The organism is Plantactinospora solaniradicis, from assembly GCF_042658085.1.
In the GTDB taxonomy this organism is placed as follows: Bacteria; Actinomycetota; Actinomycetes; order Mycobacteriales; family Micromonosporaceae; genus Plantactinospora; species Plantactinospora solaniradicis.
Window position 1 is genome coordinate 1 of sequence record NZ_JBHSPR010000033.1, and the last position, 48,639, is coordinate 48,639.

Consider the following 48,639-nt stretch of genomic DNA (forward strand, 5'->3'; position numbering starts at 1 on the left):
CGCCGACCCCGACCTGATCCCGGCGATCGAGGCCAACGCCCGGGTGCTGCTCGGCCCCCGTTACTACGGCCCGCCGAATTTCTCGATCCACAACCACGGACTCATGTCCAACCTCCAGTTGATGTACGCCGCAGACCTCATCAACCGGCCGGCATGGAGGCAGACCGCACGGACCCGAATGGTCAGCGAGTCATCGCAGTCGTTTTCCAACATCGGCACCTCCTGGGAGCAGTCGTCGATGTACCAGGAGGGCAACGCGACCCTGTGGGGATACGCGGCAGACGTACTCGATTCGCAGGCCGGCTACGAAGACGACGCGGCCCAGATCCGCACCATCGTCGGCAGGGCGTGGGCGGTGTATTCGTGGATGACGGAGCCCGACGGTGGCATCGTCCAGATCGGCGACGCGGACGAGCAGCCCGGCCGTCCCGCGCCCGCGTCGTGGGCGGACCGGGTGTTGCGGGACGATCAGGCCGGCTGGCTGATCGGCCGCTGGTCGTGGAGTGACCCGGCCACGAACTACTACACGGTCCGCTACGGACCGGGCCGGCGGGCGCACGGCCAGCACGACCGCGCCGGCGGCGTCACCTGGAGTACCCAGGGGGTGCGGGTGCTGGTCGGCCCGGGTCGCTTCGCATACGACTCGACCAGCCCGTACCACGCCTACCAGATCAGCCCGCAGAGCCACAATGTCGCGATCCCCGACGGTCGTACCGTCTCCGGCTCGGCGTACGCGTCGATCACCAGCTCGAAGGTGCAGGGACCGGCACACGCCTGGAACCTCGGCGACACCGTCTACGGCATCGCCCACACCCGCAACGTCAACATCAACCGCGATCTCAACCAGATGATCGCCACCGACAACTTTCCGGCCGCGTCGCTGTGGCGGCAGCATTGGCACCTCGACCCCGACTGGCAGCTCACCTCCGGCGGCGCCAACAGCACCCGGTTGACGTTCGCGCACCCGTCCGGGCGCACACTGACGATCACCACCACCGGCCGGGTCTCGTCGGTGACGCTGGGCCAGACCCGCCCGCCGGCCGGCTGGCACTTCCCGAAGTTCGGACTGCGGGAGTGGGCGCCGGAGATCGTGATCCGATCGTACGGGCGGGCCAACACCACCACGTTCGTCCTGGCCTGATCCGGGCTCTCGGGCCGGGGGCGCAGGCCGCCGGCCCGAGGGCACCCACCTTGTCCGACCCTGAACGAAGGCTGGCGTCGGCTTGTCGTCCAGCACGTACAGCGGGTCCGTGGTCGCCAGCGGCGGCCAGGGGTGGGAGCGCAAGGAAGGGCAACCGCGCTCCCACCCCGACAGCAGCCCCCGGCCGCTACACCGCCGGCTTGGCCGATCGCCACCACGGCTGAACCATCACCGCGATCCCGGTTGACGCTTGACGGAGACACTGATGTCCGTTAAACCGTGTGGGAAGACTCCCATTGGTCGATGGAGGACAACGTGGCCCCACGCCGCATCGCCGTCACGGTGCTCACCGCCGGTCTGCTCCTCGGCGGTGGTGCCGCTCCGGCACATGCCGCCGCGCCGCCGGAGGTAACGAAGGGGCCCTGCCAGTACACCGAGACTCCGGACGAGCCTGCGGCGCGACCGGTCCCGCTGCCGCGCGATCCCCGGCACACGCCGGACCGAGGTACGGTGACGACCACTTTGATCACCAACCTCGGCCTCATCCCGCTGACCCTCGACCGCGCGCAGGCGCCGTGCACCGTGCAGAGCTTCCTGCACCTGGTAAGAAACAGGTTCTACAACCGGACCATCTGCCACCGGCTCACCACCTACCCGACGCTGAAGGTGCTGCAGTGCGGCGACCCATCGGGTACGGGTGAGGGCGGCCCTGGATACCGGTACAAGGACGAGCTGCCGACGGACCTGCCGCCCGCGCCCACCGACCCGACCGGCGAGCGGAAGGTCTACGCCCGCGGGGTGCTCGCCATGGCCAACGCCGGGCCGGACACCAACGGCAGCCAGTTCTTTCTGGTTTTCGCCGACTCGGCGCTGCGACCGAACTACACGATCTTCGGCAGCGTGCGGCCGCTCGGTCTGCGTACCCTCGACCGGATCGCCGCGGGCGGCGTGGCGCCGACGGCCGAGGATCCGGCCCCGGTCGATGGCGCCCCCGCCCTGCGCACGGAAATCTGCCTGGCGATCTAGTAGTACTTTGTCCCACTCTCAGGTGAATGGCCGTCAATGTTTGGCTTCTCGCTCATCTGTGGGGTACGGATCCTGTCGGGTCGAAAACCTTGTCCGTCCTGGTCACTGTCCCTCTGAGCATTGAGGCCGGACGCACCGGGACCGGGACCGGGGCGGGAAATCCGATTGATGCCGTACCGGGACCGGGGCGGCAGTCCGCCCCACCGGGACCCGTCAGGCCGGATCCGCGGCCCGTAGCCGTGGCCACCGCTGCTCGGTCCAGGCCCGCAACAGCCACTCCATCGGTCCATACTGGAACCGGGCCATCCACGCCGCGCTTGCGGCGAGCTGCACACAGTAGATCGCGACCGCGATGAGTACGACGACCGGGGGTGCGACGGCGCCGGCGAGGCCCAGCCCGACGCCGGTGAACACCAGCACGCAGAGCAGCGATTGACCCAGGTAGTTCGACAGGGACATCCGTCCGGCCGGCGCGAGCACGGCGACGACCCGCCGTCCCCGGTCGGTCTGGAAGAACTGGAGCAGGGTGGCGGCGTACGCGGCCGCGAGCAGCGGCGCGGTGAGCACGCCCGCCGCCAACCCGGTCAGGTTGGCGGTGCCCCCACCCGATGCGAAGATCACCGCACCGGCCAGGCCGACCGGATAGCCCAACTGCTGCGCCCGGCGCAGGAGCTGCCGGTTCCCGACGACGTCGGTGAGTAGCCGGCGCCGCCCGGCCGCGTAACCGAAGAGGAAGGCCGAGAGGGCGAGCGGCCCCTGCACGAGGAGCGCGCCGAACATCCCCGGCAGCTGGCGTACGTGCTCGGCGATCACCGAGCCGATCCCGCCCTGTAGTGCCTCGGTGGACCGCTGCCCCGCCGCGAGTGCCGCCGCCGGATCGGTGACCAGCTGGGTCCCGCCCGTGGCGGCGAGCGCGAGGACGAAGCCGATCACGCCGGTCAGCAGTACGGCGGTGCGTAGCGCGGTCCCGACGCCGACTCCCCGCATGGCGAGCAGGACCAGGCCGAGCAGTGCGTACGTGGTCAGGATGTCGCCCTGGAACAGCAGCACCGCGTGCAGGATGCCGAGCACGAAGAGCCCGGCCATCCGTCGCCGGAACCGTGGGGCGAGGTCGACGCCGCGCCGCGCGGCGGAATCGAGCTGGAGCGTGAAGCTGTAGCCGAACAGAAAGGAGAAGAGCAGATACGCCTTCATCGCGAGGAGCGCCTCGACCAGCCACACGACCGCCTTGTCGCCCCACGAGTCGTGCGCGGGATCCGGAACCAGATGGAAGGAATAGCCGGAGGCGAAGAAGGCGATGTTGACGACCAGGATGAGGAGCAACGCCACGGCGCGCAACGCGTCGACGTCGACGATCCGGGGAAGCGTCCCTAACGACGCTCTATTTTCGACGGGCGGGTCTTTGATGGAGAAATTCACGTGACCACCTCCGGAACGGACAGGAATCGTGTTCGAAGACTTTCCTGCGACCCTATGAAGCGGTCTGTCCAGACGACAGCCGGTGAGCGGGAAGATCGCCGGTGGGGCAGGCCCTACCCGGCTCTCGCAAGGTAGCGGTATGCCCGTCCCAGGTGACTCCAAGGAGTTGTAGGGATCGATGCGGTTGGCGGCTGTTGCTGTGTAGAGCTTTGGCGATGGAGGTGATACCGGCCAGGCGGCGCAGGCTGATCGCGGTGTTGCGTAGGGTGGCCAGGGCGCGGGTGCGTTGCCGGTTCGGACGCGGACAGTGTCTTCGCGGTAGGTGGTGTCGCGGGTGATGTAGGACTTCGCCGGCTCGCGCTGGGTGTGTAACGCGTCCGCGGTGACCACGGCACCGGCCAGGTCCATGGTGGTCAACAGCGGCGCGAAGCGGGTGGTCTCGTTCGTCTTTTCGTCGAGGTCGAGCCCGCAAGACTAGGACAAAGCGCCATACCGTTGGCGCTGTCAAGCGTCTGATCGCCAACCCTTGGCTCATCCGACCCCTGTGACGGAAAGATCTGCGCCATCGAGGACGCGGGATGGCTATGCAACGGTGCCTCCCCGCTCTCCCCGCCCCGCGTCACCCGGACGACGGTGTCAGAAGTCACCCACATCGTTGCGCCACCTACGGCCACTGCGGCCGATCAGGCGCTCGGCGTCGGTCGGACCCCACGAGGCGGCCTCGTAGGTAGGGATCGGGGAACGGTCCTTGGCCCAGTGTTCGATGATCGGGTCCACGATCCGCCAGCACTGCTCGACCTCGTCGGTACGGATGAACAGCGTCGGGTCGCCCAGCAGCGCGTCGAGCAGCAGCCGCTCGTACGCCTCCGGGGACTCCTCGCGGAACGTCTTGTCGTACGAGAAGTCCATACTCGCCGTGCGTACCCGGAACGAGTGGCCGGGTACCTTCGCGCCGAAGCGCAGCGAGATGCCCTCGTTGGGCTGGATACGCAGGATCAGCGCGTCGGCGTCCAGCTCGGTGAGCTGGTCGGTCGGGATCGGCAGATGCGGGGGCCGCTGGAACTGCAACGCGACCTCGGTGACCCGGGCCGGCAGCCGCTTACCGGTACGCACGTAGAACGGCACCCCGGCCCAGCGCCAGTTGTCGACGTTGAGCCGCATCGCCGCGTACGTCTCCGTTCGCGACAACGGGTCGACACCGGGCTCGTCACGGTAGCCGGCCATCAGATCGTCGCGGGTACCGCCGCGGGTGTACTGACCACGAACGGCCAGGTCGGCGATGTCCCGATCGGTGGGCAGCCGGATCGCCTGGAGCAACTTCACCTTCTCGTTGCGCAGCCCCTCCGCGTCGAACGAGGCCGGCGGCTCCATCAGCGAGAGCGCGAGCACCTGGAGCACGTGGTTCTGCACGATGTCACGCATCGCCCCGGCGCTCTCGTAGAAGCCGCCGCGGGTGCCGACACCGAGCGTCTCCGCAACGGTGATCTGCACGTGGTCGACCCAGCTACGGTCCCAGATCGGCTGGAAGATCGAGTTGGCGAAGCGCAGCGCGATCACGTTCTGGACGGTGTCCTTGCCCAGGTAGTGGTCGATCCGGAAGACCTGCGACTCGTCGAAGCTGGAGTGCACGATCGCGTCCAGCTCACGGGCGGTAGCGAGGTCGCGACCGTACGGCTTCTCGATCACCAGTCGGGCGAACGAGCCCTCCCGGGCGCGGTTCAGGCCGGCACCGGCGAGACCGTTGATGACCGGCTCGAACGCCTCGGCGGGAGTCGACAGGTAGAACAGGCGGTTGCCGGCGGTTCCGCGCTCGGCGTCGAGTTGGTCGAGCGTCTCGGCGAGGCGCTTGTAGGTGTCCGGATCGTCGTAGCCACCGGATACGTACCTGATCCCGCTCTCAAGTTGCGGATAGTCGCGCAGGCCGTGGCCGTTGAGGGCGGAGCCGGCGAACTGCTCGTCACTCATCGCCGTACGCGCGACGCCGACCAGCGCGAACTCGCGCGGCAGCCGGCGGTGGCGAGCGAGGCTGGCCACCGCGGGGATCAGCTTGCGGCGGGTGAGGTCACCCGACGCGCCGAAGATCACCAAGGTGGCTGGTGGGGCGTTGCGCTCGGACGTGATCTGAGGGGCGTTGTCCATGGTCTCGAGTCCTCCAATCGCGCGGTGCCGGTCGACCCGCGCGAGTGTCTGAGTGTCGCTGAGAGGCGCTACCGAACACGCCGTCGACGGCTGTGGCGACGGTCACCGGCGCAGGGGCGATGCCAGTCGTACCACTCTTGCCGTCCCCACACAGCAAGCTTGCCAGCCGCTCGTGGGTGCCGGCCGGACAGGGGTCGGTCAGGCACCGGGAACCCCTCGGCGGGGCGCATTCGGCAACCTAACAATGGCAAAGCTCCCTCCCCCGGTGTCGGAGGGTGGTTCGGGGGTTGATGTCCGTTGTGGGTCAGGCTATGGGTTAGCGGCGCTGCTCACCGCGCTACGCGGGCGGTGCTGACGACCGGGAGATGACAGCAGATCAGGGCGGCCACGCGCAGTGACTCGAAGAGAGGACCGCTGGCGCGGCGGGCACGCGCCGAGGCCAAGGCTGGCTCGCCGAAATTGAAGGAATCGATCTGGCTCTGCGATTCCTGGCCGACAAACAGCAGCAAGTCATCCGGCTGAGCCAGGTTGCCGGCACTGTCGGTCCCGGCATTCCCGGCATCCGACCGCCTTCGCCCTGGAATGGCGGCTCGTAGGGATCCGCCCGTTTTCGGGGTTTGGCTGAGTACGGCCAGGTGCCCTGGTCGTGGTCCTGCGTGGACGGTGGAATGGGGCCGATGGTTAATCGGCCGGGCCGGGCCGTGAGGCAGACGTCCTTGGTTCGCATCCTGACGCCCCTGATCGCTAGGCTCTGGCGATGAGCCCTGTCAACCGCACGTTGAGTGCTGCCGTGATCGCGGCACTGAAATACCGGCCCGGCTCGTTTGTCCCTGGGCGGAAGTTCCCGCAGAAGCCAGTGGATCTCACCGTCCTGCCCCCCTTCTTCAACGACCTGTTACAGGACCTTCCGTGGTGGAATCGCGATTGGAAGGTCACCCACGTTGAGCCCGCTCGCCCATACGAGGTCGCGAGCCAACACGATCGCTCGATGACGAGGTTCACGGAGGTTTCCGTGCCAGGCATCATCAGCACCGACAGCGGTGACGCCCTGCCCTTCTTCGGAAAGGTCAGGATCGTAGGCAACCAGATGATCCGATTCCAAGCCAAGATCGGCGATATGGTTCTTGGTCCTGCACAAGCGCCAGCCGGGCAACCAGAACCTCATCCCTTCGGCATGGTTTTCAGTAGGCTCATGGACCTCCGGGAGATCTCTGTCCGAGACGCGGCGATCCACAGTGAGCGGTCCATGTCGACGATCAACGTTCTCCGCTCCGGCCATTTGAATCCACATCCGATTCTTGTCAAGGAAATCGCCGCGGTCCTGAACATGTCCGAAGACGATGTTGCGGCGATCGCGGGACTCGACGACCAGATCGGCTAATGCCTCAATGCTGCACCGGCTCACGGCCCAGCACCTGCCGCCGCCAGCGGGCTCGCAGGCCAGCCGATCCGCTACCACACCCTCAGCAGGCGGCAGCGCCAACTCGGCTTCCCCCTCATCGCCGCCCGCGTTTCCGCACTCCGCCGACTCGTCCTGCAAGCACTCGCGCCGGTCATCGCCGGGGCCCTCGGCTTCCACCAGACCACCGTCACCCGGCAGGGCGGTGATCGAGTCGCCGGCGGCGGTGTTCGCGCAGGATGGCGATGGCATGCTTCGCCAAAGCGACCGCACGGCGGCCGGCGGCGTTCTTCGGGAGGCCGCGGCGACGCCGTGGCAGGTGGTCGGACGAGGCCGGCGGACGGATCCCGCCATGCTCACAGTCAGACGAGGCCGGCGTCGTGGGCGAGGAGCGCCATCTGGGTACGGTTGTCGAGGTCGAGCTTGGTCAGGATGTGCGAGACATGAGTCTTCACGGTGGCCAGGGTCATGTCGAGCGCGGCGGCTACCTCGGCGTTGTTGCGGCCCTGACCGATCGCCACCACGACGTCGCGCTCGCGCGGGCTGAGCGCCGCGAGGGTGGCCTTGGCCCGGGCGTACGCCCCGGCCTGGACGGCGGCCCGGTCCATCAGCCGGCGGGTGATCCGCGGGGACAGGATCGGCTCACCGGACGCGACCTGCCGGACCGCCTCGGCGATCCGGGCCGGCGGGGTGTCCTTGAGTAGGAAGCCGCTGGCTCCGGCACGCAGCGCGTGCAGGATGTTCTCGTCGGTATCGAACGTGGTCAGCACGATGACCTCCGGCGGCCGTTGGCGCGCCCGCAGGCGGCGGGTGGCGGTTATGCCGTCGATCCGGGGCATGCGGAGGTCCATCAGCACGACGTCGGGGGCGTGCGCGTCGGCTGCGGCCGGCACCTGGTCGCCGTCGGCGGCCTCGCCAACCACCGCGATGCCCGGGGCGCCGTCGAGCATCATCGTCAGCCCGGCGCGGACGAGCGCGTCGTCGTCGACGATGAGTACGCGTACCGGTGGGGTCACGCCGGCCATGGTATCGAGGCGTGCAGCCGGAACTCGCCGCTGACCACCTGGTGGTCGAGCCGCCCGCCGGCCAGGTGCACCCGCTCGGTGAGCCCGACCAGCCCGGCGCCCCCGGACCACCCGGGCGGCGCCGCGCGCTCCGGCGTCAGCGCGTTGCGGACGTCGATCTCCAGGCCCGCGCCGGGCCCGCCGCGCAGGGCGACCTGGACCGGCTGGCCGGCGGCGTGCTTGCGGGCATTGGTCAGGCCCTCCTGGATCACCCGGTACGCCGTTCGGGCCACCGAGGCAGGCGCCTCGGCCGGCTCGTCGACCGCCTCGCGCAGCAGCACCTCGGTGCCGGCGTTCCGGGACTCCTCGACCAGGCGCGGGACGTCGGCCAGCACCGGCTGCGGGCGGCTGCCCTCGCCGTTCGGCGGGTCGTCGTCGCGCAGCAGCGAGATCACCTCGCGCAGCTCGTCGAGCGCCTGGTGCACGCCGTCCCGGACGACTCCCGCGGCCCGGGACAGCTGCTCGGGTGAGGCGTCCGGACGGTACTCCATGGCGCCGGCGAAGGTGGCCAGCAGCGACAGGCGGTGGGCGAGGACGTCATGCATCTCCCGGGCGATCTTGCGGCGTTCCAGCATGCGCGCCTCGGCCACCCGGCGGCCCTGCTCCGCCTCGGCGCGGCGGGCCCGGTCGTGCAGTGAGCGGATCAACGCCTCGCGGGCCTGTGCCCAGGCACCCCAGCCGAGCAGCGCACCGTAGCCGATGGTGACCAGCGCCAGCCACCAGCCGTACGACATGCCGCCGTTGGACCGCCAGACGCCCCGGACCGCGTGCGCGGCGATCCCGGCCACCGCTACACCGATCGCCACCGGGGCGCGCCGACGCCGGGCCACCTGGAGCGCGCCGATCGTGGCCGGTGGGGTGGCCGCCGACGACACCGCGGCCAGCACGGTGAGCACGGCCGTGGTAGCGACCGGCCGCCACAGCATCAGCGGCGTCAGCAGCAGGCTCAGCGCGCCGGCCGCGAGGTCGAGCGCGAGCAGCGGGCCGGGCGGGCGGTCGATCCACCAGCCCAGGATCGTCAGCGCGATGAGCATGCCGGACGGGCCCACGAGCGCCGCTATGGCGGCGGTGCTGGGGCGGCGGTCGCAATCCTCCGACCCGAGGGAGAACCTGTTCACCCGGCGAGGCTAACCGGTGTGCGGCGAGCGCCGACTCCTTCCAAAGTTGGTGGTCGGGTTCTCCTAATCGGGCACCGGCGCAGCTAACGGCCGGATGTGCGCACCCGGCCCGGACCGCGACGCTCATCGGCATGACGAACGACATGCAGCAGTCCGAAACGACCAAGACCACCGCCCGGCGTACGGGCCGCGCGATCACCGTCGCCGCGGGAGCGGCCGGCGCTCTCCTCCTGTGGGTCGTCAACGATCCCTGGGCCGGCATCGACCTCACCGTCCGTCAGGGCGACGCCACCCAGCACATCGACCCGGTCGTCGTCGCGGCGGCCGCGCTGGTCGCCGGCCTGGCCGCCTGGGGCTTGCTCGCGCTGCTGGAACGTACCGTCCGCCGACCGGCCCGGACGTTCCGGATCGTCGCGCTGATCGTGCTGGTGCTCTCGCTCGCCGGCCCGCTGGGCAGCGGCGTCGGTACCAGCAGCCGGCTGGTGCTGCTCGCCATGCACCTGACCGTCGGCGCGGCGCTGATCATCGGGCTGCCCGGCCGACGGAACCACCGGGGATGCCGGTAAGAATCGCGTCACGAGCCCCAAACGAGCCGAATCGGGCCGGTGGGTGACAGGTCACCGGCCTCAGAGACCGACGAAATCGCGACCAAGCTCAGCCCGTTACTGCCACGTCTGTGACTCATCTCTGGAGATCTCGTGCCCGCTGGTTATGGGTTCACCGTGGCGCTTCTGGCCTGTTGCACCTACTTCGCCGTTGTCGCGCCGCGCCGGCCCCGACCGCTGGCGAGCATGAGCTTCTGGTTCGGCCTGACCCTCAACGAGGTGCCGTTCCTGGGCATCTTGGCCCTGCTTGCCGCCACGGCACTGGCCGCCGCCCAGGGCGATCTGGAGTCACCGGGCGCCAAGGTGACGGCAGCGGTGGCGGCCGTCACCTCCGCCGGGCTGGCCGTCTCCGCCTGGCGGGGCGTGCGGACCGATCGGGTGGTCGGGCAGGCCCTTGACCAGGGGCTGGGGGCCGACTGGCGGGATCGTGTGCGCGTACCGCTGCGCCGCCGTCGGCCCTGGGCCCGTATCCTGCTGCTACCGGGCCTCATGCGGCGGCGTGACGTGGAGCGGATCCCCAACATCAGCTACGGGGACGCCGGGCGACGGAATCTCCTCGACATCTACCGCCGCCGCGACGCGCCGCAGAACGCGCCGGTCCTGATCTACTTCCACGGTCAAGAAGGTCATCGCCTGGGTCCGCGAGCAGGCCTCCGAGTACGGCGCCGATCCGTCGAGGCTGTTCGTGGCGGGCAGCTCCGCCGGCTCCAACCTGGCGGCCCTGTGCGCGCTCACGCCGAACGACCCGATGTTCCAGCCCGGATTCGAGTCGGCCGACACCTCGATCACCGCCGCGATCTGCCTCTACGGCTACTACGGCCACTATTTCGGCGAGACGCCCGACCAGGCGCCGTCCCCGAATCAACCGTGGGCGTACCTGCACCCCGGTGCGCCGCCGTTCCTCATCGCCCACGGCACCAAGGACGCCCTGGCGACCGTCGAGGCCGCCCGGAACTTCGCCGGCCGGCTGCGCGACACCTCCTGCAACCCCGTGGTCTACGCCGAACTGCCCGGCGGGCAGCACTCGTTCGACCTCTTCCACTCCCCGCGTTTCGAGGCGGTCGTGGACGGCGTCGAAGCCTTTGCCGCCTGGGTCCTCGCCGCCCCGCAGCGCACCCCCGACTCGGTCCGCTAGTGGCGTGTCCCACCCCGAACTCCTGAATCTCGGAGCCGACGCCGAGATCCTCGCACCCCAGGACCTGCGCGAACGGCGGCCCGGGTCAGCCCGTCACGATGTCTCGGACCACTGCCACCGGGGGACCTCGCGCAGCGGGTGGAGCTGCTCGTCGGTCTCGGCATGGGAGTTCTGCTTCGCCACCTGTGAACCAAACTCGACGTGTGACCGCAGAGCATCCCGGAACGCCTCGTCGGCGGGCAGGCCGGCGGCGTCCGCGGCCGCGAGGTACAACGCGACGAAGCGCTCGCGCTGTTCTTCACTGATCCGCAGCCCCCGATGTGCCGCGATCAGACCAGCAAAACCGCCCATCTCCCGGGTGAAGACGTCCGGGCCGCCGAAGCTCTCCCCGGTGAACGCGGTGAGGTGGGCAACATGCTCGGGTCGGCCGGCCCCGAACAGTGGTTGCAGCAGCGGGTCGGCGAGCACGCTGCGGTAGAACAGGTCAGTGAACCGGTGCAGGGCTTCCTCGCCACCGGCATGCTGGTACAGGGTCGTCATGGGCTGTCCGCCTGTCTGCTGTCGTACGGAGGGGGGACCCGATGCCGGCGGTCAACCGGCCAGGCCGTTACGGAGGGCGTACGTGACCGCCTGCGTGCGATCCCGAACTCCGATCTTCGCGAACGCGTGGTGCACGTGGGTATTGACAGTGGACTCGCTTACCACGAACTGGGCCGCGTTCTTGACGTTGGACAATCCTACGGCGCTCAGCGGACTGACCAGGTTCTTCAACGGGCTCTAAGGTGAGCCCATGTCTGCCACAGTGAGTTCCACGAAGACCCGAGCTGCGCTGCGGACCTCGGCGCACATCTCGCTGCAGATGTTGCTGGTCTTGCTGATGACATGGGTGGCTCTGTGGCTGCTTGGCCGGGCATGGTCGGTGGTCTGGCCGCTGGTGGTCGCCCTGCTCCTCACGACGTTGACCTGGCCCATGGCCCGCTTCCTACGACGGCACGGGTGGCGTCCCGCCCTGGCCGCGTCGGTCGTGACCGTCCTGTTCCTTCTGATCGCCGCGGGTACCGTGGTGCTGATCGCGGTGCCGGTGGCTTCGCAGTCCGGCGAACTGGTCACCGGCGTGACCGAAGGTATCCGGCAGATGCGGGAGTGGGCGGCCGGCCCGCCGCTGAACATCGGTGACGATCAGGTCACCGAGGCCTTCGACTCCGCGATCGCTCGCATCCAGGACAGCGTCGGCAGCATCATCACCGCCACCCTCTCCGGGGTGGGAACCCTGGTCAACGGAGTGGTCACCACCGTCCTGGCGTTGTTTCTCATGTTCTTCTTCCTCAAGGACGGTCCGAGGTTCCTGCCGTGGCTGACCCGGCAGCTGCCCGGCCGGCTCGCTGTCGACGTTCCAGTGGTTGCGGAGCGTGGTTGGGACGCACTCGGCGCGTTCGTACGGTCCCAGGCGTTCGTCGGCCTGCTGGACGCGGTCTTCATCGGCCTCGGCCTGTGGATCGTCGGCGTGCCGCTGGTGCTGCCACTGGCGGTGCTGACCTTCGTATCGGCGTTCGTGCCGATCGTGGGCGCCCTGTTCGCCGGCTTCGTCGCGGTGCTCATCACGCTGGTGTCGAACGGCCCGACCGATGCGCTGATCGTGCTGGCGATCATCGTCGCGGTCCAGCAGCTTGAGGGGAACGTGTTCCAACCCATCGTGCAGAGCCGCGGCCTCGGCCTGCACGCGGCGGTTGTCCTGCTGGCGGTGACACTCGGCGGCAGCCTGGCGGGCATCGTGGGAAGCCTGCTCGCCGTGCCGGTCGCCGCACTGGTCGCGGTGGTGTGGAACTACGTGCGGGAGCAGCTCAGCGATCCGCCCCAGGAGCCGGACATCGAGGAAGTCGAGGAGACGGCTGCGAACGGCGGGGACACGAAGACGACGTAGTCGACGGCGGCGCCGAAGTCACCGAGTACTCGCGCCGCGCTGAGGCGCTGTTGCGCTGCTCGCCCGCAAAGGCCTGATCAGGCGCTGTTCGGTTCGAGCGTCTTGGCCGGCGCGCGACCCGTACGCATGGTCTGGAAGTGCCTGCGTCCGCCGTTGACGGTGCCGGAACAGGCAGGTTGGACGTGTCGGTCAGCCGGCGAGCTGGTCGCGGCGGCGGGTGAGGTAGGCCCGCTCCGCAGGGTTGCCGGCGAGACCGATGGCCCGGTCGTATGCCGCCCGCGACTCGCCGCCGCGCCCGAGTCGCCGCAGCAGGTCGGCGCGCGCGGCGTGGAAGGCGTGGTAGCCGTCGAGGACCTCGGCGAGCCGGTCGATTTCGGCAAGCCCGGCCCCGGAGCCGTCGACCTCGGCGACCGCGACCGCGCGGTTTAGTCGCACGATCGGCGAGGGGTCGATCAGCACCATGCGACTGTAGAGGGCGACGATCGCGGACCAGTTGGTGTCTCGGGCGGACGGGGCCTGCGTGTGGACCGCGTTGATCGCGGCCTGCATCTGGTAGCGCCCGGGTGGGCGACCGCCGGCCGCCACCGCCTCGATCCGCTCCCGAATCAGGGCGTTGCCCTCGGCGATGAGGGTGCGGTCCCATGCGCCGCGGTCCTGCTCGTCGAGCGTCACCAACTCTCCGCTGCGGGAAACGCGCGCCGGTCGCCGGGCGTCAGTGAAGAGCATCAAGGCAAGCAGTCCGGCTATCTCGCCGTCGTCCGGGAGGAGAGTCCGGAGCAGGCGGCCGAGGTGGATCGCCTGGTCGGTGAGGTCGACACGCACCGGGTCGTCCCCCTCGCCGGCCAGATAGCCCTCGTTGAAGATGAGGTAGACGACCGCGAGCACGCCGGCGAGCCGCTCGCGGATGTCGTCGGCCGAGGGTACCCGGTAGGGAATGTGTGCCGCCTTGATCTTCGCCTTGGCGCGGGTGATTCGTCGCGCCATCGTCGTCTCCTGCACCAGAAAGGCGCGGGCGATCTCGGGGACGGTGAGGCCACCGACCAAGCGCAGGGTGAGCGCCACCCGGGCCTCCATCGCGAGCGCCGGATGGCAGCAGGTGAAGACCAGTCTGAGCCGGTCGTCCTCGACCGGGCCGGTCGGCTCGGGAGGGGTGTCGTCGTACACGATGCGGGCCGCCTGGTGCTTGGCGTCGCGCTGCGACTCGCGACGGAGCCAATCGATTGCCTTGCGGGTCGCGGTGGTGGCGAGCCAACCGCCAGGATTGGGCGGTACACCCTCGCGCGGCCACCGCTCCGCAGCCACCACGAACGCCTCGGCCGTCGCTTCCTCGGCGACGTCGAGGCCACCGAAACGGCGCGCGAGATCGGCGACCACCCGCGCCCACTCCTGGTGGTGGGCACGGGTAAGCGCCTGCTCGACGGTGGGACCGGTCACGGCTCCGGCAGCGTTCGTACGGTTTCCGCGGTTCGGAAGGGTCGCACCTCGACCGTGCCGCGGCACGCCTTCGACCCCTCCACGGCGAGCGCCAGTGCCACGTCGAGGTCGGCCGCCTCGATGACCCAGAAGCCGCCGAGGCACTCTTGCGTCTCCAGGTAGGGCCCGTCGGTGAAGGCCGGCTTCTCGCCCTGCCCGTCGACTGTAGTGGCGGTCGTCGCGGGCTCGAGCCCGCCGGCGAAGACGAAGTGACCGTCCCTCCGAAGCCTCCCGTTGAAGGCACCGGTGTCGGCGGGCGCCTGCGGCGCTGCCTCCTGGGAGGGGTAGGTGCCCGACTCGGTGCGCTCGGCCGTCCCGTGGACGGACAGCAGGTACCTGGGCACCGGGCTCACTTCTCCCCGGAGCCGTTACGCCGGGCCTGCCCGGGACCTCGGAACCGGTGCACCTCCTGCGGCCAGTCGAGCACGGTCGCGAGCCGGCCGGCCCAGTATCGCGCCGCCTCGTCGTCGGGAACGTCGACGACGGCGAAGCCACCGAGGTGCTCCTTGGTCTCGACGTACGGCCCGTCGGTGAAGACGGGCCTGCCGTCGACCGGCTCGACACCGCACACCGCGGTGGAGCGGTCGAGCCCGCCGTTGGTGAAGATCAGGACGTCCTCCGCCAGCATCTCCTCGATCACGGCCCGGGCGGCCGTACCCTTCTCGCGCAGTTCCTCCGCCGTATGCTCAGGCACCCATTCATCGTTGAAGGTGATCAGGTACTCCGTCATGGTCGTCTCCTCCTGGTCCCGACGTGAGGGCCTGTCCCGGCTCCTCGTGTCCGGCGGCCCGACCAGCCGCCGCACACAGATTCCACGAACGGCCGCGCCCTGATACGACACCATCCCGGAAATTTTTCTTGCAGGCGGCCCCCGGCGTAGTGACCGAGGAGTGTGCAGATCCGGCAGCCGCGATGAGAGCGATCCCACCGGTCACCTCGACCAGCCATGGCCCGGGCCACGGTCCTACCGCAACGGAACAAGTAACAGGGTTGAGTGCGTTGAGACCACCCTGCCTCCCTCTGGTGGGGAAGCCGAACTCAACTACGGGGGGAGGCGTTATCGTGCTGACCCGGCGATGGTACTGGTATGTCCGTTTTAAGGGGTTCTCGCTGGACGCACGGCGCCTTGGCATGGCTGCTCTTCTTCGTGATGTCCCACGTGGTCCTGGTGCTTTTTCCCGGTGATGATCCGACCGGTGACGGCCCCTGGGGCAGGACGGCCTACGTCGTCTTCAACGTCGTACTCATCTCGATGTCGGCCGTCGGGCAGCCGTTGTTGTGGCTACAGCCCGCCCGCGGGCTCAGTATCTCCCTCGGTGGGTGCTCCTGACGCCACTGTGGTTCGGGAGCGTCTTGCTCGTCGTCAGGGGCGTCCCAGGAGTGGCCGAGAACCTGCTGACGATCACGGGTATCCGTCGCGGCGGCTTCATGGGGACCCAGGACATCTCCACGAGCGAGTTCTGGACAGGGATCGGAATCAACACCTACTTCTTCGCCGGGGCGGTGTTGCTGGTTGCGACAACCGTTTCCTACGCTCGCCGATCCCGGGAAGGCTGGCAAGGAAGATCACTGGACCCGTCTCGGTGAGTCATCCTCAGTTGGCCGCCTGGCGGGTGATGGCACCGACTGTGACTATGACGCTGCCGGCGAACTTGCCGGCGGCGGGACAGCCGTTTCCCGAAAGCGGTCATGATGTGACAGCAGTCTTGCGGTACCAGAGCCCAGACAACCACAGCAGACATGGGAGTATCCGTGGATCAGTCGTATGACGCCGTCGCCGCATGGCGGGCCGCCGGCGAGGCCCGTGACGCCGCCGGTGCGGTCGCCGCCCTCAGCCCTGATGTCACTCTGGTCTCGCCGATCACCGAGCAGTTCACCTTCCAAGGCCACCGGCAAGTACGCACCTTGCTCGAAGTGGCCCTGGCCGCGATCGATGACATCACCTACACCGACCAGGTCGCCGAGGGCCGTACCGTGGCGCTCTTCTACGAGGCGCAGGTCGGCACGACGCGTCTCTACGAAGCTCAGCGGCTGCGCCTGGGCGCCGACGGTCTGATCAGCGACATCACCCTCTACGTCCGGCCCTTGCCGGCGCTCACGCTGCTGATGACTCGCCTCGGGCCCGACTTGGCCCGACGCAACGGACAGCCGGGCCTGGCCCGGCTGATCCCGCTCGCCAGCGGCGCGATGCACTCGATGGCCGCCACCGGTGAACAGAGAATCATGCCGAGAGTGGCACCCCGGTAGCAGTTCCTTCTGTCGGCGATCGCCGCCAATGACCTCCCACCGCCGATCGGAGACGCCCTCATCTGGCCGGGTTGCGGTCGCACCACCGGCCAACAGGTAGCCGCCGTCCGTGCGCGCAGGCAGACTGGGAGCCATCACGCCCGGTGTTCGGCATCGCGCCGGGTGCCCGGCATCCTGAGCAGCCGAGATCAGTGCATCGGCAGGGATGTCCTCCTCCACCACTGTGCCGTAGAAGTCCAGAAGCAAGCCCTTGACTATCCTGGCAGCTTCACCGAGGACCAGGCGCATGTCGATCACGGTCCGGTCATCGTCGGGCATCTCTGCCTTGAGCGGCCGATCAACCGTCATCTTCAGCGCCCCTGGGAATCAGTCAGTCACCTTGCGTGGCCATCAGGCCGGGCGCGCGGGACCCTGCCGGTAGCCGAATCTGCCGCCACCCGTCCGCGCCACCCAGCCCGGAGTCGTCACGCTCCATGGCCGGCCTCCGGCGTCGCCGGCGATCGTCCGACCCGCCGAGTCGAGTTGCCAGGCCCGCGATGAGGCAGCGTCCCGGTAGCCACCAGTGGAGATGCACCAGCGCCGTCGCACAAGGTCCACTCGGACGGTGGGCGCAACGGCAGCGACGCTGGAATCATCGATGCCATGCCTGACGTCCCACCCGCGTCGCCCCGTCCGCCGCTGCTATGGGAGCAGCACTGCTGCCTCCCCCTGTCGCCGCAAGCCGATGTCGACCAATTGGCCCGATACCTCCGGCCCGGTGGTAGCTACGTGTCGGTCAACGTCGGATACGCCCCGCACAGCACCGCGACCGTCCTGGGTCTGCTCGACGCCTTCCGACGGCGGGTAGCCGACGACAGCCGCTACCTGCTTGCCGACACCACCGGCGACATCGACCGGGCGCACGCCGGTGACCGGGTCGCGGTCGGCTTCGACCTCGAAGACGCCGGACCGTTGGAAGGACAACTCGACCGCGTCCAACTCTTCTACGACCTGGGTGTACGCACCCTGCTGCCTACCTACAACCAGCGCAACGCTGCCGGCTCTGGCTGCCTCGACCCCGTCGACGACGGCCTCACCGCCTACGGCCGGGCCCTGGTCCGAGAGATGAACGCGGTCGGGATGGTCGTCGACGGCTCCCACTGCGGGGCCCGCACCGGCCTTGACCTGTGCCGGACGTCTCGTCACCCGGTGATCTACAGCCACTCCTGCATGCGCGGGCTGTGGGAACACCCGCGCAATATCACCGATGATCAGGCCCGGGCTTGCGCCGACACCGGCGGAGTCATCGGCATCACCGGCGTGGGTATCTTCCTCGGCCCCAACGACGCCTCCATCGAAGCCCTGTGCCGGCACATCGATTACGCCGTCGACCTCGTCGGCCCCGATCACGTCGGCCTCGCCACAGACTTCTCGTTCGACCTCGATGACCTCAACCGCGCACTGGCCACGAACCCTCATCTCTTCCCCGACGTCTACACCCGCTGGGGACCGATCGAGTTCATGCCGCCGGAAGACCTGCTCAACGTCAGCACCGCGCTCCACGAGCGCGGTTACCCGGCCGACGCGATCCAAGCCATCGTCAGCGGCAACTTCCGTCGCATCGCCGAACAGGTATGGAAGACACCAGCGCACTAACCGCGGGCAGGCGAGGCTCCACAGATCTCGCCGACGTCGTCATACCAAGGCCTCCGTCGTCTTGGGGTCAGGCGACTTGTGCCACGCTGCTTCAAACCGGGCTACGAGGACTCAACACTCTGCTGATCATCAACCGCCCACGGCATCGACCACCTGGCCCGCCTGGTCAAACAACGACTACGGGCCCGCCAACAGCAGCCCGGCCCCCTCGCCTCGTTCCTCGCCCAGACCGGCACGACCCTCGGACCCTAACTGCCCTGGTAGACAGACTTCGGCCTTCAACCCCTGGTAGCCGGGCCGGTCGGGGCACTGCCTGCGACGGGCTCGCCTAGACTCCGCCGGGTGATCGTGCGGAGGGCCAACGGGGCGGACGTGGCGGTGCTCGCGGAACTACGCGGCATCGACGGGAACAAGCTCGGGGCGTACGCCGGCTGGGTGGCCGCCCATGCGGAGACGCACCTGCCGTTCGTCGCCGAGATCGACGGGCACGTGGTCGGCGCCGCCTGGCTCCTCGTCGCGGAACGGGTGCCCAGTAACGAGTCACTGGACCGGTGGTACGGCGACATCCAGTCGGTCGAAGTCCGCGAGGAGTACCGCAACCGCGGCATCGGCAGTGCGCTGATGGCCGCGATCCTGACCGAGGCCCGTACGCGGGGGCTGCTGCACGTGACCGTCCACTCCGGCCGCCGCGCGGTCGACTTCTACCTGCGCAACGGCTTCAGCCATCACCGCCAGATCCTGCTCTGGGAGCCGGCCGCCTCCTGATCGGGCCGGACGGCCGGTACCGGCGCCGGGCAGGGTTGCTCATCCATTTCGGCTGTGACCTCACTCGCCCGGCCCCGGCCCCGGCCCCGGCCCCGGCCTGGTCGCCGGTCGCCGGTCGCCGGGACCAGGATTGGGATACTGGCGCCGTGACGGTCAAGGCGCTCATCTTCGACTTCGACGGCCTGCTGATGGACACGGAGACCACGCTGTTGGAGAGCTGGCGCTGGGAGTGGCGGCGGCACGGCCTGGAGCTCGACCCGGCCGGCTTCTTCGCCGACCACGGCGGCGACGCGAACGAACCACGTTACGCCGCGCTCGCGGCGGTGGTCGGCCCAGCCTACGACCGCGAGTCCAGCCACGCGCTGCGGATGGCGCACCGGGCGGAACTGAATGCCGCGCTGGAGCCGGCGCCTGGCATCGTCGGCTGGCTGGACCGGGCCGCGGAACTGGGGCTGCGGCTGGCGGTGGCGAGCAGTTCTCCGGTCACGCACGTGGGTCCGATGCTGGATCAGGCAGGGCTGCGGGCGCGGTTCGAGGTGCTGGCGACCGGCGAGGAGGTGGCCGCGCACAAGCCGGATCCGGCCGTCTACCTGCTGGCGCTGGACCGGCTCGGGCTGCCGGCGGAGGAGGCGGTCGCGTTCGAGGACACCGCGCACGGCGTGGCGGCGGCGCACGCGGCCGGGCTGTGCTGTGTGGCAGTACCGAACCCGCATGCGGACAACGCCCGCCTCACGGCCGCGGACCTGCTGCTCCCCTGCGCCGCGGACCTGTCCCTGGACGCGGTCCTGGCCGGACTGACCCGGCGCGCGGCCCGCCTCCGCTGAGCGGGAGCCGGCGCACGCCGACGGCGTTCCCCGTGCTCGGCCCGCGGTGAGTTGCGTCAGCACGACCGACTCGGGCCGGTGCTCAACCCCATGCGACGACCCCTGGTACGCCTGGCTACGCAGTTCGCGGCGTGAGTGCACCGTCACCAATGGCTCATGCCATACGACGGAGTCGCGTGGATGCCCACGCGGTACTCGTATTGCAAGTCGGCGTGTGCGATCGCCCGCGCGGCGTGCGGCAGCACGGGATGCGAGCCGATCTTGCTCACGGCCATCCGTCGAATGGCCCCCGATCGACCGACGGGTACAAGTGGCTTCGGGGGCAGCCGCCGCCCCCTGGGAGGCAGGTCAGTGCACCTGATCATGAAGATGTCGATTACGGCGAGTTCGAAGGCTTGGCCTTCTGCGGGTAGATCGTCTCGTGGCGGGCCAGCATGGCGACGAACTCGCCGATCTTCCGCTCGCGGGTCTGCGCCCGTTTGACGGCGTTGACGCGGTGGATGAGAGCGAAGCGGTTGGTACTGGTGAGTACGTCGAACATGGTCTGGGCGGCGGGTTCGGCGGCGATGGCGGCGAGGAGGTCGGCCGGCACCTCGGCTTCCGACGGCGGGGCGTAGGCGGCCGCCCACCGCCCGTCCGCCTTCGCGGCTTCTACCGCGGCGTGGCCTGGAGGCAGCATTCGCCCCTGTGCCTCCAGCCGGGCCACGTGGGCGACGTTGCGTTGTGACCAGGAACTGCGGGGCCTGCGAGGAGTGAACCGGATCCAGGAGGCTTCCTGGTCCCGTTTACGGGCCTGCCCGTCGATCCAGCCGAAGCACAGCGCCTCGTCGACCGCCTGTTGCCAGGTCAGCGTCGTGAGTGTGCCGCCCTTTCTGGTCAGGGCGAGCCAGACGCCGGGCGACGTGGCGTGGTTGGCCGACAACCACGCGCGCAGCTCGTCGGCGTCCGCGACGATCAACTCATCCAGGTCAGCGCTCGTCATGACGGCAGGCTAACCGCTGCGCTGGCACCGCCAACTCACCGCCCGGCAGTGGACCCAGCCACGCGCCGCGCCGCGCTCCAACCTGCCCAGCCTCGCGCTCCGCCCTCGACGAGCCGGTCGGGTGGCGGTCACCTGAGCTGGCGGGCGAACCTCCGGATCTCCTCGGTGAAGATCCCGGGCTGCTCGAACGCGGCGAAGTGGCCGCCCGCGGGGACTTGGTCGTTGAAGTAGACGAGGTTCCTGAACGCGCGCTCTGCCCAGATCCGTGGAATACGGACGATCTCGCGGGGGAACACGCTGACTCCGACTGGCAGATCGAGCTTGACCGTCGTGGTACGCGCGGCCGCGTACTCCCAGTAGATCCGCGCTGCGGAGGTCGCCGTGTTGGTGAGCCAGTAGAGCGTGATGTTGTCCAACAGCTCATCGCGGGTCAGGACCTGCTCCGGGTCATGGTCGGTGTCCGTCCACTCCGCGAACTTCTCATAGATCCAGGCGGCCTGCCCCGCCGGAGAATCGGCCAGTCCGTACCCAATGGTCTGTGGACGCGTCGACTGCTGCTTGGCATACGCCGAGCCGGTGTCCAGGGACCGCATCTGCGCCAGGGCGGTCTCCTCCTCCCAGGTCGGTTTCCCCTCCAGCGGCGGCGCGCCGATCGGGAACTCGGGCAGGGTGAAATGCACCCCGGCGAGCCCAGGCGGTCGCAACTCGCCCAGGCGCGTTGTCACGATCCCGCCCCAGTTTCCGCCCTGGGCGAGGTAGCGGTCGTAACCGAGGCGCGTCATCAACCCATCCCAGGCCTTGGCTATCCGGGACGGGTGCCAACCGACAGCGGTGGGCTTGTCCGACAACCCGAACCCGGGAAGAGAGGGAATGACGACGTGGAAGGCGTCCTCGGCACTGCCGCCGTGGGCCGTCGGATCGGTAAGCGGGCCGATGCTCTTCAGGAACTCGACCACCGAACCCGGCCAGCCGTGACTGAGGAGGATCGGGACCGCGTCAGCGTGATCGGAACGTACGCGCAGGAAATGGATGCCAAGCCCGTCGATCAGAGTACGGAACTGGCCCAGGCCGGCCAGCTCCCCTTCCAGGCGCCGCCAGTCGTAGTCCCGCCGCCAGTACTCCACCAGATCCCGCAGCCGATCCAGGGGCATCCCCTGGGACCAGCCGGTACCCGTCTCCTGATCCGGCAGACGTGCCGCCGTAAGTCGCCGACGCAAGTCATCGAGCACGCTCTCCGGGACGTTCAGCGTGAACGAGACGACAGCCGGCGTCGCCGGCGGAACGCCCAGATGTGCCAGGTCGATTGACGCGACCAGCCCCCGAGTCGTGCTGTCCAGATCGGGTCGGCTGTCCTCCCCCGTCAACGAGGCGTCACGACGACCTGACACGGACACCCTCCCACCTTCAACGCCCCATAACCCCTATTCCTACTACCTCTCACGCGCCGGTTTCGGCATATCGCGGAACCACCACCCGCTCCCCGGGACCAAGAGCGGCCGCTCCGCTCGACCGTGGCTCAGCAATCCCCCTCGGTGTCGCACTCCGCATGCCTTGGCCCTCTACCACCTCCGTGGACCATGGTCGACCTGGAGTGGGGACTGTTCTCCGGGGTGAACGCGGAGTACGACAACCTCCCCTCCAACGGCTACCACCCGGTGAAGAAGGAAGGGGCGATCCCGCTCGCGGACCGGATGCTGCACACTGACCGGGTGTGCTCCAGGCGGCGAGTGTGCCGCGCGATCGCCGGTCTGGCCAGCGACCTCTGAGCCATCCGTCACTCCTGCTGCCAGCCCGCTTCTCCCAGGAGCCCCAGAACGGTCTGCGTCAACGCGAAGAACGCCCAGAGGAACGCCCAGTACTGCATAGGGATCGAGTAGAAGCGGTGTTCGTTGTGGTAAATCCTCGGGTCGTTGGTGCGGTTCATCCTGCGTCCTACCAACCACGTCGCGATGCCGGCAACGAGGAAGCCGAGGGGTACGCCGGGGTAGCCGCCGAGCTGGTAACCCAGGGCGACCGTGACGGCGGGAAAGATGACCGCCAGGATGCCGGCGCCCGACCACCACATGTCGTCTCCCAGCGCGATCGACGGCAGGACGAACCTCAGCCTATCCCGCCCCTCACGGGGAGAAGTCCCATCGAAAAACGCGGATCGATCGGTCGCGCAGGGTGACATCACCTCCGCTTCACGCCGCAAGGGCCGGGCCGGCGTCCTTGACGGGCGGGGTGCGGTACGTGCCCGCAGTGCATGCCGGACCGCGTCCGCGATCTCAGCGGATGGGTCCCCGGCGAGGCCAGCAGGTCCAGCCATCCGCGGACGCTCGGGACCGGGAGCCGATACGGAGGCTGTAACGAGCGGGACTGGTGCCTAGCGCCCAACGCCGCCACGCGGTTCGACGACATCGGCGCGCTCGTCGGGAGGGTGGTACTTACGGACGTCCGCGCCGCGAGGCGCAGGTGCTCGGATTCACCCACGCCGGGCGAGTTGTCCAGGTGGCTGCCCGGCGAAGGGTCGAAGCAGCGTCAGCCAGCCAGATCGTCGCCCGCTTTGTGCCTGCGACGATCGCTCGCGCCTTGCAGGATGGCCGCGACGACGGCAGCCGCCACTGAGAGGACTGTGAGCAGCAACGCCGGCGCTACGACACCTGTGATGTCTTCGCCGGTTCCGCGGGCCAGCACCATGACCGTGGCGATCCCCGCCAGCATCAAGCCGCCGGCGGCCAGCGCGAGGTATTTGACGATCCTGAAGACATCGGTTGCATTCCTGGCCATAGCCAACCTCGCAAGGTCTGTCGCACGCTCCCGGACGATGCCCGCGAACGTTTCGATGAAAATCCAGAGGATGAAGGCGGGGTCTCCACGGCCATCGGCTCCGGCCCGTTCACGGCAGAGGTCGGTGAATGTCTGCTCCATGCTGTCGGCGAAGCGTTCGCGGTACGGCCTCGGATAGAGGCCGAGTAGCCTCCGGTACCAGCGCCGATATCGTGGCTGTCCATCCATGGCTAGACACCCATCGCCTTGGGTAGCAGGGATCGCTCATGGGCGACCGCGACGACCTGGCGGTACCGCTGCAACTCCGCCGCGAGCGTCTGTTGCCCGAGCGCGGTGATTCCGTAGTAGACGCGGCGCTCATCGTCCAAGTTCGGGTCGATCTTTTTGTCGCTTTCGCAGATCAAGCCCGCTTCGGTCATCCGGCGGATCGAGCCGTAGAGCGTCCCTGGCCCCATCCTGACTTTTCCCCGGGAGTCGGACTCGACCTGTTTCATGATCCCGTAGCCGTGGCGTTCCTGAGTCGAGAGCGCGAGCAGGATGTGGAGCACCGCCGGAGTGAGGGGCCCGCCGGTTCTGCTGCTCGCCATGAGCCGAAACTATATCCGCGACGGATATATGTCAATCGAAGACTCCGGTCTTCGCGGTGCAGCACCTGGAGGTTCCGGCGCGCCGCCATCTCGGCGACCGCGGTGACGCTGGGGTACGGATGCCGCGCATGGACTCGATCATGGAGAGGTGGATCCAAGCCTGCCACCATGAGCTACTCGACCGGACACTGATCCGGGACCAGGCACACCTGCCACACGCCCTCCACCCTCGACCGCGCCTGGCCGGGCTGCCGTCGCCAGTGCGCGCACCTGCCGATGAGCGGATTCCTTGACCGCCGAGTTCGGGTGTGGGATCACGGTTACCGCAGGGCGCTGGCCAGGACCGTGGTCACGACCTTGTGGACGGCCACAGGCTCTGGAGGGCTGTCCTTCCACTCGGTGAACAGCAGGTGCGCGGTGCCGATCAGCGTGGGCGCAAGCGTGTCGACGTCAGTGTCGGACGCGATCCGGCCATGGTCGCGCTCGGCCGTCAGATACCCGGCGATCATGGCCGCGCCCTCGCCGACGAGCGGGAACCGGGCGGTGCCGGCGGCACGCAGCCGCGTGCGCAGCTCGTCACGGGCGATGACGAGGACCACGATCGCTACCATGACCGGCTCGAAGAGGACCATGAGGGCACGGGTCAGGTTGTCGGCGACGGTGCCGGTCCCGGCCGCGTCTTGCAGGGCGGTGGCCTGAGCCTCGATCCGAGCGATGCGGTCGAGCACCAGCTCGGCGAGGAAGGCGTCGAAGTCAGCGAAGTGCCGATGCAGGACCCCCTTGGCGACGTCCGCCTCTGTGGTGACCGCCCGACTGGTGAGGCCGGTGACGCCGTCCCGGACCAGCACCCGCACGGCGGCGTCGAAGAGTTGTCGGCGTGGGTCTTGCAGCGCTACGCCGGTCGGCAACGGGTACCCCAATCTTCACTGAGCGCGCGTGATTGCAGTAGTGGGCAAGCGCCCACTAGAGTGGGCGCATGGTCACTATACCGTCCTCACCCAGGCCAGAGCCGCACCTGCACCGTCGCATGGCGGAGTCATTCGGGATCGACCCCGAACGGTACGACCGGAACCGGCCCCCGTACCCGGAAGCCATGATCGAGCGGATCGTGGCCGCCAGTCCCGGCGCCGACTTCCTCGACGTCGGCTGCGGCACCGGCATCGAAGCCCGCCAGTTCCTGGCCGCCGGCCGCACAGTTCTCGGCGTCGAGGCCGACCCGCGGATGGCCGACTTCGCGCGGGCGACCGGCATGGAGGTCGAGGTCGCGACCTTCGAGGCATGGGAGCCGGCCGGGCGCACCTTCGACGCGGTCGTCTCCGGTACAGCCTGGCACTGGGTGGACCCGATCGCGGGGGCGGCGAAGGCGGCCCGGATCCTGCGGCCAGGCGGCCTACTGGCACCGTTCGGACACGTGTACCAGCTTCCGCCCACCGTGGCGGACGCCCTCATCACGGCGTACCGGCGCGTGGCCCCCGACTCGCCGATCAACTTCACCGGCCGGCCGGAGGGTTCGATCCTGGACGCGTACCAGGCGCTGTACGCCAGAGCCGCAGACGGGATCCGCGAGGCGGACAGGTTCGGCGAGCCCGAGATGTGGCGGTACGACTGGGAGCGGTCGTATACCTGCGACGAACTCCTGGACCTGGTGCCGACCTCGGGCGGCCTCGCCAGTCTGCCGCCGGACCGGTTAGCGGAGGTGCTGGCGGCCGTGGGCAGGGCGGTTGACGAACTGGGCGGCACCGTCACGCTGCCGTACGCCACCTGGGGCCTTACTGCAGTCCGGACCGACATCCAGCCCTGAGGCCGCCGGCTGGTTCTGGCACGGCTGGCCACCACGACCATGGACGCGACCGACGCTACGGCCGTGGCCGGAAGAGGTCGAAGACCAGCCAGCCGGCGGCAGCGACCGCCGCGAGTCCCAGCGCTCTGCGAGGGGCGTGGTCGGTGAGTAAGGCCCAGACGCCGGTGCCGGTACCGAGCGTCAGTGCGCCGAGCAGCGACATCTGTACCCGGAAGCTAGGCACCAGCCCACGGAGCATGGCGGGATCCCGGAAGCCGCGCGCCTTCCTGCGGAGCCTGGCCAGCACCTGTCGCCATCGCGGCGCCCACAGGTCCTCCCCGCCAAGCCGCTTGAACTCCGCCTGCATGGCGGGGTCCTGGAACATGGTCTTGGCCATCATGCGGCTGAACGGGTTTGCCTCGATCTCCCTGAGGTACGCGTGCGTCATTGCGAGGATCTCGTCGTCGCGGCCCGCCGCGTGCATGCCGGCGTAGAGGTACTGCGTCGCCTGATGCAGGTCTGCCAGCGCTCGCTGGTCGGGAAGCCCGCGCAATGGCGCTGCCATCCTCATGTCGAACAGCTGCTTCAGCTGGGGCACCGCCTCGGCGAGCCGGCCGTCGGCGGCGGCCAGGCCGGCGTAGATGCCGATGGTCGTGGCCTGGCCCTCCTCGAAGCGGTGACCGGTGACGGCGGTCAACTCCTGGTGGATGCGCACTGCTTCGTCCGCAGCGGTCACGGCGTCCTCGTCGCGGCCCAGTACCCGCAGGACCGCGGCCCGGTTCGCCACCGCCATCGCCAGGTAGTGCTGGAACTCGGGCATCGCCTGGCGGGCGACCAGCTCGCGGAGCAGCTGCTCGGCCTCCTCGTTGAACGCCAGCGCTTCGCTGCCGAGCCGCAGATCCGCGTGCAGGGCGGCCGCCCGGGTCAGCGCCTTGGCCAGCTCGAGTTCGTAGGCGGCGGGTCTGACCGCGGCCAACCGGCGGACGACGTCGACGATCGCCCGCGCCACGGGCACCGCCTCCCGCTCCCGCTCCAGCAGTTGGAGGACCAGGAAACGACCGTTCAGGACGAGCGCCTCCAGCACACCCCACTCGGCGAAGTCGAGCCCGGCCAGCCGCCGGGCGACGCCAAGGCCCTCATCCGAGAGCTGCTCGGCCGCCTCGCCGTCGCCGTTCACCGCCTGCCAAACGGCGGAGTTGCTCAGCGCGTTGGCAAGCGACCGCAGCACCTCGGGGTCGTCGGGCAGCCGATCCGCCATGCGCCGCAGCGCCGGCACGTTGTCGTACATGGCGGCTGCGGCCCCGGCCAACGAGTCGTCGTCGACGCTGGCCACCGCCCACGAGCTGAGCGCCTGTGCGTACGTCACGGCGACGTCGCGGTCGTCCGGGACACGTTCCGCGAGGGGGCGAAGGATATCCACGGCGGCCTTTGCCGGCCGCATGGCCTCGCGCGGCTGCCCGGTCAGTACGACCGAGAGGTAGCTGAGAGCCTTGGCTCGGGCGAGGTCGTGCACGCCCGGGGCGGACTCCGCGAGTTCGCGGTATATCTCCACCGTTCGGCGCAGCCGGGCGACCGCCTCCGGCTGGCGACCGGCCAGGTGCTCACGCCGCCCGGAGACCGCGTACAGCTCCGCGCGGATCACCGGGTTGTCGGTCGTGGCGAGACGGCGTTCGGTCAGCACGGCGACAACGTCGGCCGGCCCGGCGTCAAAATCCACATCGGACGCTTCGGGGATCAGTGGCTCGATCCCCTCCAGCACCTCGGTGGGCATCTCCGGCACCTGGGCCAGCGCGGAGAGGGCAGCTCCGCCGGCGGCCACCGCCAGAGCCGGGTCGCCGGACACCACCCCTGCCAGCCGGTCGGCGACATGCGGCCACCGTTGCGCGGTCGACGCCAGGAAGACCATCGCCCGCGGGAGGTAGGAGGGCAGCCCGGCATCGGGTCCGCGGGCGAGTAGCAGTGCGACGACGTCGGCGGCGTGCCCGTCCGGCGGGTATCCCGGGTACCCGTGGCCGGGCAGGGTCATCGCGAGGAAGTCCTCGGCGAGCCGGTCGGGATACATCGGCTGCAACGCCATCCCCGGCGCCGGCGGGTAGCAGACGGCGTGGTCGGCCACCAGCTGAGCCGCCGTGACCGGCCAGTCGGCGGCGGTCGCGAGCAGGCTCTGCGCCACAGCGGTGGGCAGCTGACCGGTCAGCGCGGCCACGAAGCTGGCCAGAGCCATCGCCGTCGGCGGTGTCCGCAGCGTCCCGCCCTGCTCGACGCGGCTGTGCAGGCGTGCCCAGTGGGCATGCTCGCGGCGCAGCAGGTAGGCAGACAGGCCGACCGGGTCGGTCGGCGCCCGCGCCCCCCGGCGTTTCGCGTCGACCGCGACCAGCGCGGCCATGTGCTGGGCGAGGACCAGCTCGAAGGCGGCGTCGTGGCGGACCGCGTGCGGTACGTCGGGACCCGCTCCCTCGACACCGAGCAGCTCGCGGTATCGGACGGCGGCGGCGGCGAAGCTCGCCGACCGTCCGTCGGGATCGGTGGCCAGCGGCGCCAGCGCCAGGTCCCGCGTGGTGGCGTACACCTCCTCCAGCGCGTGTTGCACCGCCGGCCATCCGTGCGTGGAGCGGCCGATGAGCAGGACCCGGGTTGGTACGGGTGTGTGCAGCAGGCGGTTGCGCAGCAACCACTCCAGGTGTGCGTGCGGCCACCGGTCGGCGTAGTCCACGACCAGCAGCAGGCCGGGCGAGTCACCAGTGCCGACGTCCTGGCTGTCCTCCGGCGCGGTCAGCGTGTCCCCGCCGTGACGGGCGTACGCGACCTTCCAACCGTCGCGCGCCGACCGCTCGGCGAACGCGTGCGCGAGGCGGCTCTTGCCCTGCCCACCGGGACCGTGCAGGAACAGCACGGACAGGCGCGCGCCGTCGTCACGCCACTGCGTGAGATCCACCAGCTCGCGTTCGCGGCCGATGAACGGTACGACCTCGTGGCGGGCGTCGAGCAGCCGGCTCGGTAGGTCGAGAAGCCAGCTCGTCGGCGGTGTTTCGCGGGGTCGATGCACTTCGATCGTGTACATCGGACGGCCGTCGCCAAGGATGTGGATGTCGCCGTAGACCGTGCCGTACGCGAACCCGGCCAGCGCGAAGACGTTCTGGGCCACACGCGGCGAAGCGTCTGCCGGATCGCGCGAGGCCGGGCCCGTCATGGCCGGTGGGTGACGTCGTCGCCGGCCGGGGAGTCGTGGCCCGGCCGGTGGATGATCACGTTGCCGTGGATCGCGCCTGCCGCAATCGCGCCGCTGGCGCTCGCCACGACCGTCTGTACCCATTGCTGCTGCGCGGCGGGTAGCCCGCGCTGGATGTCGGCGACCAGCTCGCCGAGCGCGTCGCGCGCCTCGGGGTGCGCGACCAGGAGTTCCTCGAGCCGCTGCTCCCAGCCACCACGCAGCCGCTGTCGGCTGCGGTCCTGGTCGACCGCATCACCGACCTGGGCCGCGTTCTCCGTCAGCGCGCGCTGCGCCGCGTCGGCCTGCTCCCGGGTGGCGAAGCGCTGAAAAAGCGCGACGATGCCCTGGTACGCGGTCTGCCAACCCGAGGTGGCCATAGCAGCGACGAACGCGGTCGCGGCGCCGGTGACCAACACCTCCAGCATCGACCCTCCCGTCAGGCGGTGCTGCACTAAGTTCGAGCAAAGTAGACCAGTCGACCGGAGATCCGGGCGAGCGCATATCCGACACGCCCGGGTCGCCTTCGGGATCACCGGCGACTACCCCGAGCCGCCTGAGCGGGCCCTGTTCGGCGGTGGCCGCGGCGGGCTCGGCCACGCTGGCACGGTCGTACGCCTGCCAGCGCAGCCAAACCTCCTGCAGCAGGTCCTCGGCCTCGGTGGAACTGCCCAGCATCCGGTACGCGATCCCGAACAGGCGCGGTCGTACGCCCGCGAAGACCGCCACCGCCTGGTCCAGCTCCTCCCGGGCGGGGTGCTTCGCCGACTCGGTTCCGCGCATGGTGATGCCTCTGTTCCGCTGCCCGCGAGGTCCCGCCGGTCGCAGGTCGACAAAGGCGGAAACAGCCTGTTCGAGCGCTTCTGCCTGCCTCAGGGCCGTGGCCGCATGGTCATCCCGCGCCTTCCACTGGTCGCCGTCAACTCTCACACATCCCGGTGCCTACGGGTGACTCAGGCCCGTCCGCCCGGCTGGTCACCGAGCGGAGCATCGCCCTCCAGCACCTCGACCGCGCCGAGCAGGCTGCGCAGGCCGACCGCCTCCCGCTGGGCGTCGGCCGGATCGAACAGCCACTCGCTCATCGGCAGGTCGACGGCCTGCTCGGGATGGCTCGCCTCGGACATGGCCAGTTCGGCCACGACCACGGCCTCAAGCTCGTGCAGCGCGTCGTCCGCTCCGCCGGGAATGCTCATCTTCTCTCCGTTCTCCTTGATCGATGGGTTTGCTGGCTCCCGGTCCGGGACCCGCGATCATCGACCGGTCGCGGTCCGGCCCGGCCCGGCCAGTCGGCGTACCTGATCTCGCCGAGGATCGCGCCGTCGCCCGGTACGAGACTCCGCTCGGTCAGCTCAGCGCCGAAGTAACGGGCGTGCGGGTCGGTGACGACCTCACGTGGATCACCCATCCCTGCCAGGGTGGTCCGGAAGAACTCGTCAATCCGGGTCTGCTCGGGCCCGGCGATCTCGACCCGCCCGTTCGACGGCGCCCCCACCGAGATCCGGCCGACCGCCCGGGCCACGTCGTCGCCGGACATGGGCTGGAAGAGCACCGGCGCCATCCGGACCTTGCCGTCCTGGGTGGCGTCGTCGGCGATGCGCCGGACGAACTCGAAGAACTGCGTGGCGTGCACGATCGAGAAGGGGATGGCCGAGCCCTCGATCAGCTTTTCTTGGGCGATCTTCGCCCGGAAGTACCCGCTCTCGGGCAGCCGTTCGGTCCCCACCACCGACAGCGCGACGTGGTGGCCCACCCCGGCCGCCGCCTCCGCGGCGAGCAGGTTGCGGGTGGAGGTCTCGAAGAACTCCAGCACCGCGGACGCCTCGAAGGACGGCGAGTTCGACACGTCGACCACCACGGACGCGCCGGCCAGGGCCTCGGCCAGTCCCTCGCCGGTGAGGGTGTTGACGCCGGTGTTCGGCGACGCCGCTACCGCCTGGTGGCCGTGCTCGCCGAGCTGGGTCACGAGCTTCGACCCGATCAGCCCGGTGCCGCCGATTACCACGATCTTCATGACTTGCCTTCCTGTCGCCGGGACATCAGTTGTGCTCCGGTCGCCAGCTATGACAGGGCAGCCGGTCGGCCTGTGACAGTCCCCCGGAAAATCTCCGCAGGTCGCCGACGGCGGCGCCGAGGCGTCACAGATCATGGCGCTGTCCTGTCATACCTTTTCGACGGGACGGACCCAGGAACGACGGGAGCGAGATCTTGCGGGCAGCGAGTAGGTACCGGATCCGGATGAGCGCGCGGGCGATCGACGAGCCGCACCGCGTCGCGAGCCAGCTCGAACTGCTGTTCGACCTCACCTTCGTGGTTGCGGTGGCAGCCGTCACCGCCCAGCTCGCGCACGAGATCGCCGACGGACATGGTCTGGCCGGGATTGTCCCGTTCCTCCAGGTCTTCTTCGCGATCTGGTGGGCCTGGATGAACTTCACCTGGTTCGCCTCGTCGTACGACACCGACGACGTCGCGTACCGGCTGCTGACCATGGTGCAGATGGCCGGCGTATTGGTCCTCGCCGCCGGTACTCCGGCCGCGGCCGATCACGACGACTACCGCGCCATCCTGCTCGGCTACCTCGTCATGCGGATCGCGCTCGTCGCCCAGTGGCTGCGGGTCGGTATCGAGGACACGGCGAGCCGGCGTACCGCGCTGCGCTACGCCGGGGGCATCACCGCCGTGCAGGCCGGCTGGGTGCTCCAGCTCGTCCTCACCGAAACGGGTACGGTGTCGCCGTCGGCCCGGGTACCGCTGTTCGCCGTCCTGGTCGTGCTGGAGCTCGTGGTGCCCCGCTGGGCGGAACGGACCGGGTCCACCAACTGGCACCCGCACCACATCGCCGAGCGCTACGGACTGTTCACGATCATCCTGCTGGGCGAGAGCGTCCTCGCCGCGACCCGGGGCGTCGAGGGAGCGCTCGACGCCGGCCGGGCCAGCGGACCGCTGATCGTGGTGGCCCTCGCCGGTCTCGTCCTGCTGTTCGCCTTCTGGTGGTTGTACTTCCTCACCCCGGCCGGCGAGGGTCTGGACCGCCGTCGCCATCGGTCCTTCCGGTGGGGATACGCCCACTACGGGATCTTCGCGGCACTGGCCGCGCTCGGCGCCGGCCTAGAGGTGGCGGCCGAGCAGACCGGACACGACCTCCCGGCGTCACCGCTCGCCGTCGGTTACGGTGTCGCGATTCCGGCCGCGGCCTTCCTCGGGCTGCTCTGGATGGTGCACGCGCCCATCGTGGCCGTGCCGGTCACCCGGCCCACCGCGGTCCTGGGATGCGTTGCCGTCGTCCTGCTCCTCCCGCTGGCGACGTCCTGGATCGGCGTGGCCGGCGTCGTGGCGGCGATCGCCGCCGCCGTCGTGCTGCTGCTCGCCGTCACCATCGCCACGCAGCCGGACGGCGGTCCGGGGCACGGCGCGGCCGCTGCCGTCGGGTAGCAGTGTCGCGGCGGGCGCTCGCCCGCTGCCAGCTGGCTTCCTCGCGTGCGAGTCGGTCGTCTTCCGGCTCGCTCACTCGTCATCAGCTCCGGCCGCGCGTCCGCCCTGATATTGCTGATCGGCGCACTTGACGAATGGGCTGCCACATGGGCTCCGCCGCGCCGGCACCGTCGGTTGTTGATGGTCGGGCACCAGGTGAGCAGGCGTTAACGCCTTGATCGCGGCGAAGTGGACGGTGGCTCGGTGCCGGCCGGCGAGTTTGTCGAAGCGGGTGGCGGCCGATGCCCGTACGCCCGCAACTCCTCGCCCCGCACCCGCTGCTGGTCACCGGTCCGCTCGTACAGGCACACCCGCCAGATGCCGACGGCCCGGACGCGTCGACCTGCTGCCCCACGCCCGGTCCGCCGAGGCTGCGAGGGTGACCTGACCGGGCGCCCCTCTTGGGCCGGCCGTACCCGGCAACGGATCAGGGCGCTGTTCGACGGCGCCAAGGCGTGCCGGTGTGTCACCGATCGCGGAGCAGGTCATCGCCGGAAACATCGGCCGATCCGGGCCAGGCGGAGGCGCGAGGATAATGTCAGAATGCCCGGCATGGCCGTACAGCTTCGACCGGTTCAGCGACAGGACGTGCCACGACTTGCCGATTTGCTAGCGCAACTCGGGTATCCGGCCGACGAGGCAGCCGTGCACGAACGACTCGACTACTGGCTGGACGACCCTTCAAGCTGGCTCGTTGGCGCCTACGACGACGGCGACCTGATCGGTGTCGCGGGACTGCATATCCTGCCGATGCTTGAGGTGACCGGGAAGCTCGGGCGTCTACTCGCGCTGGTCGTCGACGACCGGTACCGCGGCCGAAGCGTCGGTCAGTCGCTGGTCACGGCCGCCGAAGAGCAGGCACGTGCGGCCGGCTGCGTCCAGATGGAGATCACCAGCAGTCGCTACCGGACGAGAACCCACGAGTTCTACCAACGACTCGGATACGAGGACCGATGTGCGACCAAGGCCCGCTTCGTCAAAGGCCTCGCTATCGGTTAGCTCCGGGTGATCCACCATCGCATACCCCTCGACGCCATCCGCACCACCAACCGGCATCCGGGTCTGGCCGATCCGCACGTTACGCAGGGTCACGTGGAAGCCCCTGCGTCCCGCCGTCGTAGTCCTTGCCGCCGCGCGCGGCCTGCGGCTGCTGGTCCGCCCGGAGATCGTGCTGCGCTGGCACCGGGACCTGATCCAGCGCCCGCCTGTGCACGGATACCTCTGGTGCCATCGGCAGGACACGGGATCGTTGCTCGCAAGCGAGGAAGGCGGGCGAGGTCATGCCTTGGGCTGGGTGCGCCGGGCGTAGGCGCGGGCAGCGCGGGCGCGGTCGCCGCAGCGGGTGGAGCACCAGTGACGGCGGCCCCGGCGCAGCAGGTAGCGGTTGCAGGGAGTGGAATCGCAGGCGGTGAGGCTGCCGGCGTCGGGCCCGGTGAGCAGGTCGGCCGTGTTGGCCGCGATGAGCGCCAGAGCGTGGTCAAGGATCTCGTTGGTGGGGCACGGGGCCGCCCGGTAGGGGCCGTTCTTGTCGTCCCACAGCAGCAGAGCGGCCGTGGGGACCCTGCTCAGTGCGTTGTTGACGGCGGACAGCGCGGCGGGCAGGACGGGCAGCGCGGCGGTGTGGGCGGCGAACAACGCCCTGACGTGTTCGCGCAGCGAGCGGAGCTGGCTCGCGCACATCTCCTGCACTTCGGCACCGGCCGGAGCGAGGTCGCGTTCCCTGAGCCAGGAACTCGCCGCTTCGGGGGTGCCGAGAAGATCGATGAACTGCCCGCCGGGTAGTGCGATGGCGCTGTTGACGAAGTCGAGAGCGAGGTGATGCTCCGCCCCCGGCGAAGGGGGCAGCGCAGGCTCGGCGGTCAGGCTTCTCCTCATGCCTCTCATGGTACGACTTGCAGCCATCCGTGAGAACGAGCTATCGTCTCCTCACGGATAGATAAGTTCTCATCCGTGAGGAGATCTCATGACCTTCGCTGCCACAACCACCGGGCGGATCCCCGTCCGCGTCTTCGGCGGCCCGACCGCCCTCTTCGAATACGGCGGGCTGCGGTTCCTCACCGACCCGACCTTCGACGCGCCTGGCGACTATCACCACAAGGTTCGTCTGACCAAGACCGCGCCCCCCGCTGGCACCCCTGCGGACCTCGGCCGCATCGACGTGGTCCTGCTCTCCCACGAGCACCCTGACCACCTCGACAACACCGGCCGAGCCCTGCTCGCCGACATCCCACTCACCCTCACCACGCCCGGGGGCGAACAGCGCCTGGGAGACAGGGCCAGAGGGCTGGCCGACTGGGAGTCGATCGAGCTGGATCGCCCCGGCGGCGGCACCATCACCGTGACGGGTGTGCCTGCCATCCACGGACCCGGCGCACGCGAGGACGTCGAGCCGTTCACCGGCCAGGTCGTCGGATTCGTTTTGACCGGGCAGGGTCTACCCACCGTCTACGTCAGCGGCGACAACGCCTCGCTCGACGCCGTAAGGGAGATCGCGGAGCGCTCCGGGCCGGTAGACACCGCCATCCTCTTCGCCGGCGCCCCCCGCTTCCCCGGCGTCCTCTTCGACGGCGCGCTCATCGTCCTCGACAGCGCCCAAGCCGCCGAGGCCGCCAGGATCCTCGGCGCCCGCCGAGTGGTTCCCGTCCACTACGACAGCTGGGCCCACTTCACCGAGGGCCGCGAAGAACTCGTCGCCGCCTTCGACGCGGCAGGGCTGGCTGACCGCCTGGACCTGGGCGACCCGCGCTGACCGTACGGCGCCCGTGGGTCAGCGTTTCTCGTACGCGCGACCTGATCCGTAGGCGTCAGAGAGAGCAGGGCCGGACGGTGGCCGTCTCGCTCGGCGGGTGTCGGGACACGGCTGGACGCTTGCCACTACCGACGACACGGCTATCCCTTGCGGTACTAGGCCTTACGCGCGACCGCTCCGTACATGGCGATGTCCTTGTCAGCGATCCCTGGATCCTCGGACCCGTCCGGGCGCCACTTGTGAACCTGGACCAGCCCCGGCTCGACCATCTCCAAGCCGTCGAAGAACCCCCGCGCCCTGGCACGGTCGCGGAAGACGAGGGTTTCACCGAGTCTGTTGTACTCCCGTTGGACCTCGGCCAGCGGGATCGGGTCGAATTCGTCGGTCGCAATGGACATCGCCAGGTAGCTGCCCGCCGGCAGCACGTCCAAGACCTGCCGTACGACCCGCAGTGCTTCCGCGTCGTCCTCGATGAAATGCACGATCGCGATCAGCAGTAACCCAACCGGCTGATTCAGGTCGAGGGTCCGCAGGAACTCCGGCGCGGAGATGATCGTCTGGGGGTCGCGCATGTCCGCCGCCACGTAGGCCGTGCGTCCCCGTGCCGTCCCGACCATCAGAGCATGCGCGTGCGCGAGCACGAGCGGATCGTTGTCGGTGTATACCACCTGTGCGGTCGGGTCGACCGACTGCACGATCTCATGAAGATTCGGCGATGTCGGCAGTCCGGTACCGATGTCGAGGAACTGCCGGATCCCGCACTCGGAGGCCAGGAAACGCGCCACCCGGTGCATGAAGGACCGGTTGGCCTCCATGTGAACCCTCAACGCGGGCCATATCCGCAGCGAGTTCTCGCCGGCCTCGCGGTCGGCGGCGAAGTTGTCCTTGCCGCCCAGGATGTAGTCGTAGATCCGTGCGCCGTGCGCCCGGTCGGTTCGCAGATCGACCTCGCGACCATCTTCGCCACGACGTTCCACCAAGGCCTCCGTAAAACGGTGTGGTCACTCGTGCAGGCGACCCTACACCGGTCACGCGCCGTACCCGGATCCTATGTGGAGCAGTCAGGGCACGGTCAACTCGGCTCACTAACCGCTTGTCAGCGTCACATTGGCGTCGGCACCCGACGGAGCACCACTAGCGATGACGTCCGATGGGAGGGTCAACGCCCCGCCCACTGGTGGTCGGCTGGCCGGGTTGGCGCTGTCCGGAGACCGTCTGATGCTCGACTGGCGCTCGGTGGAACGACGCCAACCAGCTGTGCAAGCTGTCCCCGCTCATCGGCTCGCTGAACAGGCTGCCCTGCGCGCCGGAACAGCCGGACAGCGTCACCGCGTCGAGCAGGGTGTGCGAGGCTACCCCTTCCGCGACCGTGGTGATGCCCAGGGACCTGGCCAGCTCCACGGTCGAGCGCACCACGACGGCATCCTGGGTGCTGTCGAGCATGGGTTCGACGAACGACGGATCCAGCTTCAGTTCGTCGACCGGCATGCTACGTAGCCGGGTGAGGGACGGGGCGGAGCGGCCGTAGTGGTCCAGCGCGAGGCGGACGCCGAAGTGGCGGAACTGGCCTAACGCCGTGGCGGTCCGGCGGACGTCGATGAGCAGCACTTCCTCGGCGATCTCCAGGGTCAGCGCGCCCGGCGGTACGCCGACCTTGTTGATCATCTTGGCCGCGTCGTAGGGCAGGTGCGAGTCGAGCACATCGGCGACCGAAACATCCGTGGCCACTCCGAGTTCATAGCCCTTCCGTCGCCAGGCCGCGCAGCTCTGCAACGCGGACAGCAGCAGGATCCTGGTGAGTTGGCGGGTCAGCCCGACCTGCGCCGCCAGCCGCTGGAGCGGGGCGGCCTCGATCCAGCCATACGTCGGATGGCGCCAGCGGAGCAGGGCTTCCAGAACCACCGGTCGGCGTGTCGTCAGGTCGATCTTCGGCTGGTAGTACACGAAGAACTGCTCGTTCTCCGCAGCGCGTAACAGGTCCGGCAGAAGGTGCGAGTACAGGTCACCTCGAAGGCCCGGGTCGTAGATCTCGACCTCCGAGCAGTTCGCTTTCGCCGCGTGCAGTGCGTCGGCGGCGCAGTGGATCAGCTCGGCGGACGTGGTCGCGTGTGCCGGTGCGATGGCCACGCCAGCGCTCAGTTCGATCTGTACGGGCACCGGACCGGCGACGACCGGGCGCCCCAGGCTGCGTAGCAGGTTCTCGGTGTCCCTAGCGACGCTCTCGGCCGTGCCCGTGGTGACGGTCCGCAGGATGGCGATCTCGGCGCCGCCGAGGCGGACCGCGACTGCCTCGACCGGCAGGGCCGCACGCAACCGGGCGCCCACAGCCTTGAGGATCATGTCGCCGGCTGTGTAACCGAGGATCCGGTTCATCTCCTGTAGGTGGTCGACGCTCACGATGGTGAGTGGCAACGCCGCGCCCGGCGGAAGGCTGCCGAGCATGCCGGGCAGCGCGGAGTCGAGTACACGCCGGTTGCCCAAGCCGCTCAACTCGTCGGTTGTCGCTTCGACGCGGGTGCGCGTCAACTCGCGGGTCTGCTCGAAGGTGAGGGCGGTTCGGACGCCAGCGGCGACGAGGCAGCCGCTTGCCATGATGATCGAGATCGGATGTAGCGGTACGAACGTGCCGACGATGAGTACCGCGAGCGCGCAGAGCGAGAACAGGATCGGGACCAGCAGCGCGACAAAGCCCCGGACCTCGTCGACGGGCCGGCGGCGGAACAGCGAACCGGCCAGCGCCATCAGCGCTAGGCCGATCATCCACATGCCGTCGATCCAGGTGCCGTCGTCGTACGTGTCGTTGGCGAGCCCGAACAGGTACGCCGTGTCGGCGACGGCGAAGGCGGCCGCGCCCAGCCCGAGCAGCCACCACACCGGGTCGGTACGCCACCGCACCATGGCCAGTGCCGCAACCGCGACGACCATGAGCACCAGGTCGCCGATCGGATAGGAGAGATTGGTGATTGTCTCCCCCAACGCCTTACCAGCGTTGGCGGACAGCACATCGGCCAGCGCCACGGCGGAGAGCACGGCACCCGCCGCCAACGAGGTGACCACGCCGTCGAGCCACACCGAAGCGGGCAGGCGGCGCACCGTCACGCGGGCCAATAGGATGAATCCGACATATGCGAGCGGGTACAGGCCCACGTAGAACACGTCCGCCAGTGACGGAACTGGGATTCGGCTGGCCTCGACCGTGGCGAAACTGGCCGACCAGTAGATGTCGCCGACCGACCAGGAGGCGACCCCCGCCCCGACGCAGGTCCACGCGAGGCGGTTGCGCCGCACCAGAACCGGCCGGGCCAGCGCCAGCAGTGACGTGGCGACCAGCACCGCGGAATAGAACCAGGTATCCAGGAAGGCAGGTCGCTGACCGCCGAACGGAATCAGCGTACTGAGCGCGTACGTCACGCCCAGGCTGACGACCAGGACCTTGACGGCCCGGTAGATGGGTGAGCCCAGCACCGTCAAGTCGCTGTCCAGCGCGGGCTCGGCTGCGCGGGATGTCCTCACTGGCTGTCCTCGTTCCCGTGTACTGGCGAAGGTCGATCGGCGGCGCGAACTCTGGAGTTCATCGCGTATCGGAGAGGGCGGCTGCCCGGCGGGTTCGAGACCCTCCACGGGGCCGCTGACCGCGCCGACGTCGAGGTGCGTCCCGGTGCCGATGACATACGGGTCGGCGCCGTTGAATCACATAAGGCACCGGCGAACTCTGCGGGAAGCCGACGACAGCACCACTGCCAACATCCGTGGCGCCATTATTCGCCCCACCCGACAGTTCCGGTCGCCATCGCTTCTACTCGCCCCGTTTGAGCACCGACTTGAATCCGAGAAATGCGCACCCAAGGTGCGAGCTTTGCACCCTGCGTTGTGCCGGGTCGTAAGTTATCACGGGTGCCGGGTGGCGACAATACAACGTCCGTCGCTACTGACCGTAGTGGACATTCGCCGAAAGGCGGCGGTCACCGAATATGATCATGTCGCTCATCGCTGCGTCTTCCGGATTGATGGGCGTGGTTACCCAGGTGAGACCGAGGGCTAGTGCGATGAACGGGTAATCCCGAATCGGATCTTGAAACTGATTGCGTACCCGGATTCCGGTCGGACGCCCGCAGGTGCCGACATGCCGCGATCCGCGCGTCACGCAGCCTGACGCGCGGACGGCCCGCGATCCTCGGCCGAAGATTCCGGACCAACTTCTGCTCCCGATGCCACCGGATCTCCGCCTGGTCCGCGTGCCCCTGAGGCGGTTCGCTTCGACCGCGGCCTCAGCGCACATCCGGGTCCTCGGGCCAGTCCCGCGGCCACCCTTCAACCAGGGCTCCGTACCGGCCCGGCGCCAACTGGTGAGCGGTGCACCAGGCGGTGGCCGCCCGGTCGCGGGCAAGCCCGTCCAACACCGTCTCGTAGGCGGCGACCGCAGGGCCCGCCAAGCGACCGACAAGGGTTGCCTCGGTCCACTCGGACGGCGGAGTCCAGACGGTGATCGTGCCTGGCTGGTCGAGCCGAAGCAGCACGATGAACTCCACCGGAAGCGAGGTGCCGGGGGCCAACTCCTGCCGGAAGGCGTTGAACCGGTCGAACCGCGCCACGCACGCAGGATCCAGCTCCACCGTCACCTGGGGTACGTGGTCCGCCCCCAGCCGGTACTGCTGCTGCCTGCCTGCCTTCCGCCAGCGCGACCTCCGTCGCCAAAGCTGCACCGTGACATCGTGGCGTACCCGAATCCGAACCGCACGGGTGAGGTTCTGAGGTTCCACCTGGTCTGTTGCGTTGGACGGGGACTATCGGGGACTCAACTTCGGTGGGTGGGTCCGGTGAGTTCGGACCCGACGGCCCCGGGACCGCTCACGGTGGGCCGACGACGGGATCTCGCCGGCCCACCATGCCTGCTGGCTACCGAACCCGCAGCCGCTGATGTACTGCCGCGGCGGGAGCGTAGGTGGGGTCACCGGAGTAGGCGACATGGACGGGGTACACCCCTGCCGACAGTCCGGCGGTCGGCAGTTTGATGACGGCCGCGCCGCCGGTCAGCGGAACCACCTGCGTAGTGCCGCCGAAGGTGACGGCGATCTCACCGGTCGCCTTCGGCGCCTTCTTGTGCTGGGACAGTGCCCTCACATCGACGTTCAGCTTGAACGTGCCACCACGGACGATCGACGCAGGTGCGGCTTTCGCCGTCACCACGACTCTCGCCGTACCCGAAGGCCTCAGGGTGACCTGGGCTGAGCTCGCCTTGGTCGGGTCGACCACCGACGTCGCCACGACGTTGAGCGACGACGCGGTCTCGGCAGCGGCCACCGAGAGCAGACCATCCGCGGAGATGGTCGTGCCCGCCGAGGTCGCTCCCCTGACCGACCACGTCACCGCGGGGCTGACACCTTCGTTGGTCGTCACCTGAGCGCCGAACTGCCTGACCCAGTTCCAGCCCTTCGTCAGGTTCTCGGTCGCGGGCGTCACCGACACGGAGTCGACTCCCGACCACAGGTGGTCCCTGGCGAAGATCGTGAACAGTTGGCCCGCCGTCATCCCGTCGTGTGCGCCGGGCACCTGGGTCGTCTCGGCGGTGAACCCTCGAGCCCTGAAGTTGTTCGCGATGGCGTCCTGGGCGTCGAGGTTACCCTCGAAGACACCATTGCCGAGGAACACGAAGAGGTCGTCATCCCCGACCGCATCTGCGATGTTGTCGTAGTCCTGGGCGGTGAGGGACGGATTTCCGGAGAAGTGTCCATAGAACGCGAACGTGGTCGGGTAGTTCCTGATGACGACCCCGCCGGTCATCCCGCCGTACGAGAACCCGGCGTAGGCGCGCCCCTCACGCTCGGTCGAGACGTTGTACTTCTCTTCGATGAGGGGAAGGATCGTCCGGACCAGGTTGTTGGCGGCGTTGGTCTGGTTGTAGGAGGCGAAGCCGAGGCTGGTGCCCGTGAAGTGATTCCCCATGGTGACGACCACCGTGGGCTCGATCTCGCCGTTAGCCGTCATGTTGTCCAGGATGTTCGGGACATTCGCCGGGACCATGAAGTCGGTCTCGTCACCGAAGATGCCGTGGGCGAGATACGCAACCTTGTACGGCTCCGCGCGGTTGGCATCGTAGTTGGCCGGCAGGTACACGCCGAGGTAATGGCCACTGTCGCCCAGGATCGTGGTGTAGGGAATGTACTGGACGGTGCCCCGCCGCGAGGGGTCCGCCATCGGCAGCTCGTACTCCGCACGCTCCTTCAGCACCGGGTCGTTCTGCTTCTTGGCGTACGGCACGTACACGGCATCGAGAACATCGTTGTTCCTGACCCGGAACGAGGACTGGCCAGGGGGTCGAGGGTTCGTCGACGCCGGATCCCAGATGCGCTTGTTCTCCCAACCCTGGGTCGGGTCCCAGACCCGGTACCAGTAGCTGAGACTTCCGGCGTGCAGCGGGACCGAGACCGACCAGTATCCCTTCGAATCCTTGGTCATGTCCCTGAGGAACTCGGTACCTCCAGCGTGGTACCGCCCCGGCTGCCACGCTTCCGGCTGATACCGCGTGTTGCCGGTATTGACGTCGAGCAGGGTCAGGTCCCCGGCAAGGCGGACCTGGGTGGCATTGGGATTGTGGTAGACGAACTTGACGGTGTATCCGGTAGGTGAATTGCGATCCGCCGTGACGGTCGCGCCCTTCACAATCGGGGGCCTGCCTGCGGCGGCGGCTGGCGTGGAGACGATGGCGCCCGCACCGAGTGACACGAACGCGAGCAACGAGATCGCACGCCTGAGCCTGCGTCTTCCGATCTCTTTCCTCATCTGAGGATACTCCTCTGTGGTCTCTTCTCGTGGCCTTATTCGGATATCTGGTCTTATTCGGACACTGGCAACTGAGGGCCTCCCTATTTCACCTCCAACCGAGCCCCATGTGGTGTGGCGATCGATGGCGGGTGATGCTGACGAATCCAAGGTCGGACTCATCATTTCTTGATTCGGATCACTGCCGGAGGAGCCACCGACGGATGGAGGCCTCCTCGTACGTCGGCGCTGCCGCCGTGCCGGTCCGGCTCGCAGAACGCCTCGAGGGGGTACCGCGGAGCGCATGGCGGCGGAGGCCGCCGGGAGATGCCTGCGGGACGGGACGCGGTGTGGTGGTTGGACGTGAAGAGCCCCCTCCTGGGCCACGTGGGCTCCCTTGCCCGTCGAGGACCCCGCTTCGGCACCCTAGGGACCTAGTGCTCAGCTAAATCGAATTAGCAAGGGGTAGTGTGGCTGGGCGCGCTTTCCGATGTCAAGGGCGTCCGGGGCTGGCGCACTGTCGGGTTGCACCTGGTCGTCGCGGCATCGACGAGGCCGTGCGGCCGGTGGTTGGCGCGTAGGGCGGCTCGGGCGATGTTGACCGGTCGCTGCGGCGAGCAGCGTCCGGCAGTGCGCAAGCCGTTCAAACGGCTGGGCTCGCGAGGACGCGGCCCTGACCGAGCCAAAGATGATCTCGACGTTGTGGGGTCGGCCGAGGTCGAGGTGGTCGACGATCAGCGCCGCGAAGAAGCCGCGGGCATGGCGGGGTGCGTCGAACACGCAGGAGAGTCGACCGGCGGGACCAACAGCCCGCGACCACGGTGACGACGCCGGTGTAACTGCCGCGTCTCGGGCAGACGGTCAGGACGACTCCGGAGCGAGGCCAAGGATGCCGGAGGCGACGGAAGCGTCGCCTCTCCGCTCAGCCGTGCCGCCAGGCTGCCTGCAACTGGCTGAACTCCTGGTGGAAGTCGGGGAAGGTCTTGCGTACGCAGTCGGGGTCGTCAAAGCGGATTCCCGGCGTCCGCAGACCAAGAACGCTCATGCTCATCGCGATGCGGTGATCCGCCCGAGTCTCCACCAGTGCTGGCTGCGGTCGGCCGGGGTTGATCATCAACCAGTCGGGCCCGGTGTCGGTGGTGATGCCGCACGCGCCGAGCGCCGTCGCCATCGCGTCGATGCGATCGGACTCCTTGACGCGGCAGTTGCCGACGTCGGTGATCCGGACCGAGTCGTCGGCGAACGGGGCGATCGCGGCCAGGGTCATCATCGTGTCGCTGATGTCGCGCATGACAACCTCACCGGGGCTGCGCAGCCGTGCCGGGCCCGTCACGGTGGTTCGGTCGTCCTCCACCCTCACCTCACAACCCATCGCGGGCAGCACTTCGGTGGCGAAGCGCAGGTCACCCTGCCTCGTACCGCAGCCGAGACCGAGCGCGGTCACGGTATTGCCGGTCACCGCGGCCGCGGCGAAGAAGTACGAGGCGGTGGAGGCGTCCGGCTCGACGACGTACTCCCGTGCCTCATATCCACCCGGGGCGATGGTGATCCACGATCCTTCACGCGTGGCGTCCGCGCCGAACTCGCGCATCATGGCGAGGGTCAGCTCCACGTACGGCACCGACACCTCGTCCAGGACCTCGATAGTCAGACCATTCTGGGTGCCCGGGCCCATCAGGCACAGTGCGCTCAGGTACTGGCTGGAGGTGCCGGCGTCGACCTGCACCGTGCCACCGGCCACGCGATCGGCCTCGATGCGCAACGGAAGTCGGTCCCCCTCCGCGGCGTGCACCTGCACGTCCAGAGCGCGTAGTGCCCGCAGTAACGGCGCCATCGGCCGGGCTCGCATCTGCTCACTGGCGTCGATGACGAACCGGCCTGTTCCGAGCGATGCCAGCGCGGGCAGGAACCGCGCCGCGGTACCGGCGTCGTGACACCAGACCGTCGCCCCCTCAGCCGGCGGACCAGCCGGACTGCCGGTGACGTTCCACCCCTCAGGCATCCGTTCGACACGAAAGCCCAGCGCGGCGAGTCCGTTGGCGAACGCCACTGTATCGGCCGACTCCAGCGGCGCGACCAGGCGACTCGTACCATCCGCCAGCGCCGCCACGAACAGCGCCCGAGCCGTCACGGACTTCGACCCCGGCACCCGAACCGTCACCGTGCGGGATGACACCATCACCAATCCTCCACATCAGGCCGTCCCAACGGACCGCCCCGCATGGCGCAGTGCAGCGGCCCTGCCCAGCGCCTGGACCACTCGCGACTTCGCCCATCAGCCAGAACTGGCGCGACACTCAACGCGCTCCACATCGATCCGGCAAGCTCACGACTTCCGGTGATCTACACAATATTCGGGGCGTCGCCGGAGGTCCATCAAACCCAGCGGAGTCCCGGCCATCGAATTCCAGGCACGACGCCCCCGGGTCTACCCGGCGGCGCTCGGCTGATCTGAGCGCAAACGATCATCGCCGGGTACGTCTTCATGCAGAACCTCCGGCGCGGCCACCACGAAATCGCCAAAATGATCTGACCCCACGCTCGAGACCGGTTCCACCCGCGCAGGGAACCAGCAACACGACAGCGCCCGCAAGTTTATTGACATAGGGAAATGGAGATAGTCAGACTTCAATGTAAGGCATGTAAGGACAAGGAAGGGGTAGGTATGCGAGGAACAGAGCATTCGCAGGTTCGTCGCGCTGCGAGACGGTGGTACCACGGAGGGCTGGCGGTCGCGCTGGTGACGACGCTGTTCACGGCCGTCGGCGTCGGCACCGCCCAGGCCGCGCCGTTGGCCCACGACGACTTCGAGGACGGCAACGCCGCGGGCTGGGTGACGACCGGCGGCACCTGGATCGTCACCCGGGAGAACACCCGGGTCCTGCGACAGTCCAGTCTCAGCGCCGGCGCGCTCGCCCGCACTGGCCAGCCCGGCTGGCGGGACTACAACGTCACCGCCACGGTCACCCCCGACTCGTTCAACGGGATGCCGGGCTTCACCGGAGTCGCGGCCCGGGTGTCGTCCAGCAGCTCGTACTACGCGCTGGTGCTCCGCCCCGACGAGACACTCGCGCTGGTCCGGACCGTCAACGGCACGACGAACACGCTCGCGGCCACCCGACTGGCGGTCTCCGAGGACACGCCGTACACCCTCACGCTACAGGTCACCGGGCAGCGTCTCACCGGACGCGTCAACGGTACCCAGTTGACCGCCTCGGACGGTTTCCTCTCCACCGGCCTGGCCGGACTGGTCACGAGGTGGACCACGGCATCGTTCGACAACGTCTCGGTCGACACCAACTGACCTGAACCCGCCGGCCATACCCCACCGACCAGGCCCCGACCGTAGGAGACGGTGGGCCTGGCGGCGGGGTTTCACCTGCATCGCGGGCGGGCTCGATGATCCGGCATGGGGGCTACCGTTGCCGCCGCTATCGGAACGGAAGCCACTCGACCGTGAGGTTGAACTCGTGTGTCGTAGGGGCTGGCATTGCGGCCGGTGCGCGAGTTGAACTCTGTTCGTCGACGGTGCGGATGTCGTTGCAGAGCAGGTGCATATGATCGCCGGCATGGCGCTGCGACCTGTTCAGGTGAACATGAAGGCTCTCGACGAATCGGCGGTCGGCCGGTTCTGGGCGGAGGCGCTCGGCTGGAGTGTTTTCAGACCCGGCGTGACCACCTACGTTGGACCCGTCGGCGACTTCGTTTGGCCGGACCCGCTCGTCGTCGGCATCAACGTCATTACCGTCCCGGAACGCAAGACAACAACCAAGAACCGTTTGCACCTCGATCTCGCCACCACCTCTGCGGCCCATCAGGCGGAGTTGGTCGCGCGTCTCCGGGCCTTCGGTGCGACGCCCGCCGACGTGGGCCAGGGCACGGTGCCGTGGACGGTCCTCGCCGATCCGGAGGGCAACGAGTTCTGCGTGCTGGAGCCTCGGGAGGTCCACCGGGACAGCGGGCCGATCGCCGCGGTGGTGGTCGACTGCGCGGATCCGCAGGCCATCGCCCGGTTCTGGGGTGAGGCGATCGACTGGACCCTGCATGAGGTGACTGACGATCATGCGGTGTTGCGCGCCGCCCAGGGTGTCGGCCCCTATCTCGAGTTCCTCCGCACGCCTGGCGTGAAGACCGTGCCGGACCGCGTCCATCTCGACCTGCTGCCGTACCCCGATGACGACAAAGCAGCGGAGGTGGCCCGGCTGCGGGCCCTCGGCGCCACCGACCTCGACCTGGGCCAGGGCGACGTCCCGTGGACGTGCCTGGTCGACCTGGAGGGCCACGAGTTCTGCGTCCTCGCCCCGTCCTGACCGGAACCAGGACGGCGATGATGACCGGGTCAGCAGAACCTGGCGGCGGTGGCGTCGTCAGACGGCGATGACGCCGGGCCGTCCGTTCTCCACCACGAAGGACGCGGAGGTGCGCACCGGCGACTCGCGCCGCTCGATGGTCTCCACCACCCGCACGTCGGTACGCCAGGAGTCCGGCCGGACGTCGCACCGCAGGTAGCCGCGACCGAGGCCGTCGAAGTGGCGCACGTGCGGGTTCAGGACCGGGTTGGCCTGCTTGATCGGGGCGTCGAACTCGGCCGGGAAGTCGGAGCTGATCGACGTACCGACGAACTCCGTGGCGACGGTCGGCGACGCCGGGTCGTCGAAGTCGAGCTTCAGGTCGCTGATCCAGGTGGAGTGGATGTCACCGGCCAACACCACGGGGTTGGCGACCCGCGCGTCGGTCAGCAGCCGCAGCAGCCGGTCGCGCTGCGGCATGTAACCGTCCCACTGGTCGAGGTTGACCAGGGACGGCGGCACCGGCCCGGTCGGGTTCGGGAATCGGATCCGGCTCATCATGACCTGCTGCGCGATCACGTTCCACCGGGCGTACGAGTGAACCAGTCCCTGCGTGAGCCACCGCTCCTGGGCGTCGCCGGTCAACGTACCGGTGACGTTGTCGCGGCCCGGTTGCTCCGGGCCTAGATCGCCCGTGCCGGGCTGGTCGGTGCGGTACTGGCGGGTGTCGAGCACGTTGATCCGGGCGAGCCGGCCGAAGTCGAACCGGCGGTAGATGCGCAGGCCGTCGCTGCCGGGGCGCAGGTGCGCCCGGATCGGCATGTGCTCGTAGTACGCCTGGTACGCGGCGGCCCGCTGCCGGGCGAACTCGTACGGGTTCTGGTGGGCGGGGCCGTCGTCCGACTCGTCGACCAGATCGGCGTAGTTGTTCTCGGTCTCGTGGTCGTCCCAGGTCACCACGAACGCGGCGGCGGCATGTGCGGCGCGCAGCGCGGGGTCACTCTTGTACTGGGCGTGCCGGTTCCGGTAGTCGTCGAGGGTGCGCAACTGGTCGAGGCCGAGGGTATCCGGCGCGACATGGGCCCGGTCCGGGAACCGGCTGTTCGGGTCGTACTCGTAGATGTAGTCGCCGAGGTGGAACACCACATCGAGGTCCTCGTCGGCCAGCGCCCAGTACGCCGGCCAGTAGCCGTTCTGGAGGTCCTGGCAGTTCGCCACCCCGAAGCGCAACCGGTCCGGCCGCGAGAACGGGTGCGGAGCGGTCCGGGTGCGACCGACCGGGCTGACCTGCCCGGCCACGCGGAACCGGTAGAAGTATTCCCGCCCCGGTTCCAACCCCCGCACGTCCACGTGCACGGAGTGGGCGAGCCGCGGGTCGGCGACCGCGACGCCGGAACGCTCCACCCGGCGGAACCGCTCGTCCCGGGCGACCTGCCAGCCGACCTGCACCGGGCGGCCGGACCAGGCCGCGTACCGGTCCCGGATCAGCCGGGTCCAGAGGACCACACCGTCCGGCAACGGGTCGCCGCTTGCCACACCCAACAGGAACGGCTCCGTGGTGTCGGCGGCACGGGCGGGCACCGCCCGTTGCGCGGCCACCGCGAGCACCGTCGTGCCAGCGGCCGTGGCCGCACCGGTCAGCAACTGCCGACGGTTCACCAGGAAATCCACGGCGTGGAGTGTGACAGTTCCATCCGACCGGCACGACAACACGGACCGAAATCTCCGTTCCCTGCGAATTGCCACGGGCCACACAGCGGTCGTGGACAACATCGGCACCACCCCGTCCGGGGCTGCGAGCCGGGGCTCGACACCGGACGGCGCGGCGTCGACGTCCGTGACGTCACCCGGGCTGCCCCGGCCGGACGGCGCGCCGTACACCGGGGCGGATCTCGACGGCGAGGGCTCGTCGCCGAGCGCGGGTTGCCGACGTACTGGCCGGACGAGTTCCGGCGGACGGTGCGCGCCCTGATCGAGTTCGGCGTGCACCGTCCGTGGCGGCGGGGATTCGTGGTGGTGCGAGAGGTGTGGGGGTGGATCCCCGCCGCCACGTACGGGATGGAAAGGGGTCAGATCTGGATGCCGCGGGTGGCGGCGTTCGGAACGAGAGGGACGTCGCCTACTCCGCCCCAGGTGT

The 48,639-nt window shown here is 69.0% G+C and carries 48 protein-coding genes and 2 pseudogenes; 21 read left to right on the top strand and 29 right to left on the bottom strand.

Annotation, left to right across the window (positions count from 1 at the left end; all coding sequences use genetic code 11):
- On the top strand, positions 1-1,141 hold a 1,141-nt coding region (locus ACFP2T_RS31190), incomplete at its 5' end, for a hypothetical protein (RefSeq protein ID WP_377428080.1).
- 303 nt (positions 1,142-1,444) lie between these two features.
- The gene (locus ACFP2T_RS31195; protein WP_377428082.1) at positions 1,445-2,167 is read left to right on the top strand and encodes a peptidylprolyl isomerase; all 723 of its coding nucleotides are present in this window, start codon (positions 1,445-1,447) and stop codon (positions 2,165-2,167) included.
- A gap of 213 nt (positions 2,168-2,380) precedes the next feature.
- Here ACFP2T_RS31195 and ACFP2T_RS31200 read toward each other — a convergent pair whose 3' ends face one another.
- The 3 genes from ACFP2T_RS31200 to ACFP2T_RS31210 form a co-directional block, all read right to left on the bottom strand.
- Positions 2,381-3,586 (bottom strand): DUF418 domain-containing protein, encoded by a 1,206-nt coding sequence (locus ACFP2T_RS31200; RefSeq protein ID WP_377428084.1) that lies wholly within the window; start codon positions 3,584-3,586, stop codon positions 2,381-2,383.
- 636 nt (positions 3,587-4,222) lie between these two features.
- Positions 4,223-5,725: a glucose-6-phosphate dehydrogenase gene (zwf, locus tag ACFP2T_RS31205; RefSeq protein ID WP_377428086.1), complete on the bottom strand. Its 1,503-nt coding sequence runs from the start codon at positions 5,723-5,725 to the stop codon at positions 4,223-4,225.
- A 329-nt stretch (positions 5,726-6,054) separates the two neighbouring features.
- On the bottom strand, positions 6,055-6,234 hold the full coding sequence (locus tag ACFP2T_RS31210; RefSeq protein ID WP_377428087.1) for a hypothetical protein: 180 nt from the start codon (positions 6,232-6,234) through the stop codon (positions 6,055-6,057).
- A 248-nt stretch (positions 6,235-6,482) separates the two neighbouring features.
- On the opposite strand from ACFP2T_RS31210, the gene ACFP2T_RS31215 reads away from it, so the two are divergent.
- The gene (locus tag ACFP2T_RS31215; protein ID WP_377428089.1) at positions 6,483-7,106 is read left to right on the top strand and encodes a hypothetical protein; all 624 of its coding nucleotides are present in this window, start codon (positions 6,483-6,485) and stop codon (positions 7,104-7,106) included.
- A gap of 380 nt (positions 7,107-7,486) precedes the next feature.
- Here ACFP2T_RS31215 and ACFP2T_RS31220 read toward each other — a convergent pair whose 3' ends face one another.
- Positions 7,487-8,149 carry a response regulator gene (locus ACFP2T_RS31220; protein WP_377428091.1) on the bottom strand — a complete coding sequence of 221 codons (663 nt, stop codon included), beginning with the start codon at positions 8,147-8,149 and terminating at the stop codon, positions 7,487-7,489.
- Positions 8,137-9,306, bottom strand: coding sequence for a sensor histidine kinase (locus tag ACFP2T_RS31225; protein ID WP_377428093.1), 1,170 nt, complete (start codon positions 9,304-9,306; stop codon positions 8,137-8,139). Before ACFP2T_RS31225 ends, ACFP2T_RS31220 begins: the two co-directional genes overlap by 13 nt.
- 131 nt (positions 9,307-9,437) lie before the next feature.
- Here ACFP2T_RS31225 and ACFP2T_RS31230 point away from each other — a divergent pair, with 131 nt between their 5' ends.
- On the top strand, positions 9,438-9,872 hold the full coding sequence (locus ACFP2T_RS31230; protein WP_377428094.1) for a DUF6069 family protein: 435 nt from the start codon (positions 9,438-9,440) through the stop codon (positions 9,870-9,872).
- Between the two features lie 661 nt (positions 9,873-10,533).
- Positions 10,534-11,046 (top strand): annotated as a pseudogene (locus ACFP2T_RS31235) (alpha/beta hydrolase); the annotation flags it as partial.
- A 93-nt stretch (positions 11,047-11,139) separates the two neighbouring features.
- Here ACFP2T_RS31235 and ACFP2T_RS31240 read toward each other — a convergent pair.
- Together ACFP2T_RS31240 and ACFP2T_RS31245 are read right to left on the bottom strand one after the other, a co-directional pair.
- Complete coding sequence (locus ACFP2T_RS31240) at positions 11,140-11,586, bottom strand: group II truncated hemoglobin (RefSeq protein WP_377428096.1); 447 nt, start codon at positions 11,584-11,586, stop codon at positions 11,140-11,142.
- Between the two features lie 51 nt (positions 11,587-11,637).
- Positions 11,638-11,817: a response regulator transcription factor gene (locus tag ACFP2T_RS31245; RefSeq protein WP_377428098.1), complete on the bottom strand. Its 180-nt coding sequence runs from the start codon at positions 11,815-11,817 to the stop codon at positions 11,638-11,640.
- A gap of 19 nt (positions 11,818-11,836) precedes the next feature.
- On the opposite strand from ACFP2T_RS31245, the gene ACFP2T_RS31250 reads away from it, so the two are divergent.
- Positions 11,837-12,967, top strand: coding sequence for an AI-2E family transporter (locus ACFP2T_RS31250; protein ID WP_377428100.1), 1,131 nt, complete (start codon positions 11,837-11,839; stop codon positions 12,965-12,967).
- A gap of 189 nt (positions 12,968-13,156) precedes the next feature.
- Here the strand turns inward: ACFP2T_RS31250 and ACFP2T_RS31255 are convergent, their stop codons facing one another.
- Genes ACFP2T_RS31255 through ACFP2T_RS31265 form a run of 3 tightly spaced genes read right to left on the bottom strand, consistent with a single transcriptional unit; the run spans position 13,157 to position 15,170 of the window.
- Entirely contained in the window at positions 13,157-14,401 is a 1,245-nt protein-coding gene (locus tag ACFP2T_RS31255) for an RNA polymerase sigma factor (protein ID WP_377428102.1), read from the bottom strand.
- On the bottom strand, positions 14,398-14,784 hold the full coding sequence (locus tag ACFP2T_RS31260; RefSeq protein ID WP_377428104.1) for a YciI family protein: 387 nt from the start codon (positions 14,782-14,784) through the stop codon (positions 14,398-14,400). The genes ACFP2T_RS31255 and ACFP2T_RS31260 overlap by 4 nt, the downstream gene beginning before the upstream one ends.
- 5 nt (positions 14,785-14,789) lie before the next feature.
- Entirely contained in the window at positions 14,790-15,170 is a 381-nt protein-coding gene (locus ACFP2T_RS31265) for a YciI family protein (RefSeq protein WP_377428106.1), read from the bottom strand.
- Positions 15,171-15,566: 396 nt separating this feature from the next.
- On the opposite strand from ACFP2T_RS31265, the gene ACFP2T_RS31270 reads away from it, so the two are divergent.
- The 6 genes from ACFP2T_RS31270 (at position 15,567) to ACFP2T_RS31295 (ending at position 19,911) form a co-directional block, all read left to right on the top strand.
- On the top strand, positions 15,567-15,770 hold the full coding sequence (locus ACFP2T_RS31270; RefSeq protein ID WP_377428108.1) for a hypothetical protein: 204 nt from the start codon (positions 15,567-15,569) through the stop codon (positions 15,768-15,770).
- 50 nt (positions 15,771-15,820) lie between these two features.
- Complete coding sequence (locus ACFP2T_RS31275) at positions 15,821-16,027, top strand: hypothetical protein (RefSeq protein ID WP_377428110.1); 207 nt, start codon at positions 15,821-15,823, stop codon at positions 16,025-16,027.
- A 165-nt stretch (positions 16,028-16,192) separates the two neighbouring features.
- Positions 16,193-16,687 carry a nuclear transport factor 2 family protein gene (locus ACFP2T_RS31280; RefSeq protein WP_377428112.1) on the top strand — a complete coding sequence of 165 codons (495 nt, stop codon included), beginning with the start codon at positions 16,193-16,195 and terminating at the stop codon, positions 16,685-16,687.
- Between the two features lie 642 nt (positions 16,688-17,329).
- Entirely contained in the window at positions 17,330-18,322 is a 993-nt protein-coding gene (locus ACFP2T_RS31285; RefSeq protein ID WP_377428113.1) for a dipeptidase, read from the top strand.
- 342 nt (positions 18,323-18,664) lie between these two features.
- Positions 18,665-19,087 carry a GNAT family N-acetyltransferase gene (locus ACFP2T_RS31290; protein ID WP_377428115.1) on the top strand — a complete coding sequence of 141 codons (423 nt, stop codon included), beginning with the start codon at positions 18,665-18,667 and terminating at the stop codon, positions 19,085-19,087.
- A 146-nt stretch (positions 19,088-19,233) separates the two neighbouring features.
- Positions 19,234-19,911, top strand: coding sequence for an HAD family hydrolase (locus ACFP2T_RS31295; protein ID WP_377428117.1), 678 nt, complete (start codon positions 19,234-19,236; stop codon positions 19,909-19,911).
- 143 nt (positions 19,912-20,054) lie between these two features.
- On the opposite strand, the gene ACFP2T_RS31300 is transcribed toward ACFP2T_RS31295, so the two are convergent.
- The 3 genes from ACFP2T_RS31300 to ACFP2T_RS31310 form a co-directional block, all read right to left on the bottom strand.
- Positions 20,055-20,180: a hypothetical protein gene (locus tag ACFP2T_RS31300; protein ID WP_377428119.1), complete on the bottom strand. Its 126-nt coding sequence runs from the start codon at positions 20,178-20,180 to the stop codon at positions 20,055-20,057.
- A gap of 107 nt (positions 20,181-20,287) precedes the next feature.
- Positions 20,288-20,893 (bottom strand): YdeI/OmpD-associated family protein, encoded by a 606-nt coding sequence (locus ACFP2T_RS31305; protein ID WP_377428121.1) that lies wholly within the window; start codon positions 20,891-20,893, stop codon positions 20,288-20,290.
- 128 nt (positions 20,894-21,021) lie between these two features.
- A complete protein-coding gene (locus ACFP2T_RS31310; protein ID WP_377428123.1) occupies positions 21,022-22,287 on the bottom strand; it encodes an epoxide hydrolase family protein in 1,266 nt (421 codons plus the stop codon).
- A gap of 183 nt (positions 22,288-22,470) precedes the next feature.
- Between ACFP2T_RS31310 and ACFP2T_RS31315 the strand changes: the two genes are divergently transcribed.
- A complete protein-coding gene (locus ACFP2T_RS31315; protein WP_377428125.1) occupies positions 22,471-22,659 on the top strand; it encodes a hypothetical protein in 189 nt (62 codons plus the stop codon).
- A gap of 8 nt (positions 22,660-22,667) precedes the next feature.
- Here the strand turns inward: ACFP2T_RS31315 and ACFP2T_RS31320 are convergent, their stop codons facing one another.
- The 4 genes from ACFP2T_RS31320 to ACFP2T_RS31335 form a co-directional block, all read right to left on the bottom strand.
- Positions 22,668-22,958, bottom strand: a complete 291-nt coding sequence (locus tag ACFP2T_RS31320) for a hypothetical protein (protein ID WP_377428127.1) — start codon at positions 22,956-22,958, stop codon at positions 22,668-22,670.
- Between the two features lie 455 nt (positions 22,959-23,413).
- Complete coding sequence (locus tag ACFP2T_RS31325; protein ID WP_377428128.1) at positions 23,414-23,890, bottom strand: hypothetical protein; 477 nt, start codon at positions 23,888-23,890, stop codon at positions 23,414-23,416.
- 2 nt (positions 23,891-23,892) lie between these two features.
- Positions 23,893-24,249 carry a PadR family transcriptional regulator gene (locus tag ACFP2T_RS31330; protein ID WP_377428129.1) on the bottom strand — a complete coding sequence of 119 codons (357 nt, stop codon included), beginning with the start codon at positions 24,247-24,249 and terminating at the stop codon, positions 23,893-23,895.
- 320 nt (positions 24,250-24,569) lie between these two features.
- Positions 24,570-25,157 carry a TetR/AcrR family transcriptional regulator gene (locus ACFP2T_RS31335; RefSeq protein WP_377428131.1) on the bottom strand — a complete coding sequence of 196 codons (588 nt, stop codon included), beginning with the start codon at positions 25,155-25,157 and terminating at the stop codon, positions 24,570-24,572.
- Between the two features lie 119 nt (positions 25,158-25,276).
- Between ACFP2T_RS31335 and ACFP2T_RS31340 the strand changes: the two genes are divergently transcribed.
- Positions 25,277-26,050: a class I SAM-dependent methyltransferase gene (locus ACFP2T_RS31340; protein WP_377428133.1), complete on the top strand. Its 774-nt coding sequence runs from the start codon at positions 25,277-25,279 to the stop codon at positions 26,048-26,050.
- 55 nt (positions 26,051-26,105) lie between these two features.
- On the opposite strand, the gene ACFP2T_RS31345 is transcribed toward ACFP2T_RS31340, so the two are convergent.
- The 5 genes and pseudogenes from ACFP2T_RS31345 to ACFP2T_RS31365 form a co-directional block, all read right to left on the bottom strand.
- Complete coding sequence (locus tag ACFP2T_RS31345; RefSeq protein ID WP_377428135.1) at positions 26,106-29,174, bottom strand: hypothetical protein; 3,069 nt, start codon at positions 29,172-29,174, stop codon at positions 26,106-26,108.
- Between the two features lie 41 nt (positions 29,175-29,215).
- Positions 29,216-29,665 (bottom strand): hypothetical protein, encoded by a 450-nt coding sequence (locus ACFP2T_RS31350; RefSeq protein ID WP_377428165.1) that lies wholly within the window; start codon positions 29,663-29,665, stop codon positions 29,216-29,218.
- Between the two features lie 187 nt (positions 29,666-29,852).
- A pseudogene (locus ACFP2T_RS31355) lies at positions 29,853-30,020 on the bottom strand (sigma factor); the annotation flags it as partial.
- Positions 30,021-30,190: 170 nt separating this feature from the next.
- The gene (locus ACFP2T_RS31360) at positions 30,191-30,430 is read right to left on the bottom strand and encodes a hypothetical protein (RefSeq protein WP_377428137.1); all 240 of its coding nucleotides are present in this window, start codon (positions 30,428-30,430) and stop codon (positions 30,191-30,193) included.
- Positions 30,427-31,248 (bottom strand): SDR family oxidoreductase, encoded by an 822-nt coding sequence (locus ACFP2T_RS31365; RefSeq protein WP_377428139.1) that lies wholly within the window; start codon positions 31,246-31,248, stop codon positions 30,427-30,429. Before ACFP2T_RS31365 ends, ACFP2T_RS31360 begins: the two co-directional genes overlap by 4 nt.
- A gap of 224 nt (positions 31,249-31,472) precedes the next feature.
- Between ACFP2T_RS31365 and ACFP2T_RS31370 the strand changes: the two genes are divergently transcribed.
- Together ACFP2T_RS31370 and ACFP2T_RS31375 are read left to right on the top strand one after the other, a co-directional pair.
- Positions 31,473-32,666, top strand: coding sequence for a low temperature requirement protein A (locus ACFP2T_RS31370; protein WP_377428141.1), 1,194 nt, complete (start codon positions 31,473-31,475; stop codon positions 32,664-32,666).
- Positions 32,667-33,248: 582 nt separating this feature from the next.
- Positions 33,249-33,704 (top strand): GNAT family N-acetyltransferase, encoded by a 456-nt coding sequence (locus ACFP2T_RS31375; RefSeq protein ID WP_377428143.1) that lies wholly within the window; start codon positions 33,249-33,251, stop codon positions 33,702-33,704.
- A 279-nt stretch (positions 33,705-33,983) separates the two neighbouring features.
- Here ACFP2T_RS31375 and ACFP2T_RS31380 read toward each other — a convergent pair whose 3' ends face one another.
- Positions 33,984-34,589: a CGNR zinc finger domain-containing protein gene (locus ACFP2T_RS31380; protein ID WP_377428145.1), complete on the bottom strand. Its 606-nt coding sequence runs from the start codon at positions 34,587-34,589 to the stop codon at positions 33,984-33,986.
- Positions 34,590-34,668: 79 nt separating this feature from the next.
- Here ACFP2T_RS31380 and ACFP2T_RS31385 point away from each other — a divergent pair, with 79 nt between their 5' ends.
- Positions 34,669-35,454 carry an MBL fold metallo-hydrolase gene (locus ACFP2T_RS31385; protein WP_377428147.1) on the top strand — a complete coding sequence of 262 codons (786 nt, stop codon included), beginning with the start codon at positions 34,669-34,671 and terminating at the stop codon, positions 35,452-35,454.
- Positions 35,455-35,609: 155 nt separating this feature from the next.
- On the opposite strand, the gene ACFP2T_RS31390 is transcribed toward ACFP2T_RS31385, so the two are convergent.
- From ACFP2T_RS31390 to ACFP2T_RS31405, 4 genes are all read right to left on the bottom strand, one after another.
- Positions 35,610-36,431, bottom strand: coding sequence for an SAM-dependent methyltransferase (locus ACFP2T_RS31390; RefSeq protein ID WP_377428149.1), 822 nt, complete (start codon positions 36,429-36,431; stop codon positions 35,610-35,612).
- A gap of 157 nt (positions 36,432-36,588) precedes the next feature.
- Positions 36,589-38,967: an EAL domain-containing protein gene (locus ACFP2T_RS31395; protein WP_377428151.1), complete on the bottom strand. Its 2,379-nt coding sequence runs from the start codon at positions 38,965-38,967 to the stop codon at positions 36,589-36,591.
- Between the two features lie 755 nt (positions 38,968-39,722).
- On the bottom strand, positions 39,723-40,046 hold the full coding sequence (locus ACFP2T_RS31400; protein WP_377428152.1) for a hypothetical protein: 324 nt from the start codon (positions 40,044-40,046) through the stop codon (positions 39,723-39,725).
- Positions 40,047-40,350: 304 nt separating this feature from the next.
- Positions 40,351-42,399: an alpha/beta hydrolase-fold protein gene (locus ACFP2T_RS31405; protein ID WP_377428154.1), complete on the bottom strand. Its 2,049-nt coding sequence runs from the start codon at positions 42,397-42,399 to the stop codon at positions 40,351-40,353.
- A gap of 444 nt (positions 42,400-42,843) precedes the next feature.
- Here ACFP2T_RS31405 and ACFP2T_RS31410 point away from each other — a divergent pair, with 444 nt between their 5' ends.
- Positions 42,844-43,038, top strand: coding sequence for a hypothetical protein (locus tag ACFP2T_RS31410; protein WP_377428156.1), 195 nt, complete (start codon positions 42,844-42,846; stop codon positions 43,036-43,038).
- A 97-nt stretch (positions 43,039-43,135) separates the two neighbouring features.
- Here ACFP2T_RS31410 and aroA read toward each other — a convergent pair whose 3' ends face one another.
- Positions 43,136-44,392, bottom strand: a complete 1,257-nt coding sequence (aroA, locus tag ACFP2T_RS31415) for a 3-phosphoshikimate 1-carboxyvinyltransferase (protein ID WP_377428158.1) — start codon at positions 44,390-44,392, stop codon at positions 43,136-43,138.
- A 561-nt stretch (positions 44,393-44,953) separates the two neighbouring features.
- On the opposite strand from aroA, the gene ACFP2T_RS31420 reads away from it, so the two are divergent.
- Positions 44,954-45,517 (top strand): hypothetical protein, encoded by a 564-nt coding sequence (locus tag ACFP2T_RS31420; RefSeq protein WP_377428160.1) that lies wholly within the window; start codon positions 44,954-44,956, stop codon positions 45,515-45,517.
- A 265-nt stretch (positions 45,518-45,782) separates the two neighbouring features.
- A complete protein-coding gene (locus tag ACFP2T_RS31425; RefSeq protein ID WP_377428162.1) occupies positions 45,783-46,523 on the top strand; it encodes a VOC family protein in 741 nt (246 codons plus the stop codon).
- Between the two features lie 57 nt (positions 46,524-46,580).
- Here ACFP2T_RS31425 and ACFP2T_RS31430 read toward each other — a convergent pair whose 3' ends face one another.
- Positions 46,581-48,173, bottom strand: coding sequence for an alkaline phosphatase D family protein (locus ACFP2T_RS31430; protein ID WP_377428163.1), 1,593 nt, complete (start codon positions 48,171-48,173; stop codon positions 46,581-46,583).
- A gap of 252 nt (positions 48,174-48,425) precedes the next feature.
- Here ACFP2T_RS31430 and ACFP2T_RS31435 point away from each other — a divergent pair.
- A partial coding sequence (locus tag ACFP2T_RS31435) for a hypothetical protein (protein WP_377428164.1) occupies positions 48,426-48,639 on the top strand: 214 nt, incomplete at its 3' end.

Coding starts and splice junctions, on each gene's coding strand:
- ACFP2T_RS31330 (WP_377428129.1), bottom strand. CDS start 24,249: ATGGCGAGCAGCAGAACCGGCGGGCCCCTCACTCCGGCGGTGCTCCAC.
- ACFP2T_RS31350 (WP_377428165.1), bottom strand. CDS start 29,665: ATGCTGGAGGTGTTGGTCACCGGCGCCGCGACCGCGTTCGTCGCTGCT.
- ACFP2T_RS31320 (WP_377428127.1), bottom strand. CDS start 22,958: ATGTGGTGGTCGGGCGCCGGCATCCTGGCGGTCATCTTTCCCGCCGTC.
- ACFP2T_RS31285 (WP_377428113.1), top strand. CDS start 17,330: ATGCCTGACGTCCCACCCGCGTCGCCCCGTCCGCCGCTGCTATGGGAG.
- ACFP2T_RS31370 (WP_377428141.1), top strand. CDS start 31,473: ATGAGCGCGCGGGCGATCGACGAGCCGCACCGCGTCGCGAGCCAGCTC.
- ACFP2T_RS31385 (WP_377428147.1), top strand. CDS start 34,669: ATGACCTTCGCTGCCACAACCACCGGGCGGATCCCCGTCCGCGTCTTC.
- ACFP2T_RS31340 (WP_377428133.1), top strand. CDS start 25,277: ATGGCGGAGTCATTCGGGATCGACCCCGAACGGTACGACCGGAACCGG.
- ACFP2T_RS31365 (WP_377428139.1), bottom strand. CDS start 31,248: ATGAAGATCGTGGTAATCGGCGGCACCGGGCTGATCGGGTCGAAGCTC.
- ACFP2T_RS31240 (WP_377428096.1), bottom strand. CDS start 11,586: ATGACGACCCTGTACCAGCATGCCGGTGGCGAGGAAGCCCTGCACCGG.
- ACFP2T_RS31405 (WP_377428154.1), bottom strand. CDS start 42,399: ATGATGAGTCCGACCTTGGATTCGTCAGCATCACCCGCCATCGATCGC.
- ACFP2T_RS31360 (WP_377428137.1), bottom strand. CDS start 30,430: ATGAGCATTCCCGGCGGAGCGGACGACGCGCTGCACGAGCTTGAGGCC.
- ACFP2T_RS31315 (WP_377428125.1), top strand. CDS start 22,471: ATGGTCGACCTGGAGTGGGGACTGTTCTCCGGGGTGAACGCGGAGTAC.
- ACFP2T_RS31265 (WP_377428106.1), bottom strand. CDS start 15,170: ATGACGGAGTACCTGATCACCTTCAACGATGAATGGGTGCCTGAGCAT.
- aroA (WP_377428158.1), bottom strand. CDS start 44,392: ATGGTGTCATCCCGCACGGTGACGGTTCGGGTGCCGGGGTCGAAGTCC.
- ACFP2T_RS31305 (WP_377428121.1), bottom strand. CDS start 20,893: ATGACGAGCGCTGACCTGGATGAGTTGATCGTCGCGGACGCCGACGAG.
- ACFP2T_RS31425 (WP_377428162.1), top strand. CDS start 45,783: ATGGCGCTGCGACCTGTTCAGGTGAACATGAAGGCTCTCGACGAATCG.
- ACFP2T_RS31375 (WP_377428143.1), top strand. CDS start 33,249: ATGCCCGGCATGGCCGTACAGCTTCGACCGGTTCAGCGACAGGACGTG.
- ACFP2T_RS31380 (WP_377428145.1), bottom strand. CDS start 34,589: ATGAGAGGCATGAGGAGAAGCCTGACCGCCGAGCCTGCGCTGCCCCCT.
- ACFP2T_RS31250 (WP_377428100.1), top strand. CDS start 11,837: ATGTCTGCCACAGTGAGTTCCACGAAGACCCGAGCTGCGCTGCGGACC.
- ACFP2T_RS31215 (WP_377428089.1), top strand. CDS start 6,483: ATGAGCCCTGTCAACCGCACGTTGAGTGCTGCCGTGATCGCGGCACTG.
- zwf (WP_377428086.1), bottom strand. CDS start 5,725: ATGGACAACGCCCCTCAGATCACGTCCGAGCGCAACGCCCCACCAGCC.
- ACFP2T_RS31195 (WP_377428082.1), top strand. CDS start 1,445: ATGGAGGACAACGTGGCCCCACGCCGCATCGCCGTCACGGTGCTCACC.
- ACFP2T_RS31325 (WP_377428128.1), bottom strand. CDS start 23,890: ATGGATGGACAGCCACGATATCGGCGCTGGTACCGGAGGCTACTCGGC.
- ACFP2T_RS31230 (WP_377428094.1), top strand. CDS start 9,438: ATGACGAACGACATGCAGCAGTCCGAAACGACCAAGACCACCGCCCGG.
- ACFP2T_RS31220 (WP_377428091.1), bottom strand. CDS start 8,149: ATGGCCGGCGTGACCCCACCGGTACGCGTACTCATCGTCGACGACGAC.